This window comes from Zhihengliuella salsuginis (assembly GCF_014651715.1).
Classification (GTDB): Bacteria; Actinomycetota; Actinomycetes; order Actinomycetales; family Micrococcaceae; genus Zhihengliuella; species Zhihengliuella salsuginis.
Window position 1 is genome coordinate 224233 of the sequence record NZ_BMXK01000001.1, and the last position, 55958, is coordinate 280190.

General features: G+C 70.2%; 51 protein-coding genes and 1 pseudogene (2 of these 52 only partly in view). 19 read left to right on the plus strand and 33 right to left on the minus strand.

The features are described from left to right. The 3 genes in view from IE069_RS01075 to IE069_RS01085 are tightly spaced (each overlapping or abutting the next) and all read left to right on the plus strand, a layout consistent with a single transcriptional unit that may run on beyond the window. Positions 1 to 104, plus strand: the end of a protein-coding gene (locus tag IE069_RS01075; protein ID WP_189348251.1) for a pyridoxal-phosphate dependent enzyme. It extends 916 nt beyond the left edge of the window; the window shows 104 of its 1020 coding nt (coding positions 917–1020); its start codon lies beyond the left edge, outside the window; it ends in the stop codon at positions 102 to 104. Continuing rightward, on the plus strand, positions 101 to 1717 hold the full coding sequence (locus IE069_RS01080) for an FAD/NAD(P)-binding protein (protein WP_189348252.1): 1617 nt from the start codon (positions 101 to 103) through the stop codon (positions 1715 to 1717). The genes IE069_RS01075 and IE069_RS01080 overlap by 4 nt, the downstream gene beginning before the upstream one ends. After that, positions 1714 to 3195 (plus strand): type III PLP-dependent enzyme domain-containing protein, encoded by a 1482-nt coding sequence (locus tag IE069_RS01085; protein WP_229790861.1) that lies wholly within the window; start codon positions 1714 to 1716, stop codon positions 3193 to 3195. The genes IE069_RS01080 and IE069_RS01085 overlap by 4 nt, the downstream gene beginning before the upstream one ends. Before the next feature lie 20 nt (positions 3196 to 3215). Here IE069_RS01085 and IE069_RS01090 read toward each other — a convergent pair whose 3' ends face one another. From IE069_RS01090 to IE069_RS15770, 6 genes and pseudogenes are all read right to left on the minus strand, one after another. After that, on the minus strand, positions 3216 to 4073 hold the full coding sequence (locus tag IE069_RS01090) for an SDR family oxidoreductase (RefSeq protein ID WP_189348253.1): 858 nt from the start codon (positions 4071 to 4073) through the stop codon (positions 3216 to 3218). Positions 4074 to 4119: 46 nt separating this feature from the next. Continuing rightward, entirely contained in the window at positions 4120 to 7491 is a 3372-nt protein-coding gene (locus IE069_RS01095; protein WP_189348254.1) for an ATP-binding protein, read from the minus strand. Next, positions 7492 to 8229, minus strand: a complete 738-nt coding sequence (locus IE069_RS01100) for a DUF4194 domain-containing protein (RefSeq protein ID WP_189348255.1) — start codon at positions 8227 to 8229, stop codon at positions 7492 to 7494. It abuts the gene before it with no gap. After that, the gene (locus IE069_RS01105) at positions 8226 to 9749 is read right to left on the minus strand and encodes a DUF3375 domain-containing protein (protein WP_189348256.1); all 1524 of its coding nucleotides are present in this window, start codon (positions 9747 to 9749) and stop codon (positions 8226 to 8228) included. The genes IE069_RS01100 and IE069_RS01105 overlap by 4 nt, the downstream gene beginning before the upstream one ends. Positions 9750 to 9930: 181 nt before the next feature. Beyond that, complete coding sequence (locus IE069_RS15765) at positions 9931 to 10101, minus strand: DUF1206 domain-containing protein (RefSeq protein ID WP_373287779.1); 171 nt, start codon at positions 10099 to 10101, stop codon at positions 9931 to 9933. Between the two features lie 131 nt (positions 10102 to 10232). Then, positions 10233 to 10898: pseudogene (locus IE069_RS15770) on the minus strand (DUF1206 domain-containing protein); the annotation flags it as partial. Between the two features lie 71 nt (positions 10899 to 10969). Here IE069_RS15770 and IE069_RS01115 point away from each other — a divergent pair. Then, positions 10970 to 12328 carry a sodium/glutamate symporter gene (locus IE069_RS01115; RefSeq protein WP_189348258.1) on the plus strand — a complete coding sequence of 453 codons (1359 nt, stop codon included), beginning with the start codon at positions 10970 to 10972 and terminating at the stop codon, positions 12326 to 12328. A 150-nt stretch (positions 12329 to 12478) separates the two neighbouring features. Beyond that, entirely contained in the window at positions 12479 to 13108 is a 630-nt protein-coding gene (locus tag IE069_RS01120; RefSeq protein WP_189348259.1) for an SRPBCC family protein, read from the plus strand. Positions 13109 to 13130: 22 nt separating this feature from the next. Here IE069_RS01120 and IE069_RS01125 read toward each other — a convergent pair whose 3' ends face one another. The 5 genes from IE069_RS01125 to IE069_RS01145 are packed head-to-tail and all read right to left on the minus strand — an operon-like array spanning position 13131 to position 18679. Next, the gene (locus tag IE069_RS01125) at positions 13131 to 13886 is read right to left on the minus strand and encodes a GolD/DthD family dehydrogenase (protein WP_189348260.1); all 756 of its coding nucleotides are present in this window, start codon (positions 13884 to 13886) and stop codon (positions 13131 to 13133) included. Continuing rightward, a complete protein-coding gene (locus tag IE069_RS01130; protein ID WP_189348261.1) occupies positions 13886 to 14359 on the minus strand; it encodes a ribose-5-phosphate isomerase in 474 nt (157 codons plus the stop codon). The genes IE069_RS01125 and IE069_RS01130 overlap by 1 nt, the downstream gene beginning before the upstream one ends. Before the next feature lie 23 nt (positions 14360 to 14382). Then, positions 14383 to 16089, minus strand: coding sequence for a dihydroxyacetone kinase family protein (locus tag IE069_RS01135; RefSeq protein ID WP_189348262.1), 1707 nt, complete (start codon positions 16087 to 16089; stop codon positions 14383 to 14385). A gap of 23 nt (positions 16090 to 16112) precedes the next feature. Next, positions 16113 to 17510 (minus strand): RbtT/DalT/CsbX family MFS transporter, encoded by a 1398-nt coding sequence (locus IE069_RS01140; RefSeq protein ID WP_189348263.1) that lies wholly within the window; start codon positions 17508 to 17510, stop codon positions 16113 to 16115. Positions 17511 to 17512: 2 nt separating this feature from the next. After that, entirely contained in the window at positions 17513 to 18679 is a 1167-nt protein-coding gene (locus tag IE069_RS01145) for a zinc-binding dehydrogenase (RefSeq protein ID WP_308425364.1), read from the minus strand. Positions 18680 to 18887: 208 nt separating this feature from the next. Here IE069_RS01145 and IE069_RS01150 point away from each other — a divergent pair, with 208 nt between their 5' ends. Further along, a complete protein-coding gene (locus tag IE069_RS01150) occupies positions 18888 to 19862 on the plus strand; it encodes a sugar-binding transcriptional regulator (protein WP_229790862.1) in 975 nt (324 codons plus the stop codon). 18 nt (positions 19863 to 19880) lie between these two features. Here the strand turns inward: IE069_RS01150 and IE069_RS01155 are convergent, their stop codons facing one another. Then, the gene (locus IE069_RS01155) at positions 19881 to 20735 is read right to left on the minus strand and encodes an aldo/keto reductase (RefSeq protein ID WP_189348264.1); all 855 of its coding nucleotides are present in this window, start codon (positions 20733 to 20735) and stop codon (positions 19881 to 19883) included. A gap of 228 nt (positions 20736 to 20963) precedes the next feature. Here IE069_RS01155 and IE069_RS01160 point away from each other — a divergent pair, with 228 nt between their 5' ends. After that, positions 20964 to 22388: a flotillin family protein gene (locus IE069_RS01160; RefSeq protein WP_189348265.1), complete on the plus strand. Its 1425-nt coding sequence runs from the start codon at positions 20964 to 20966 to the stop codon at positions 22386 to 22388. A 212-nt stretch (positions 22389 to 22600) separates the two neighbouring features. On the opposite strand, the gene IE069_RS01165 is transcribed toward IE069_RS01160, so the two are convergent. The 8 genes from IE069_RS01165 to purS form a co-directional block, all read right to left on the minus strand. Continuing rightward, positions 22601 to 23200 (minus strand): hypothetical protein, encoded by a 600-nt coding sequence (locus IE069_RS01165; RefSeq protein WP_189348266.1) that lies wholly within the window; start codon positions 23198 to 23200, stop codon positions 22601 to 22603. Between the two features lie 57 nt (positions 23201 to 23257). Continuing rightward, positions 23258 to 23812: a hypothetical protein gene (locus IE069_RS01170; protein ID WP_189348267.1), complete on the minus strand. Its 555-nt coding sequence runs from the start codon at positions 23810 to 23812 to the stop codon at positions 23258 to 23260. Between the two features lie 173 nt (positions 23813 to 23985). Beyond that, positions 23986 to 24981 (minus strand): hypothetical protein, encoded by a 996-nt coding sequence (locus IE069_RS01175; protein WP_189348268.1) that lies wholly within the window; start codon positions 24979 to 24981, stop codon positions 23986 to 23988. Positions 24982 to 25002: 21 nt separating this feature from the next. Then, positions 25003 to 26334 (minus strand): hypothetical protein, encoded by a 1332-nt coding sequence (locus IE069_RS01180; protein ID WP_189348269.1) that lies wholly within the window; start codon positions 26332 to 26334, stop codon positions 25003 to 25005. A gap of 18 nt (positions 26335 to 26352) precedes the next feature. Continuing rightward, positions 26353 to 26712, minus strand: coding sequence for a DUF6507 family protein (locus tag IE069_RS01185; RefSeq protein ID WP_189348270.1), 360 nt, complete (start codon positions 26710 to 26712; stop codon positions 26353 to 26355). Between the two features lie 226 nt (positions 26713 to 26938). After that, entirely contained in the window at positions 26939 to 29257 is a 2319-nt protein-coding gene (gene purL / locus IE069_RS01190) for a phosphoribosylformylglycinamidine synthase subunit PurL (RefSeq protein ID WP_189348271.1), read from the minus strand. Then, the gene (gene purQ, locus IE069_RS01195) at positions 29254 to 30003 is read right to left on the minus strand and encodes a phosphoribosylformylglycinamidine synthase subunit PurQ (protein WP_189348272.1); all 750 of its coding nucleotides are present in this window, start codon (positions 30001 to 30003) and stop codon (positions 29254 to 29256) included. The genes purL and purQ overlap by 4 nt, the downstream gene beginning before the upstream one ends. 2 nt (positions 30004 to 30005) lie before the next feature. Next, complete coding sequence (gene purS / locus IE069_RS01200; protein ID WP_189348273.1) at positions 30006 to 30257, minus strand: phosphoribosylformylglycinamidine synthase subunit PurS; 252 nt, start codon at positions 30255 to 30257, stop codon at positions 30006 to 30008. 278 nt (positions 30258 to 30535) lie between these two features. Here purS and IE069_RS01205 point away from each other — a divergent pair, with 278 nt between their 5' ends. The 3 genes from IE069_RS01205 to IE069_RS01215 all read left to right on the plus strand — a co-directional run bounded on the left by IE069_RS01205 (position 30536) and on the right by IE069_RS01215 (position 33801). Then, the gene (locus IE069_RS01205; RefSeq protein WP_229790863.1) at positions 30536 to 32035 is read left to right on the plus strand and encodes an FGGY-family carbohydrate kinase; all 1500 of its coding nucleotides are present in this window, start codon (positions 30536 to 30538) and stop codon (positions 32033 to 32035) included. 9 nt (positions 32036 to 32044) lie between these two features. Further along, entirely contained in the window at positions 32045 to 32452 is a 408-nt protein-coding gene (locus IE069_RS01210) for a YchJ family protein (protein ID WP_189348274.1), read from the plus strand. Between the two features lie 365 nt (positions 32453 to 32817). Next, the gene (locus IE069_RS01215) at positions 32818 to 33801 is read left to right on the plus strand and encodes a hypothetical protein (RefSeq protein ID WP_189348275.1); all 984 of its coding nucleotides are present in this window, start codon (positions 32818 to 32820) and stop codon (positions 33799 to 33801) included. A gap of 15 nt (positions 33802 to 33816) precedes the next feature. Here IE069_RS01215 and IE069_RS01220 read toward each other — a convergent pair whose 3' ends face one another. Both IE069_RS01220 and IE069_RS01225 read right to left on the minus strand, forming a co-directional pair. Then, the gene (locus IE069_RS01220) at positions 33817 to 35388 is read right to left on the minus strand and encodes a Na+/H+ antiporter (RefSeq protein ID WP_189348276.1); all 1572 of its coding nucleotides are present in this window, start codon (positions 35386 to 35388) and stop codon (positions 33817 to 33819) included. Between the two features lie 7 nt (positions 35389 to 35395). After that, positions 35396 to 36190: a potassium channel family protein gene (locus IE069_RS01225; protein ID WP_189348277.1), complete on the minus strand. Its 795-nt coding sequence runs from the start codon at positions 36188 to 36190 to the stop codon at positions 35396 to 35398. A 61-nt stretch (positions 36191 to 36251) separates the two neighbouring features. On the opposite strand from IE069_RS01225, the gene IE069_RS01230 reads away from it, so the two are divergent. Beyond that, positions 36252 to 37439: a low temperature requirement protein A gene (locus IE069_RS01230; RefSeq protein ID WP_189348278.1), complete on the plus strand. Its 1188-nt coding sequence runs from the start codon at positions 36252 to 36254 to the stop codon at positions 37437 to 37439. Here IE069_RS01230 and IE069_RS01235 read toward each other — a convergent pair. Continuing rightward, positions 37403 to 38134, minus strand: coding sequence for a winged helix-turn-helix transcriptional regulator (locus tag IE069_RS01235; protein ID WP_189348279.1), 732 nt, complete (start codon positions 38132 to 38134; stop codon positions 37403 to 37405). The two genes, IE069_RS01230 and IE069_RS01235, sit on opposite strands and share 37 nt — an antisense overlap. 108 nt (positions 38135 to 38242) lie before the next feature. Here IE069_RS01235 and IE069_RS01240 point away from each other — a divergent pair, with 108 nt between their 5' ends. Both IE069_RS01240 and IE069_RS01245 read left to right on the plus strand, forming a co-directional pair. Further along, positions 38243 to 38884: a maleylpyruvate isomerase family mycothiol-dependent enzyme gene (locus IE069_RS01240; RefSeq protein ID WP_189348280.1), complete on the plus strand. Its 642-nt coding sequence runs from the start codon at positions 38243 to 38245 to the stop codon at positions 38882 to 38884. A 6-nt stretch (positions 38885 to 38890) separates the two neighbouring features. After that, positions 38891 to 39544: a maleylpyruvate isomerase family mycothiol-dependent enzyme gene (locus IE069_RS01245; protein WP_189348281.1), complete on the plus strand. Its 654-nt coding sequence runs from the start codon at positions 38891 to 38893 to the stop codon at positions 39542 to 39544. Between the two features lie 50 nt (positions 39545 to 39594). Here the strand turns inward: IE069_RS01245 and IE069_RS01250 are convergent, their stop codons facing one another. From IE069_RS01250 to IE069_RS01260, 3 genes are read right to left on the minus strand one after another with little or no spacing between them, the layout of a single operon-like run. Then, positions 39595 to 40650 (minus strand): ArsA family ATPase, encoded by a 1056-nt coding sequence (locus tag IE069_RS01250; protein WP_189348282.1) that lies wholly within the window; start codon positions 40648 to 40650, stop codon positions 39595 to 39597. A gap of 9 nt (positions 40651 to 40659) precedes the next feature. Beyond that, positions 40660 to 40914 carry a cory-CC-star protein gene (locus IE069_RS01255; RefSeq protein WP_189348283.1) on the minus strand — a complete coding sequence of 85 codons (255 nt, stop codon included), beginning with the start codon at positions 40912 to 40914 and terminating at the stop codon, positions 40660 to 40662. Between the two features lie 52 nt (positions 40915 to 40966). Next, positions 40967 to 42679 carry a carbon starvation CstA family protein gene (locus tag IE069_RS01260; RefSeq protein ID WP_189348284.1) on the minus strand — a complete coding sequence of 571 codons (1713 nt, stop codon included), beginning with the start codon at positions 42677 to 42679 and terminating at the stop codon, positions 40967 to 40969. A 247-nt stretch (positions 42680 to 42926) separates the two neighbouring features. On the opposite strand from IE069_RS01260, the gene IE069_RS01265 reads away from it, so the two are divergent. From IE069_RS01265 to IE069_RS01275, 3 genes are all read left to right on the plus strand, one after another. Further along, positions 42927 to 43421, plus strand: a complete 495-nt coding sequence (locus IE069_RS01265; RefSeq protein ID WP_189348285.1) for a hypothetical protein — start codon at positions 42927 to 42929, stop codon at positions 43419 to 43421. Positions 43422 to 43488: 67 nt separating this feature from the next. Continuing rightward, a complete protein-coding gene (locus IE069_RS01270) occupies positions 43489 to 43893 on the plus strand; it encodes a hypothetical protein (protein WP_189348286.1) in 405 nt (134 codons plus the stop codon). Positions 43894 to 44151: 258 nt separating this feature from the next. Next, a complete protein-coding gene (locus IE069_RS01275; protein WP_189348287.1) occupies positions 44152 to 44520 on the plus strand; it encodes a hypothetical protein in 369 nt (122 codons plus the stop codon). Here IE069_RS01275 and IE069_RS01280 read toward each other — a convergent pair. Both IE069_RS01280 and IE069_RS01285 read right to left on the minus strand, forming a co-directional pair. After that, complete coding sequence (locus IE069_RS01280) at positions 44517 to 45395, minus strand: 3-methyladenine DNA glycosylase (RefSeq protein ID WP_189348288.1); 879 nt, start codon at positions 45393 to 45395, stop codon at positions 44517 to 44519. The genes IE069_RS01275 and IE069_RS01280 overlap by 4 nt on opposite strands. Positions 45396 to 45418: 23 nt before the next feature. Next, complete coding sequence (locus tag IE069_RS01285) at positions 45419 to 46189, minus strand: aminoglycoside 3'-phosphotransferase (RefSeq protein ID WP_189348289.1); 771 nt, start codon at positions 46187 to 46189, stop codon at positions 45419 to 45421. Positions 46190 to 46294: 105 nt separating this feature from the next. Between IE069_RS01285 and IE069_RS01290 the strand changes: the two genes are divergently transcribed. After that, positions 46295 to 47941 carry an alkaline phosphatase D family protein gene (locus IE069_RS01290; RefSeq protein WP_189348290.1) on the plus strand — a complete coding sequence of 549 codons (1647 nt, stop codon included), beginning with the start codon at positions 46295 to 46297 and terminating at the stop codon, positions 47939 to 47941. 1201 nt (positions 47942 to 49142) lie between these two features. Here IE069_RS01290 and IE069_RS01295 read toward each other — a convergent pair. Continuing rightward, a complete protein-coding gene (locus IE069_RS01295) occupies positions 49143 to 50429 on the minus strand; it encodes an aspartate kinase (RefSeq protein WP_189348291.1) in 1287 nt (428 codons plus the stop codon). Between the two features lie 332 nt (positions 50430 to 50761). On the opposite strand from IE069_RS01295, the gene IE069_RS01300 reads away from it, so the two are divergent. Then, positions 50762 to 51676, plus strand: coding sequence for an ABC transporter ATP-binding protein (locus IE069_RS01300; RefSeq protein WP_444545865.1), 915 nt, complete (start codon positions 50762 to 50764; stop codon positions 51674 to 51676). Beyond that, the gene (locus IE069_RS01305; RefSeq protein ID WP_189348292.1) at positions 51673 to 52860 is read left to right on the plus strand and encodes an ABC transporter permease; all 1188 of its coding nucleotides are present in this window, start codon (positions 51673 to 51675) and stop codon (positions 52858 to 52860) included. Before IE069_RS01300 ends, IE069_RS01305 begins: the two co-directional genes overlap by 4 nt. Before the next feature lie 43 nt (positions 52861 to 52903). Here IE069_RS01305 and ehuA read toward each other — a convergent pair whose 3' ends face one another. From ehuA to IE069_RS01325, 4 genes are all read right to left on the minus strand, one after another. Then, a complete protein-coding gene (gene ehuA / locus IE069_RS01310) occupies positions 52904 to 53743 on the minus strand; it encodes an ectoine/hydroxyectoine ABC transporter ATP-binding protein EhuA (protein ID WP_308425365.1) in 840 nt (279 codons plus the stop codon). Then, a complete protein-coding gene (gene ehuD, locus IE069_RS01315; RefSeq protein ID WP_189348293.1) occupies positions 53727 to 54395 on the minus strand; it encodes an ectoine/hydroxyectoine ABC transporter permease subunit EhuD in 669 nt (222 codons plus the stop codon). The genes ehuA and ehuD overlap by 17 nt, the downstream gene beginning before the upstream one ends. Continuing rightward, the gene (gene ehuC / locus IE069_RS01320) at positions 54392 to 55120 is read right to left on the minus strand and encodes an ectoine/hydroxyectoine ABC transporter permease subunit EhuC (RefSeq protein ID WP_189348294.1); all 729 of its coding nucleotides are present in this window, start codon (positions 55118 to 55120) and stop codon (positions 54392 to 54394) included. Before ehuC ends, ehuD begins: the two co-directional genes overlap by 4 nt. 67 nt (positions 55121 to 55187) lie before the next feature. Next, on the minus strand, positions 55188 to 55958 hold the 3' portion of the coding sequence (locus IE069_RS01325; protein ID WP_189348295.1) for a transporter substrate-binding domain-containing protein. It continues 156 nt past the right edge of the window; the window shows 771 of its 927 coding nt (coding positions 157–927); its start codon lies beyond the right edge, outside the window — the gene reads right to left on this strand; the stop codon is at positions 55188 to 55190.

Consider the following 55958-nt stretch of genomic DNA (forward strand, 5'->3'; position numbering starts at 1 on the left):
GCTGGGTCGCCGAGGCCTACCCGGACGCCGCCGCCGGGGTGCTCGGCACCGCGGCACTCGAGTCCGCACTGCCGCCGTCGTCCGCCGCGCGCACGGCGCCGTGAACGGACGGCGGGCCCGCATCGGCGTCGTCGGCGCCGGCCCGAAGGCACTCTTCGCCCTGCAGGAGCTGCACGCGCGGCTCCCCGACGGCGCGCGCGTCGCCGTCGACGTCTTCGACCCGGCCGCGCCGGGAGGCGGCGCGGTCTGGGACCCGGAGCTGCCGGCCGCCCTGCGCCTGAACGCCCCCGCGGCGATGGTCGACGCCCGCGGTGCCGGCTGGACCGAGACGCTCGCCGACTGGATCGAGCGGGTCCATCCCGGGCACGCCGGGGAGCCGTACCCGCCGCGCCGGCTCGTGGGCGAGTACCTGCGCCTGGCGTTCGAAGCGCTGGCGGCCGGTGGCCGCCTCGAGCTGCGCCACCACCGGGTCCGCATCGGCGGCCTCGGCGACGGGTCGGGCCTGATCGATCCGTCCGCCTACGACGAGGTGCTTCTGGCCACCGGGCACGCCGGGGCCCCGCCGCGCCCCGCGGAGGCCGCCGCGGGCATTCCGGCGGGCGCGGAGGCGACCGTCCGCGGGGCGGCGCTGACCGGCCTCGACGCGGTGCTGCTGCTGACCGAGGCGCGCGGCGGGCGCTGGCGCGCCCTCCCGGCGGATCCGCTCGGGTTGCTCGCCTACGAGCCTTCCGGCGCCGAGCCGTCCCTCATCCGCCTGGCCTCGCGCACCGGGGTCCTCATGGCGCCCAAGCCGGAGCACCCGCACCCGGGCCTGCGGCCGATCGTCGAGGCGGCGGCCGCGAGCGTCCGGGACTGGGGAAGGCGCGTTCGTACGACGGCGGCTGCACCCGACCCGGCGTTCCCGCACACCTTGGCAGCGGCCGAGGCCGTGCCGCTGGATCCGCTGTGGCGCGTGCTGATCAGCGCCGGCCGCGAGGCCGCCGACGCCTACGGCGTGCAGACGAGCGGGCTGCGCCTGTGGCGGGCACTCCTGACGGGCTGTGCCGGCGCCGAACCCGAGGAGCGCGCCGGCCGGCGGCCGGCGGAGTTCCTGCGCTCCCGGCTCGCGATCGATGCCGGCCTGGCCCGCCCCGACGAGCCCTGGATCCTCGGCCGGCTGTGGCAGGGGGTCTACCGGGACATGGTGGGAGCGCTCGACCGGCTGCCCCGCTCCGCGCGGGACCAGAGGCGATTCCGGGCCATCGCCGCCCAGCAGGAACGTTCGGCCTTCGGCCCGCCGGCCGAGACCGTCCGCAAGCTCCTGGCCCTGCTCGACGCGGGGCTCGTGGAGATCAGCGTCGGCGTTCCGGCCGGCGGGGCGATCGTCGACGCGGTCACGACGGGGCCGGGAATCCTGGCGGCGCCGGCGGCACCTGCCTCCGCCGCCGAGTTCCACGACCCGCTCTACGCCGACCTGGACCGCAGGGCCCTGACCACGGTCCGGCCGGGCGAGCGCGGCATCCTGACCGACGCCGACGCCGCCTGCGTGGGCCCCGCGGGGCACCGGACCGGGTGGCTCTCAGCCCTCGGCCGCCCCACCGAGGACCCGGTGCTCGGCCACGATACGCTCGACCGCACACTGCACGACGACGGCCGGCGGTGGGCGGCCGCCGTCGTCGACCGCCTCGCTCGCCGGCAGGAAGACCACGGACCCCGGAAGGAACACGCCAGCGCATGAACACGACCCCGACGCCGACGACACCGGAGGCCCCGACGGCGACAGCTCCCGCGCCGCCGGACCGGTCGCTCTGCCGCGGCCCCCAGCCGCTGACCGCGCGGCTGGAACCCTGGATGGAGGAGCTCCTCGCGGACGACGGAACCTGCCGACGGCTCCTGGCCGAGCACGGCTCGCCGGTCAACGTCATCGACACGGCGCCCCTGGTGCGCAACATCGGCGAACTGCGAGCGGCCGCCGCGGCGCACGGCGTCGACTTCGAGGTGTACGTGGCGCGCAAGGCCAACAAGGCGATCGCGGTCGTCGACGCGGCCCGCGACGCCGGGGCCGGGATCGATGTGGCGAGCGACGACGAGCTCGCCCAGGTGCTCGAGCGCGGCGTCGACCCCGCGAAGATCATCCTGACCTCGGCCGTGAAGCCGCCGGCGACGCTGCGGCGCGCGCTGGACGCCGGCGTCGTCGTCAGTCTCGACAACCTCGACGAGCTCGACGACCTGCTCGCCGAGACCGGAGGGGAGCCGGCCGACGTGGCGCTGCGCCTGGCCGCACAGGCGCCGGGGATCCGGCCCACGCGCTTCGGCCTTCCGGGCGACGAGTGGCTCGAGGCCCTCGGAGCCGCCGGCGGCCGGGTGCGCGTGAGCGGTGTGCACTTCCATCTGCACGGCTACGCGGCCGGGGACCGGGTGACGGTGCTGGGCGAGGCGCTGGCGTTCGTGGACCGGCTGCGGGAGGCCGGGCACGACGTGCGGTTCGTCGACATCGGCGGCGGCATCCCGATGTCCTACCTGGACGACCGGGCGGAATGGGACGCGTTCTGGGCGGCGATGCGCGCCCGCCGCGACGACCTGCGCGGGGGAGCGGCGAGTGGGCAGCTGACCTGGAACGACGAACCGCTCGGGCTCGACGGTTCCGGTGTGGTCTACCCGTTCTGGCAGGAGAGCACGCGCCGCGGCTGGCTGGAGAGCGTGCTGGCGGGCCGGATCGGCGGGGCGGGCGTCGCGGAGGCGCTGCGCGATCGCGGCCTGCAGCTGCGGTGCGAGCCCGGGCGTTCGGTCCTCGACGGGTGCGGGCTGACGCTGTCCTCCGTCGCGTTCCGCAAGAACCGCGCCGACGGCGTCCCGCTGGTGGGGCTGCACATGAACCGGACGCAGATGCGCTCGACCTCGCTGGACGTGCTCATGGACCCGATCCTGGTGCGTTCACCCGGTGCGGAGGCCGGGCCGGAGGTGGATGCCTACCTGGTCGGCGCCTACTGCATCGAGGACGAGCTGATCCTCCGCCGGCGCCTGCGGTTCCCCGCCGGCGTGCGCCGCGACGACGTCGTGGCGTTCCCCAACACGGCCGGCTACCTCATGCACATCGTCGAGAGCGCGTCCCACCAGATCCCGCTCGCCGCGAACGTCGTCCGCCGCGGCGGCGGGTTCGAGCGCGACCTGATCGATGGGCGGCAGTTCGGGGTCCAGAAGGAGCAGGGGCACTGAGCGGCGGGGCCCGCAGAGGGTCAGGGGTGACGGGCGCCTTCTCCGCTGAGCACGGCGCGGTACCCCTCGCGGTAGGTCGGGAACGCGAACGTGAAGCCGGTGCCCAGGAGCGCGGCGTTCGAACAGCGCTTGCTGCCGCCCGAGGCCATCGGCACGTCGCCTGTGGGCGGAGTCGGTACGCCCAGCTCCTGAGCCAGGAATCGAAGCACGTCGCCCAGCTCTGCTGGTTCGGTGTCGACCCCCAGGTAGAGCGGCGCCGGATCCGGTACGCGCGTGGTGAGGTGGACGATCGCCTGCGCGGCATCGTCGCGATGGATCCGGTTGGTGTACCGGGGCTCGTCGGGGAGGACCGCGCGCCGTGAGGCGACGCGGTCGATGAGCATGGTGCGCCCGGGACCGTAGATGCCGCCCAGGCGCAGCGCGGTGAAACCGGTGCCGGTGGCCGCCAAGCCTCTGGCCAGCAGTTCCTCCGCCTCCAACTGGATTTCGCCCCGCCAGGTCCGCGGTGCCGGATCCGTGGTCTCGTCGACGAGGCCGCCGTTCGCCTCGCCGTAGACCGCCGTCGACGAGACGTAGAGGACGCGGCGCGGGGCGACTTCGTCACGCTCGAGGGCCCCGATGATCTTCTCGGCACCGCCGACGTACCCGGCCCGGTAGGCCTCCCGTTCCCGGGACGACGCCGAGGCGGTGATGACGACGGTGTCTACGTCGCGCGGGATGGCCGGAAGCTCGGCGGTCAGGTCGGCTTCCACGCCCTCGATCCGGGGAGGCAGTTTTTGCGGCGACCTGCGCCAACCGATGACTCGATGGCCGGCCCGGGCGAACCGCAGCCCCGTCTCTGTCCCGAGGTCTCCGCATCCGGCGATCAGTACGCTCATGGGTCCAGTCTGGCACCACGCATGACGGGGGTGCGATTCGTCGCCGCTAGCGCAGCACGATGTCCGTCGCCACCGCCGGGGAGAGACCCGTCGCCACGAACCCGGAGACGTTCGAGCCCGGATGCTTGACGATGTCGGAGATCGAGCCCAGGTGCCTGGCCAGGTCCACCTTGTCCTCGGGAGCGGCCAGCAGCAGCTGGAACCCGAACTCCTGCAGCGCGTTGATGCCCGCCCCCGCGTACTCCGCGTTCGCCTGGATGAACGCCTCGTCGATCATCACCGTCCCGTAGGTCGTGAAGCCCTGCGTCGCCAGCCCCAGCTGGTAGGCCAGCGCGGCGCCCATGATGAAGGAGGTGAACCGCTGTCCCTCGCCGCCGGAGAGCGTGCCCGGCTCCAGCCCGGCCTCGACCTCGCCGTTGCCTTTGTGCTCGTTGCAGCTGATCAGCACGTGCCGGCGCACGTCCAGCACGGTGTCCCGCCACGCGGCCCGGCCGGGGTCGTCGAGCGCGTCCACGAGCTTCTCGAGCCGCTGGTACTGCGCCGTCAGCGTCGCCTCGCCCGCACCGTAGGCGTGCCCGAGGGCCTCCTTCAGCTCCGCCTTGAACGCGCGCGCCTCGTCCGGCACGGCGGTCGCCAGCTCGAGCCGCAGCCGCGAACTGGTCCCGTCCGGTCCCTGCTCGAAGGGCACGTCGGAGAGGATCTGGTTCAGCGGCTCGATGCGCTCGCCGATCGCCCGCCGCTCCTCCTCGAGCAGCTGCAGCAGGTCGGAGAACCGCTCGTAGGACCGGTTGGAGAAGTACTCGCGGAACTCCTCCTCGCGCTGGGGCAGCCCCTCCTGCACGATCGACTCGTAGAGGCGCACGTACTCCGGCGCCGCGTCGACGCCCGTGCCGTGGGTGGCCGACGCCCCGGGACCGAACGCCCGCGCGAACTCGCGGAACGTCTCCGTCAGGTCCGCCTCCGCGGCGAAGATCGCCTGCTTCGCCTGCGCGGCCTCGCCCTGCAGCTCGAGGGCCGCGGACGACGACGACGCCTCCACCTCCGCGCCCGTCGCCGCGGCGGCCAGGTCGCCGAAGCGGGCGAGGAGCTCGGCGCGCTCCGCCTCCGAGGCGCGCTCCGGGTCCGCCCCGGCCGGGCCGTCGCCGGTGCCGGAGGCCGGCACGGGGACCGCGGCGGAGAGCCGCCGCTCGGCCGCGGCCAGCGAGGCCTCGAGCGCGGAGGCCTCGCTGCGCAGGACCGCGAGCCGGCCCACGGTCGCCTCGCGCTCCTCCTGCGCCGCCTCGAGCGCGGACCGCACCTCGGCCAGCGAGGCGTCGTCGTTCACGGCGGCCGCCAGCCGGGCCTCGAGTTCGGCCACGGCCGCGGCGGCCGGTTCCGTGTCGAGCCGCGCGAACTCGCGGGTATCGTTCGCGAGCGCGGTCAGGGCCCGCATGCGCCCGGCGAGGTCCCGGGTCGAGGCGCTGCGGTCGTCCGCGGCGGCCTCGGCGGCGTCCCGCTCGGCCTCGAGGTCCGCGGCGGCGGCCTCGAGCTCGGCGATCTTCTCCTCGTTGGTGAAGCCCAGCAGGTAGTTCGAGGCGGCGATGGAGCGGGTGTCCCGCTCGAACGTGCCGCGGCCGGTCTTCAGGGTGCCCGAGAGGGAGATCGCCCGCTCGTGCTCGTGCAGCTGCGCGTCCGATTCGACGCACGCCAGCGGGTAGTCGGCGGCGACCTTCGCGCTCAGCCACGCGCCGGCGTCGTTGTCCTTGAACTCGAGCTTCGTGACCAGGTCGTCCGCGCCGGGCGCCGCCCGCCGGGGCGCGTGCGAGGTGTCGACCCAGCGCAGCCGGGAGCCCACGCCGTCCGCCGCGCCGGAGTCGATGGCGCGCGTGACCGCGGCCAGGTGCTCGCCGGGCACCAGCAGCGTGGTCGCCAGCCGCCGCAGCGCCTTCTCGGCGGCCGGCCGCCACGCACCCGCGGCCGGATCCAGATCCACCAGCTCGCCGCCGAACGGCAGCGCCTCCGGATCGAGCCCGGTGACCGAGCAGATCGAACGCCGCGCCGTCGCGGACCGGTCGTCGATGTTGGAGCCGCGCCGCCTGTAGGAGTCGATGTCGGCCCGCAGCTGCCGCAGCTTCTCGCGGGCGGTCATGACCTGGGCCATGGCCTCGTACTCGAGCGTGCGGGTGTCCTGCTCGATCGATTCGAGCCGCTGCGCGGTCTTCGCCGCCTCGGCCCGCATCGCGGCCAGCCCGTCGGCGGTGAAGTCGAGTTCGACGCCGGCGCGCCCGGCCTCCGCGGCCAGCTTTCCGGCCGTCTTCTCCCGTTCGGCGAGGCCGGCGCGTGCGGTCTCGAGCTCGCGTTCGAGGGTGCGCACGGCCTGGCCGCCGTGGGCGTCGTGCTGCTCCTGCAGCGAGGCGACGCGGGTGTCGAGCGTCGCCTTGGCCTCCGCGGCCGCGGCGATCTGCTCGCGGTGCCCGGCGAGGTCGGAGCCCAGCCGGGCGACCTCGGCGCTCTGCACCTCGGCGGCGCGCGAGGCGCGCACCTGCGGCAGGACGACGTCGTACAGCCGGGTGGCGCTGGAGCGCTCGGTGAGCAGCTCCAGGTAGCGGCCGTAGCTCTCGGGGACGAGCTCGAGGGCGTCGCGCTGGGCGCGGGCGGTCTCGAGCTGGCGGTGGATGCCGCGCAGGTGGGCGAAGTCCTCCACCGCCCCGTCGGCGGCCGCGAGCGTGGCCGGGGCCTCGAGGACCTCCTGGCGGAAGAAGAGGTTCACGCCGCGGTCCAGACCCTTGCCGTTCTGCAGGGTGCGCAGCAGGCTGAAGGCCTTGTCGTGGTCGATGCCGAGGCGGCGGCGGAACCGCTCGGCGAAGGTCTTGTGGGTGTCGTAGACCTCGGACCCGGGCAGCGCCTTCAACAGGGTGGAGACGGAGAAGCGGCGCGAGCCGGGCTGGGCCAGCTGCTCCTCGAGCGCGGCGGTGTCCAGCGGGGCGTCGCCGATCACGTAGTGCTTGCCGACCTGGCCCTCGAGGCCGCCGGAGGGCACGTCGAAGAGCGCGGCGATGCAGGTCCGGGAGCCGAGCCCGTTCTCGTAGACCAGCGCGACGGCGCTCCAGGTGGAGCCCGGGCGCTGCGCGACGACGCCGTCGGCCGTCTTGAACTGCCGCCCGCGCATGTACGAGTAGGTGGTGCGGCGGTCGCGGCGGGTCGAGGCCTCGTGGGCGGACTCGTTCAGGCGCGGGACCGCGTGGAAGATGTGGCCGATGCCGTCGAAGAGCGTGGACTTGCCGACGCCCGGGTGGCCCGTGAGCAGGGTGCCGTTCCGGTCCACGTAGAGGCTGTGCCGGCCGTGGAACGTGCCCCAGTTGATGACCTGGATCTCGGCCAGCCGGTGCTGGCCGGGGTTGACCGATTCGCCGATCGGGAGCGTGTACTCGATGCCCATCTACGCGTTCTCCTCTTCGACGGCGGTCTCCAGCGTCTCGTCCTCGATCGCCGAGGCCGCGCTCGGCGCCTCGTCGAGCGGAAACTCGTTCGGCGGCGCCTCGTCCGGGGACACCTCGTCGAGCGGCAGCGAGTCCCCGTCCGTCCGCTCGATCGCGGCGATGTAGGCGGGGATCTCGTCGACCGTCGTGAACGGCAGCGCGATCGCGAGGGCGGCGGAGACCCGGTACTCGTCCTCGAGCTCCGTCGGCAGCACGAGCTTGAGCGCCAGCAGCCGGGCGAGCGAGGAGTCGGTGAGTTCCTCGAGCCGTTTGTCGTCCACGGTGCCCGGCAGCCGGTGCTCCTCCAGGATGTCCCGGGCGCCCGCCCGCGTGATCACCGGGTCCGTGCCGGTGCCCGCGTGGCGGTCCAGCATCAGCCGCAGCCGCAGGGCCAGCAGGGTCTCCTCCCGCTTGAGGGCGCGGCGCGGGGCGATCGGGCTGGTGTGCACGGCGTCCATCTCCACGGGCGCCAGCAGCGCGATCTTGCGGTCGGCGTCGATCTCCAGGCGCAGGAACAGCTCGGAGACGAACGCGGAGATCTCCGCCCGCCGGTCCACGATCCGCTGCCACAGGCGCGCGTCCGTGGTCCCGTCGACGTAGGGGCCGCGCAGCAGGCGCACGATCGCCTGCCGCAGGGCCAGCTCGAACCGCCCGGTGTCGCCCTCGAACAGGGCCTCGGCCGCGGTGGGCTCGCTCATGCTCTCTCCTCGGTAGTCGTCTCGATGGTGCGGTGCTCGGCCGCGAGTTCGGGTGCGTAGGTCACGCGCGGCAGGTAGGCGACGCGCTCGGAGCCGTCGACCTGCCGGATGGCGACCGTCTGGAAGTCGGCGGGGTCCAGGGCAGCGGCGCCGCTCGTGTGCGCCAGCTCGACCAGGTACCGCACCGAGTTCAGGTGCCGGTGCCCGGGCTCGAGCGTCTCGAAGACGTCGCCGAGCGTGACGGACGCGCCGGGCGCCGTCGTCGTCCGCTCCCGCAGGGCCCGCACGACGGCGGCGCGCAGCACCTGCGGGTCCGCGCCCGGGGTGATGGGGGTGCGGTGGATGTCGGCCGCGGAGAGGGCGGGCGGATCGGCGAGCTTCGGCGGGGCGACGTGCTCGGCGGGGTCGAAGATGCCGAGGCCGGCCAGGGTCGCGAAGCGCGGCTCGAACAGGCGGACCGGCGCCACGGGGGTGCGCTGGCGGAGCGCGGGCGACTTGGCGACCGCGAGCTCGGCGGCGCGGATGGCGCGGCGGAGCTGCTCGGATTCGCGCAGCTCGTCCGACTGCACGTACGCGTGGAGGGACTCGGAGAGCTTGCCGTAGGTCGCGTGGACCTCGGTGGCCTGGCGGCGCAGCTCGCGCAGCAGGTTGGCGATCGTGTGGCGCTCGCTGGGCGTCAGGTCGTCCACGAACCCGCGCTCGAGGATCTCGCCGACGGCCTCGCGGAAGCGGGCCTGCTGGGCGGGGTCGTTGAGGAAGTCGGTGAAGCCGCGGAACGTCTCGCCCTCCGGGGTGGAGCGCAGCTGGCGGTCGCCCTCGAGCACCTGGCCGACCGCGACGCCCTTGGAGACGGAGGACTCCATGATCTCCTGGCGGATCCGGTGGAGCATGGCGTGCACGCCGTCGCGCATCCGCTTGAAGTCGGCGGGCAGGTTCGCGGCGAGGTCGAGGATGCTGCGGGCGGCGGCGATGGCGCCGTCGTCGGAGAGCATCGCGGGCTCCTCCCCGCCGCGCAGGGCGTCGAGCTTCGCCCGGCGCTCGGCGATCTCGGCCTCGAGCTGTCGGATGCGGGCCTCGGGGTCGGGGTCGGTCTCGTGGGCGAGGGACTCGAGGCTGGAGAGCAGGGTGGACAGGCGGGAGGAGTTCAGGTTGGTGCCGGACCCGGCCACCGAGTCGAGGAAGCGCAGCACGCGGGCGGTGTGGGCGGTCGGCTCGTACACGAACCGGCCGTCGATCAGCGGGCGGGCGAGGAATCCGGCCTTGACCCACGAGTCGGCGTACTGCCCGGCCTGCCAGGATTCGTTGAGTGGGACCTCGGGGGAGTCGGCGCGCAGCTGCTTGAGGAAGGTGTCGAGGCTCGCGTGGAACGCCTCCAGCCTCACGCGCGGGGTCGCGGAGGTGAACTCGGCGCGCAGGAAGGCGGCGACCCAGGGCGCGGCGGAGAGGAGCTTCCACCCCGCGGATTCGCGGAAGTCCAGCTGGTCGGCCCAGGTGGCGGCAGCGGGGTGGCGGATGCGCATGCGGTGCTTTCTCGAAACGTACGGGGGAGGACGTGTGCCCGGTGTCGGGACGGGCTACGTCTGGGCACCCGATTGTAGGCCACCGGGCTGAACACGCGCTGGTCGGGTGCTCTGCGCCTCACCTCCCGCGACGGCCCCGCGCAGAACCCGCGGGAGGGTTGCCCGCTCCGGGCGCCCGGAGTCAGACCATCGTGTCGAAGCGGGCCCGGGCCGCCTGGTACGCGCCGTAGAGCATGAGTCCCAACGCGAGTCCGAGCAGCCACCCCGGCCCGAACGGCTGGTCCCGCACGGCCTGGAGCGCACCGTCGAGTCCGCTGGAATCGTTCGGATCATTCTGGACGGTCGCGACCACGAACAGCAGGCCGACGAGGCGAGGACCAGCCCCTTGGCGGCGTAGCCGGCTACTCCCAGAACGGTCACGACGACGCGGACGGACCCGCTGGGAAGCGGGTGCAGGTCCTTCAGGAACCGGCGGGAGACGCCCTTGTAGACGTGGTAGCCGGCGACGCCGAGGATCACCAGGCCGGTGGCGACGAGCAGGACCGAACCGGCCGGGTTCTTCATGAGTTCGGCGGAGATGCTCTGCGTGCTCTGGGACGAGCTGCTGCGCTCGCCGAAGGCGTAGCGCAGGATCGTCACCGCGATGGTGAGGTACGCCGCCGTCGTACTGGCGAACTTGAGCCGGGCCAGCACCCTGCTGCGGCCGAACAGCGTCCGCCCCAACTGCCACAGGCCCAGCAGGGCGCACGCCGCGCCGGCGAGCACCAGCGGCACGGTGCCGAACGGCTGGGACGCGACCGCCTGCAGCGCGCCGCTGTGGTCGGCACTGGCGCTGCCGCCGAGCGCCACGACCGCGGTCAGCCACCCGAGGATGGCGTGCAACGCCCCGCTGGTGGCGTAGCCGGACCGGGCGACGGCGGCGAACCGGCCGTCGTGGGCGGCGGCACGTGCGGCGTCCACCGGCTTGGAGTCGCGGACGGCGCCCGCCAGCTGCTCGGCCTGGTCTGCGAGTTCCTCGCGTTTGGATCGTCCACGATCGTCGCGGTGCGGGGCTCCGGTGCCGGTCATGGCAACAGCATAGATCCGGAGCGCGGGTTCCGGGGCCGCGGGATCCGGGCGTTGTGAGGTGCGATTCATCCGTAGACGCATGCCTGCACTAGCATGAACTGCTGCCGTGGGGAATGCCCGCGGCTTTTCTTTGTGTCTGAATCGAGGTGTGCATGACCGCGTGGTCCTTGTTTACCGATCTTGGCTGGATCTGCGTGCTGCTGCTCGCGGGCGCGTTCCTGCGCGCCAAAGTACCGTTCATCCAGAGCATCTTCCTGCCGTCCAGCTTGATCGCCGGCGTGCTGGGGCTGGCGCTCGGCCCGAAGATGCTGGGCGTCATCCCCTTCTCCTCGGAGATCTCCAGCTACGCGGGCGTGCTGATCGCCGTAGTCTTCGCGGCACTGCCCTTCACCTCCAAGGTCGCGTCGCTGAAGGGCGTGATGAAGTCCGTCGGGACCATGTGGGCCGTGTCCCAGTCGGCCGTGATCCTGCAGTGGGGCGTGGGCCTGCTCTTCGCGCTCGGCGTGGTCGGCGTCTTCTTCACCGCGGTGCCCGACGGATTCGGCCTGATGATCGCCACCGGGTTCATGGGCGGGCACGGCACGGCCGCGGCCGTCGCCGAGAGCTTCGGCGACCAGTGGCCCGAGGCGGCGAGCCTGGGCATGACGGCGGCGACGGTGGGCATCATCGTGTCCGTGGTCGGCGGCATCATCCTCATCAAGCTCGAGTCGATGCGCGGGAACACGGTCTACCTGACGCACTTCAAGGACCTGCCGCGCAGCCTGCGCACCGGCATGGTGGAGCCCGACAAGCGCGAGCCCATCGCGGCGAGCCCCGTCTCGTCGATGTCGATCGACCCCCTCATCTACCACGCGGGCGTCCTCTTCGCCATCGCCGGGATCTCCTACATGATCTCCGACTGGGCCGGGTCCATGGTCGACGGCCTGAACATCCCGACGTTCTCCGTCGCCTTCCTGGTGGGCTACCTGGTCTTCGGCGTCATGACCAAGTCCGGCGCCATGCGCCACTTCGACACCCGCCTGTTCGAGCGCACCTCGAGCTCGTCGACCGACCTTCTCGTCGCGTTCGGCATCGCGTCGATCGACCCGGCGATCGTGGTGGCCTACGCCGGACCGCTGGCACTGCTCATGGTCTTCGGCGTCGTCGCGATGATCGCGTTCTACTTCTTCGTCGCGAAGCGGCTCTTCGTCGACCACCAGGTCGAGCAGTCCATCTTCACCTGGGGCTGGGGCACCGGCACGGTAGCCATGGGCATCGCCCTGCTGCGCATCGTGGACCCCGGGATGCGCTCGAAGACCCTCGACTACTACGGCCTCGCCTATATTCCGATCGGGTTCGGCGACATCGCCTTCGTCGCCCTGCTCCCGGCACTGATCATGGCCGGTATGGCCTGGCCCGTGGCGATCGTGATGACCGTCGCCGGCATCGCGATCCTCACCGCCGCCCGGATCATGCGCCGCAAGAACACCCTGCCGGCCGAGGAGGCTCCGGCGACGGCCGCCGTCGACTGACTCTCAGGGGATTCCAAGCGGGGCGGGGTTCAAAGTTCACGGCCCCCGCCCTAACCTGAACATACCGGTCCCGCTGGAGGGACCCCGCCGTCGGGGCCGGACGAGGAGAACCAAAACTGGAGCTCGATCCCAGACCCGAAGGAGAGCATCATGGCAACGGTTTCCGAACGCATCGAAGTCAACGTTCCCGTTGAGACGGCCTACGACGAGTGGACCCAGTTCGAGTCGTTCCCCCGCTTCATGCACGCCGTCGAGAGCGTGACGCAGGTCGACGACGTCACGAGCCGCTGGGCCGTCTCCGTCGCCGGCGTCGAACGCGAATTCGACACCCGCATCACCGAACAGGTGCCGGACGAGGTCATCGCGTGGGAGAGCATCGACGGCAAGGGGCACAACGGCCGGGTGACCTTCCAGTCCATCGAGGTCGTGGACCCCGAGTCGCGCAGCGACCGGCCGAGCGTCGCCGGCGGCGGCCCCATGAATGCCGGCATCGAGGTCGGCGGCGTGGCCCGCGGCTGGGACCCGGACCTGGGCGCCCGGGGCGACGTCGCACCCCGGGGCCGGCCGGGGACGCTGATCGACGTCGAGATCACCTGGGACGACGAGACCTTCCTGGAGCGGCTCGGCGACAAGCTCGGCCTGGACGATGCGCAGGTGAAACGGGACCTGCGCCGCTTCAAGAAGCTCGTCGAGAAAGACGGCGCCGAAGGCGGATGGCGCGGCGAGATCCACGACGGCCGCGAACAGAGCGGCGGCGAGGCACCCGGCGGCACCGCCTGAACCTTCCGGCCGCGACGGCGGGTCAGGTGATCGTGAAGCCGCCGTCGATGCGCAGATCCGTTCCGTTGACCATGGCCGCCTCCGCCGAGGCCAGGTAGAGCGCGGCCGCCGCGATCTCCTGCGGCTCGGCGAACCGGCGGGTGGGGATCTGGGCCTTGTGGGCGTCGCCGCGGGGCCCGGACCACGCCTTGCGGCCCAGATCCGTCAGCACCACGGTCGGCGAGAGCGTATTCGCCGTGACCCCATGCGGGCCCAGCTCGCCGGCGAGCGAGCGCGTCAGGCCGAACAGGCCCGACTTGGACGCGGCGTACGCGGCGTGGTGCTCGAGCGCGACGTGCGCCGCCTGGGACGCGATGTTCACGATCCGACCGTACCCGGCCCGTTTCATGTGCGCGGCAACCGCCCGGCAGACGGCGAACGTACCCGTGAGGTTGATGCCGACCACCTTGTCCCAGTGCCCGTCCGGAACCTCCTCGACGGGGTCCAGCAGGGCGATGCCCGCGGAGTTCACGAGGATGTCGATCCGGCCGACGCGCTCCGCCAGAGTGTCGACGGCCGCCGTCACGGCATCCCGGTCCGTGACGTCCATGGCGATGGTCTGCACCTCGTGGCCGTCCGCGGCGAATTCTCCCGCGGCGGCCTCGAGCTGGGCGGCGTCGACATCGGCCAGCACGACGGCGGCGCCCTGCCCGGCGAGCGTGCGCGCGATCGCCTTGCCGAGGCCCGACGCGCCGCCGGTCACGAGCGCCGTGCGCCCGGTCAGGTCGAAGAGGCTCATCAGCACGCCCCCGTCTGCTCGAACTCGGTGATGGCGCTTACCTTCTCCTGCGAGGCGCTCGCCGGGTCGAACGCGTAGCCGAGCCACTCGGACGCGAGTCGGCGGGCCAGCTCCCGCCCGATGACCCGCTGGCCCATGCAGAGGACCTGCGCGTCGTTGGAGAGGATCGAGCGCTCCACGGAGAACGAGTCGTGGGCGGTCACGGCCCGGATCCCCGGCACCTTGTTGGCCGAGATGGCCACGCCGAGCCCTGTGCCGCAGATGAGGATCGCGCGGTCGGCCCGCCCGTCCGCCACCGCCTGCGCGGCCTCGATGGCGATCCGCGGGTAGGGGGTGTGGCCGTCGTCGTCGACTCCGACGTCGAGCACGGACGCGACGCGGCCGTCGGCCTCGAGGTCGGCGCGGATGGCCTCCTTGTAGTCGTATCCGGCGTCGTCGCAGCCGACGACGAGGCGAAGTTTCTGCGTGGTCATGGTGTCTCCTTCGAGGTGCGCACTCAGCGCAGGTGGGTGGCGAGATCGGCGACGATCAGGGACAGGGACGTGGCGCCGGCGTCCGGCGTGCCGACGCTCTTCTCGGCGAGCGGACGGGCGCGCCCGACGGCGGGCCGCAGCGACGCCGTCGCCTCCGCGGCCTCGGCGGCCGACGCGGCGGCGGAGCGCCAAGCCGCGGGTAGGGTCTCGCCGTCCTCGATCGCGGATTCGAGGGTCGTGGCGAAGGGCACGAGCGCGTCGACGAGCGTCTTGTCGCCCACCTCGGCCTTCCCGAGCCCGGTCATGGAGTCGAGGAACGCCCGGACGGCGTCCACGGCGTGCCGGTCGGTGTACTGCTCGGCCGTGTCGTCGAGCTCGTTGCCGGCCGCCTCCAGCGCGGCGCCCCAGAGGACGCCGGACGTGCCGCCCGCGTCGTCGGCCCAGGCCCGCCCGGCCGCGCGCAGCACGGCGTTCGGCCCGGCCTGCGCCGGAACGGACCGGCCCGCCTCGGTGGCGGCGGAGATGCCGCGCACCATCCCGCGCCCGTGGTCGCCGTCGCCGGCGACGGCGTCGATCCGGCCCAGCTCGGCGCTGTTCTCCTCGAGCAGGGACTGCACCGAGGCGAGTGCCGTGCGGACCGATGCGGCGAGCTCGACGCCGGCGGGCGACGCCTCCACGTCGGGCGCGGGGGCCGCCGTCGTGCTGACGATGTCCGCGGCCGCTGAACGCGCGGGGACGGCCGCGTTGATGCGGCGGAACGCCGGGGTGTAGGCGTCGGCCGTCCACCAGCGCTCCAGGTCCGGATCCAGCCACATCAGCGTCAGGGAGCAGCCGCCCATGTCGAGGCTGGTCACGAGCTCGCCGACCTCCGGCTGGACGACCTCGTACCCGCGCTCGGCCAGGAGCGCGGACACGCGGCCCCAGAGGAGGAAGAGCTCCTCGTACTTGGTGTCGCCGAGCCCGTTGAGGACGGGTGCCACGCGGCGGCCGGCGCCCTCGGGCGCCTCGGCCAGCACACGGTCGACGAACAGCTGCGCCAGGTCGTCGGCGGACATGAGCGGCACGTCCTTGATCCCCGGCTCGCCGTGGATGCCGAGGCCGAGGCCCAGGTGGCCGTCCGGGACCTCGAACAGCGGGTGGTCCTCGCCGGGCATCGTGCACCCGGAGAAGGCGACGCCGAGGGTGCGGGTCGCGGCGTTCGCGCGGTTCCCGGCCTCCTCGACCGCGTCGAGGTCCAGGCCCTCCGCGGCCGCGGCGCCGAGCACCTTGAACACGGTGAAGTCGCCGGCGATGCCGCGGCGTTTGGCGGGGTCGTCGGCCGAGGCGATGTCGTCCGTGACGACGACGAGGCGCGCGTCGAGCCCCTCGGCGGCCAGGCGCTGCTGGGCCAGGCCGAAGTTCATGTTGTCGCCGGCGTAGTTCCCGTAGGTGAAGACCACCCCGCGCCCCTGGTCGGCGGCGCGGGCGACGCTGCAGGCCCAGTTCGCCGACGGGGAGGTGAAGATGTTCCCGACGACGGCACCGGCCGCGAAGCCGGGGCCGACCAGGCCGGCGAAGGCCGGGTAGTGGCCCGAGCCGCCGCCGACGACGACCCCGACCTGGCCGGAGCCGGGCGCCGAGGCGGACACGACGCCGCCGTCGACGCCGACGAGCCGGTCGGAGTAGAGATCGAGGAAGCCGGCGAGCTGGTCCTCCATGAAACGGGCGGGATCGTTGAACAGGGTAGTCATGGTCGAAAGTCCTTACGGGTGGATCAGGCTGGGGCGGAGGACGAGGCGGCCGGCGCGGTGCGGTGGCCGAAGAGCTTGCCGTACTTCTCCTTGTCCTCGTCCTCGGGGACCTTGAGGTGGCGGATCATCGCGAAGGCGCAGGCGTAGAGGGCCACGAATGTCCACACGACGACCGAGTTGCGGGTGAAGTCGTTCCAGCCCAGGCCGGCGGCGATGTTGAAGACGATCGCGACGACGGCGGAACCGAGGAACGTGGCGCCGCCGGCCGCCGTCGTGTACATGGCGATGGCCGCGCCGCGGTGGTTCGGGGCGAGCGCCGGCATGATCGCGCCCATGGGGACGAAGCCGGCGAGCAGGCAGCCGAAGATGCAGCCGGCGACGACGGAGGCGATGTACCCCCACGTCGAGCCCGCGGGCACCATGTGCGGGACGTACCACCAGAGCAGTAGGCCGATCGCCGAGCCGGCGATGCCGAACCACTTGACGGTTCGGCGCCAGCCCCAGCGGTCGCCGATGGCGCCGAAGACGGCGTTGACGAGGATGTTCGTCGCGTAGACGGCGACGGTCATGGCGAGCCAGCGGGACTGGCCCCAGCCGAGTGTGGTGGAGATGACGGCCGGGAGCATGATGAACATGCCGAACTGCGGGGCCGTGTTGATGAGGCGGATCAAAAACCCCATGGCGACCTTGCGGTTCGTGAATGTCAGGCGCAGACCCGCGGTCATGACCTGCATGGCCGACTCGCCGGCCGGTGCGATGCGCTGCGACCCGCGGGCGTCCTTGATGCCGAACCAGGAGATGAGGAAGCCGGCGGCGACCAGCGCCGCGGCCAGCCACATCGCGCCGGTCTCGCCGGCGCGGCCGCCGCCGAACGCGGGGATCGCGCCGATGGCGACGAGCGAGCCCAGGGTCGGCAGGCCGCCCGTGTACATCACGTAGAACCAGCCGATGGCGGTGGAGTTGCGCTCCGGCGGGGCGGTGATGTTGACCCAGACGATGAACGCGAACGCGAACATCGGGAAGCCGAAGCCGCGCAGGAAGTACGTCACGGCGGCCAGTTCGAGGCTGCCCGCGGACAGGGCGATCAGGAACAGGATCTGGAAGACGAGGAAGATGCCCGCGCCGACCGCCATCACGCGGCGCGGCCCGAAGAGGTCGGAGAGCGAGCCGCCCAGGTAGGAGGCGATGAGCACGGCGATCGAGTGCCCGGTGATGATGGACGAGATCGTGGCCTCGGGGGAGCCGAGCACGTCGACCATGTGCGGGGTGAGGATGTTCGACTCGAGGCCGACGGCCGTCATGACCAGGAGCAGGCCCAGGAAGCCGAAGCGCAGCATGTGCGGCATGCCGGCGCGGTCCAGCTTCGTCTCGTTCGGGTGCCCGGCGGGGAGCGGGAGGTTCGTCACGGGTGCGGAACTCATGTTCAGGCACCCGCCTGGAAGTTGCCGGCGGTCCCGGCCGGGACCGGGCCGTTCGGCAGGATCGAGACCTTCACGGAGCCGCCGGAGGAGTCGCCGACCATGTCGAGGGCGTCCTGGAACCGTTCGAGCGGGAACTGGTGCGTGCAGATCGTCTCCATCGGCAGCTTGCCGCTCTCGATGAGCTTGATGGCGGCGGGCCAGCAGTGCGGGCCGAGGTGGGCGCCGAGGATGTCGAGTTCCTTGTCGTCGGAGATGATCGACCAGTCGACGCTCGGCTTGTCCTTGAAGACGGAGTACTCGACGAAGCGGCCGAGCTTGCGCAGCAGGTTCAGGCCCTGCCCGACGGCGGACGGGTGGCCGGTGGCCTCGATGTAGACGTCCGCGCCGTAGCCGCCCGTGAGCTCCTTGACGGCGGCGACGGCGTCGCTCTCGCCGATGTTGATGACGACGTCGGCGCCGCACGCCTTGGCGAGCTCGAGCTTCTCGTCGACCATGTCGAGGGCGATGATGCGCAGCGGGTTCTTCTGGCGTGCACCGGCGATCGCGGAGAGCCCGATCGGCCCGGCGCCGGCGACGACCACGGTGTCCTCGAACTGGATGGAGGCGCGCTCGACGGCGTGCATGGCGCAGGAGAGCGGTTCGGAGAAGGCGGCGAAGTGGCCGGGGAGCTCCGCGGCGACGCGGTGGGTGAGCGCGCGGGTGGGGATGAGGACGTACTCGGCCATGGCGCCGTCGAAGCCCTTGAAGCCGAACATGTCGTGCGGTTCGCACATCCAGTAGATGCCGCGGGAGCAGTAGAAGCAGTCGGCGCAGGGGACGATCTGCTCGCAGGCGAGGCGGTCGCCGAGCTCGACGTCGCGGGTGGTCAGCGCGCCCTCGCCGGCGGCGACGACGGTGCCGACGAACTCGTGGCCCGGGATGCGGTCGCGCTCGGCCCAGGCCGGCTTGTGCTCGCCGCCCCAGAACTTCTCGGCGCCGTGGTAGCACTTCAGGTCCGAGGCACAGACGCCGACGGCGTCGGTGCGCAGGAGCAGCTCGCCCGGTCCCGGGGTCGGCACGGGGCGCTCCTCCAGCCGGTAGTCCTCCGGGCCGTGCACGACGACGGCCCGCATCGTCGTCGGCAGTTCTTCTGCCGCGGGGGCGGCGGGGATGGTGGTTGTCTCGGTCACGCTGATCACTCCTTGACGCATGGTCATCTCTGGTCGGTCGACGCTCCGGGTGGCCCGTTCGCAGCAGAAGGGGTTGTGATGCAGGCCATGTGCATGGCGTCACAATCCATAGTGCGCGATCCCAGAACAAACGTCAAGCACATATGTTCACGAGCGCTGGCGCGCGATACGGTGGGGAGGCTCCAGTACGATGACGGCGGAGGCGAATGTGACTCAGAACGCAGAACAGGCCGGCGGGCAGCCGGCGACCGACGAGCTCGGCCATGCCGAGCTCGACCGGCTGTACCGGGCTGCCCAGATGTACTACGAGCAGGGCGCGACCCAGGCGCAGGTGGCCGAGCAGCTGCAGGTCTCACGGCCGTCGATCAGCCGGATGCTGGGCGAGGCCCGGCGGCTCGGGATCGTGGAGATCCGCGTGCACAAGCCGACGACGGTGGGCACCGACGCGCTCGCCGAGCAGCTGCGCGACGCCCTGGGTCTCGACGAGGTGCATCTTGCCCCCGGCGACCAGAGCGGCCGCCTCGGTCCGGGGCTCGCGCCGGCGACCCGGCAGGCGCTGCGCGACGTCGCACTGAACGCCGGCGACGTCCTGCTCGTCGCGTCGGGGGAGACCACGTATTCGCTGGCCCAGCAGAATCTCGGCGACTTCGGCGGCGTCATCATCGCGCCGGCGGTCGGCGGGCAGGCCGAGCCCGACCCGTGGCACCAGACCAACGAGGTCGTCCGCGCCTTCACGGCGGCGTCGGGCGGCTACGCGCACTACCTCTTCGCTCCGTCGATGCCGTCTGCCGCCCTGCTGGAAGCACTGCAGGACGACCCCGGCTACCGGCAGGTCATCCAGGACTGGGAGACGGCGAAGGTCGCGATCGTCGGCATCGGCGCCCCGGCGCTCTCACGCGAGTCGATGTCGCGCTCGGTCCCGCGCGACCACCCGAACCTGGAGCGCTCGGTCGGCGACGTCTGCCTGGCCTTCTTCGACGAGGAGGGCAGCGAGGTGGCGTTCCCGGGCAAGGAGCGCATGGTGCGGATCCCGCGGTCCACGCTGGGCCGGATCCCGACCCGCATCGCCGTGGCCGTGGGTACGCGCAAGGTGCCGAGCATCCGGGTCTCCGCCCGGGCCGGCTGGTTCAACGTCCTGGTGACCGACGAGGTCACCGCCCGCGCCATCCTCCACGCCGGCTGAGCGGGGGCGGGCGCCCGGTCAGTTCACGTCGTCGGGGTGGGACCCGCTGCGGAAGCCGCGGTCGAGGGCCGGGATCGCATGCAGGTCGTCCGCGTCGAGTGCGAAGCCGAAGACGTCGGCGTTCTGGGCCATGCGCTCGGGCGCGCTGGCCTTGGGGAAGACGATGTTCGACTCCTGCAGGTGCCAGCGCACCACGACCTGGGCGACCGTCACCCCGTGCTTGGCGGCGATCCGCATCAGCTCCGGGTCGTCGAGCAGGCGGCCGCGCGCCAGCGGCGACCACGCCTCGGTGGCGATCCCCAGCTCGGCGTGCTCCTCGCGCAGCTCGCGCTGCTGCAGCCACGGGTGCAGCTCCACCTGGTTCACGGCCGGCACGACGTCGGCGCTCTCGAGCAGGTCCTGCAGGTGTGCGGGCTGAAAGTTGGAGACGCCGATCGCGCGGACCAGGCCGTCGTCGTGCAGTCTCTCGAGCGCCCGGTAGGTCTCCCGGTAGAGGCCGCGCTCGGGGCAGGGCCAGTGGATGAGGTAGAGGTCCAGGTGCTCGAGGCCCAGGTCGGCACGGGTCTTCTCGAAGGCGCGCAGCGTGGAGTCGTAGCCCTGGTCGTCGTTCCAGACCTTGGAGGTGACGAAGAGGTCCTCCCGGGCGAGGCCGCCGTCGAACGCGGCGCGGAGGGCGCGTCCGACGCCGGCCTCGTTGCCATAGAGGGCCGCGGAGTCGAGGTGCCGGTAGCCGGTCTGCAGGGCCTGGCCGACGATGGCCTCGGCCTCGTCCCCGGGCACTTTGTAGAGCCCGAACCCGAGCTGCGGGATCGAGACGTCCGAGGTCAGCGGCATCATCGGCACGGTCAGGGGCTGGTTGTAAGCGGAAGCCATGCTCCGATCGTATCGGGCCTGACCGAGTCGATATATCGCTGTTCATGTTGCCGCAGACTCACCGAATCGCTGGCCTGCCGGATGTGTTGAGCGGGGATGCCGTTGCTGCGGGTCGACGTGCCTGCTTCCATCCGTTATTTCGGTGGATAACAGTACCTAGGGGTCAAATGCTTTGATAATCTCGGGGGGAGTCACACGCCACAAAATCCATAGAAAGGCCTGTTCCCCATGGAACTCACCTTCCTCGGCGGGTTCATTCTCGTCGTTGCGCTGATCGCACTGCTGGTTGGCTTCATCATGTTCCGTAAGGCCTACCGCGTTGCGGCACCGAACGAGGCGCTCGTCATCACCGGTCGCGCCCCGGCGAGGGTCAAGGGCGGTGACATCGACCTGGAGTCCGGTACGCGCATCGTCGTAGGCTCCCGGGCGTTCGTCCGCCCCCTGTTCGACCGCGCCCACTCGATCTCGCTGTCCTCGCGCCAGATCAATGTCGAGGTGGAGAGCCAGTCGGTCGACGGCATCTTCCTGCGCCTGCAGGCCGTTGCGCAGGTGAAGATCGGCGAGGAGGTGGACGAGATCCGCAAGGCCGCTCAGCGCTTCCTCGATCAGCAGGACAAGATCGACTCCTACAGCCAGGAGATCCTCTCCGGTGCGCTGCGCGCCGTCGTCGGAACCCTGACCGTCACGGCCGTCCTGCAGGACCGCACGACCTTCGCCCAGAAGGTCCAGGAGAACGCCGTCGACTCCATGAACAACCAGGGCCTGGTCATCGACACCCTGCAGATCATCTCCGTGGCCGACGACGGCGACTACCTGAAGAACCTGGGTCGTCCCGAGGCATCGAAGAAGGAGCAGGAGGCGCGCATCGCCGAGTCGGAGGCGCGCCGCACCTCGACCGAGGCCGAGAACCGCGACAGCCAGAAGATCGCGGACTCGCAGAAGGAACTCGACCTGCGCAACGCCACCATCGCCAAGGAGACGGCGGAGCAGCGCGCCGAGGCCGAGGCCGCGGAGGAGCTCGCGCGCTCCCGCCAGCGCCAGGAGGTCCTGGACGAGCAGCAGAAGATCGCCGAGCAGGAAAACGACCTGCGCGAGCGCGAACTCGTTCGCGAAATCCGCAAGCCGGCGGACGCCGAGGAGTACGCCGCTGGACGCAAGGCCGACGCCGAGCGCTACGCCCGCGAGCAAGAGTCGAAGGCTGCGCTCATCGAGGCCCAGAATGAGGCCGAGTCCGTCCGGGCCCGCGGTGTGGCCGACGCAGATGCCACGCGTGCCAAGGGCGAGGCCGAAGCCGCGAGCATTCAGGCCAACGCGGAGGCCTACAAGCAGTTCAACGAGGCCGCCGTCCTCTCGCAGGTCCTCGAGGCGCTCCCGGGAATCGCCCGCGAGATCGCGGCTCCGATGAGCAACATCGATTCGCTGTCGATCGTCTCCTCGGACGGAGAGTCCAAGCTCTCGCAGAACGTCTCCGCCGGCATGGCCCGCACCATGGAGTCGGTGCAGTCGGCCACGGGCCTGGACATCAAGTCCCTCATCGAGTCGGCGCTGGGCGGCAAGGACCAGTCCGACGTCGTCACGAACCTCGCGCCGCAGTCCGAACCGGAGTCCGCCTCGGAGGCCGCGGACGCCGTGGATGGAAAGCCGGTCGAGTAGGGCCGACCCCACCTGACGACGGCGGCACCGTCACCTTTTGCTGGAGGGTGGCGGTGCCGCCGTCGTTTGAACCACTGCGGTATACCTCCAGCATGGTTTCTACTACCCCTCCAGCAGGATCTGGACTGTACCTTGAACCGGAATCCGGGCCAATTGAAGGCCGCGGAACGGGCAATAGGAGCGAACATCTACGTCGGCCCGGGTCGGGAACTTCAGTGGGAGGAGAGCCTCTGGCGGACGCCTTCGGCCCAGACACCGAGGGCATTACCCGAGGCTGACAGGGGGTGCGGGAAGAATACGCCGCATTCTCCCGCGTGACGTTTCTGGGAACGGTGAAAGATCCGAGCACCGAACGAGAGCGAATCTTCGAAGGCGAAGTATCCCTCACGGGTAAGCCGCAGAAGTGGATAGGGGCCGGGCGTGACGACGTCGACCTCCCGAATGTGGTTCCAGAGAATGACCGGACGGCGCGAGATCTGAACGCCCTCGGTGGTGAAGGTGATGAAGCGCGGAGTGATGAGGAGCCGGATGGAGTTCGGGATGCCCAGGAGGCCGAAGAACAAGATGCAGAACAGTCCACCAGATCCAGTTCTTCCCCAATCGGAGACTGACTCATCGACCAGGACAGCCCAGGAACCGAAGGCGGTCATCAAGACGCTGCCGACGAGGGCAAAGGTAGGCAAACCGCGACCACACCGGATGTGAAGTCGGCCGGCCGCATTGAAAATTCCGTCCCACTCCTGCCGGAGTTCTGCGATCCTGCGTTGACGCTCGGCCTTTTCATCCGGAGGATTCGGGGCGTCCGGGCTCATGGGATGTCCTTCGTAAGTGAGCTGCGGGTTTGCGGCGCTGGGTCGTAGCCGGGACCGTCAGCGGGCGGTGAGCCGCTCGCGGGTCTCGTTCACCCAGGCTGCGATGTCACGCGGGGAGGCGGAGAGGTGCGTCGGCAGGAACACGCCGTCGGCACCGGCATAGGACTTCTGCGACGCGTGCACGCTTGCAGCCCGGCCGGCGAGAGCCACTTCGTAGGCGGCTATACCCTCCGGCGTCAGCTGCAGAACCCCGTGGGCCTGCGAGCCCTGCTCGATGAACCCGGCGCCCGCGATGGCCGCCCACGGGATCAGCGGCCGGCGGGTGATCTGCACGCCGGAGGCCGTGAACGTCAGGCTCCGCGGGTTGAAGAAGAGGTAGACGCAGCAAGGGATGCCCACGAGGCCGAAGAAGACGATGGCCAGCACGCCGGCGATCGCGGCGAACGGCCTGTCCACGCCCAGCAGCCAGATGCCCCCGGAGACAAAAGCGAGGCAGCCGAGCAGGCACAGCAGCGGCACGTGCCGGCCCATGCGAAAGCTCAGCGAACCGGTGGAGTCGAAGGCGCGGTCCCACTCGGGGAAGCGCGCGGTGGCGGCGGGGCCGGAGCTCATGGGAATTCCTTCGTGGGTGGTCTGCGGGACCGCGGCGCCCGTGAAGCCGCGTCGTGCCCTCCAGACTAGCGACGCCGTGCGACCCCCGGAGGCCGCCTGTGGACAACCAACGGCAGCGGCGCCGCCACCCTCCGAACGAAGGTGGCGGCGCCGGCGTCGTGAAGCGTTTTTTACTAGGCATCTTTGATGGGGATTTCGGTGGGTTGTTCGTCGTAGGAGAGGCGTCCTGTTCTGAGGTAGAGCAGGTGCTGGAGCACGGTGAAGGCCTGTTTGGGGTTGGCCATGGGCGTTTGGAGGCCGAGGGTGTTGTCGTTGCGGGGACGTCCGCCGAAGCCGCCGTTGGTGCCTGTGTGCCAGCGGTTTTTGTGGGCGTAGCGTTCGTGTGTTTCCGGGGTGACGGCGAGCAGGGTGTGGTTGCGGGTTTGGTAGACGCCCGTGATGTCGTCCCAGGCGAGGTCGAAGTTCCGGCTCGTCACGCCGTGTTCGGTGAGGGTGAGGTGTTGGGGCCGGAGAAACCCGAGGAGGTAGTAGAGGCCGAGGGCGAGGCCGCCGAGCGCCGCGAGGGGGACGAGGTAGTGCAGGATGGTCATGAACCCGTTGTTGGTGAAGGAGTACCAGCCGAGCTGAGCGTTGAAGGCGACAGTGGTGAGCCAGGCGCCGACTCCGAGGAGGAGCAGGGCGCTGATGCCCCATTTACGGGTGTTGACTCGGAGCGTGGTGGGCAGTTCCATCTGGGACTTCGTGGGATGCCAGGACGTGTCTGGCATGTTCTGGGGCAGGGTCATGAGGTGCTGGACTTCGGGGATCGGTTCCGAGGTTTGGCAGGGGTCCCCGGCGTTGAGGCGTTCCTTGATCCATGCGGGCAGCATGAACCGAGGCACCGGCCCCCAGAGGACAAGGTAGATGCCGAAGAGGACGATTCCGAAACTGACCAGCGCGCTGATCCTTGGGCCTTCGTTCGGAAAGATCCAGCTGAGCATTAACTCGAGGGGAATACCAAGCATCAACCCTCCCATGGGAAGCCCCATGCCAAGGAAGAAAAATGCGTTGTGCCATGTTCGGCCGCGGCCGTTGAGCCAGATCCTGGTCCGTCCGCTCCAGCGGTTCCAGAACCAGATGAGGAATGGCAGCCACAGGGGGAGCATGAAAACGAACATCTGAAAACTCATGTCAACGAACCCGCCCTCCAACTAGAAATCGGAACCACGGACTTTTCGCCACCCTTCCTGGATGAGGTCACCCGTCGCACTGGCTACACTGCCCTTTTCGCCGTCACCATCACCGTCTGCGACTTTGGCGTTGACCAGGACGCCTGAGCCGATGCCGACAACGGCGCCTACGATGGTACCGGCGAGCGTCCCTGGGCCCGGAATGACGCTGCCGGCGGCTGCGCCAGCGGCCGCGGAGGCCCCTACGTTGGCCCCGGCCTGGCCGACTGCCTGCGCAGCGGCGTCGTGACGGGCCTCGGCGCGGATGGCGTCAGCCGAGAGCGTGGGGTGCTCTGCAGCGAGTTCGGTGATTCTGTAGTCGCGTTCGGTGTCGTAGGTGAGCTTGATGCCGAGCAAGGTGCCGGCAGAGGCGAGGCCGCGGATGCCGAATTGGCCGAGCTTTGTCGACTTGGAGTTGTCTCTTGTGATCGTTGTCGTGAAGGTCTTGTCACCGATCTTGGCGGTCGCTTCCGTGGTCTGGGGGCGGCCGCGGAGGGCGTTGACTTCGCCGGCGATCGGCATGGCGCCGAGAGCTCCGCGCTTCAAGCCCTCTTTGAAGTCCTTTGTATTGTCGAAAATGCCCGTCGAAGGACTATCGATCAAGTTCTTGGTCTGCTTGGCGAGGATGTCCTTCTGGTCTCCCCAGAAACCCGGTCCGATGTTGCTGTCGCCGACAGCCGCGCGGTCGCGCGGTCGGAGCCAGAACTTGCCCGCTTCGTCGGAAGCCATCGTGGTGGAGGTTGCGGTCCGCAGCGCCGTGCCACCGGCAACGAAGGCTTCTTTCGTGAGATGGAGCGGATGGGTCGGGGTGAGCCAGGGCTCGGTCAGGGAGGTGGTCTCGCCGGCGATGTCGTTCAATCGGGCAACGCAGATCTGGATGGCGACCAGGTAGCGGTCTTGCAGGTCCGCGATTTCCTGCATGAAGTTCGCAGCGTCATGGACGCCTGCTTGGTAGTCGTTTGGGGTGCCGAATGTCGCTGCCCGATCGGCTTCGAATGCGCGGATCCGGGTGACGAGCGTGTCGCGCACGTCGACGCAGGCCTGGATGTCGTCGGCCAGGGACTCGAGGGTTTCGGCGGTGCGGCCGCCCGCGTCGTGGATCGCCTCCGCCTTGCGCAGGGGAGTGTCCAGTGCGGTGTGGAGGCTGCCTGCGCTTGCGTCTTGGTAGGACTGCTGGAGCCCCTGCCAGGTCGCGTGCCCATTCTCAATGGAGGCGGCGAACGACGTGGCGGCAGTGCGGATCTGCTCAGCGTCAGCCTGTAGGAGGCTTGGCTGTTCCCACTGGTACAGCTGGGCGGTATTGAATTCACTCATCTGAAGTATCTCCCCGCGCTACCGTACCGGCCCGAAGCGGCCGTGCCCGCCGAGGCCGACCGAGGCGTCAGACTGACGCGACGCGGCCTCGGAGGTCTGACGCATGACCTGGTCGGCCTCCACGACATGGCCGGTGGCTTCTTCCCCAGCTGCGATCGCGGTTTCGACACGTTCAAGGACGTCGCCCATGGCCGGGGCCATGACGCCGTCGCGCATCGAGTAGAGCCTGCTGATCAGGTCCTGGTGGGCGGCAGCATCGGCAGCTCCGGACACTCCGTCGATGACTGAACCGCCGTGCGTCGCTGCGTCCGCGGTTTCAGCGGCCACCGAGTTGAGTATGGAGCCTGTCCGCTGTGGATCGACATCGAATTCAGCCATCGGTGGGTGTACTTCCGTTGTTGTGTGCTCGGCACCATGAGTATTTCAGCGAACCGTCGCCCGCACCCCAGTGATGCTACCCAGTTGGGAGATCGAAAGTGGAACCTTCGGCCCAAATTGTGGACAAGTGCAGGGTTGCGTTAAAGCCGTGGGGCGCCACGGTCTCCCGTAGCGCCCCACACCTGATCCGCTGCCGTCGGCCTGTCAGCCGAGCTCGTCAGAAACCTCAGCCGAAGTACTTCTCCATGGTGCCCTCGTGGGCCTCGCGGAGCTCCTCGACCGAGGCCGTGAAGACGCCCTGGATCTCGAGGTTGCCGGACTGCGCATCGACGACGCCCAGGCGCGCGACCGGGAAGCCGCGGGCCGAGAGCATGTCGTTGAAGCGGACCTCCTCGGAGCGCGGGACGGCCACGACGGCGCGGCCCTGCGACTCGGAGAAGAGCGCGGCGAACGTGTCGACGCCGTCGCGCTCGCACACGTCGTCGAGCGCCACGCGGGCGCCCACGCCGTGGCGCAGGACCATCTCCGACAGGGCCGCGGCGAGGCCGCCCTCGGAGAGGTCGTGCGCGGCGTCGATCATGCCGTCGCGGGAGGCGTTGATCAGCAGCTCGCCGAGCAGCTTCTCGGCCGCCAGGTCGACCTTCGGCGGCACGCCGCCCAGGTGGCCGCGCAGGTTCGCGATCTCCGAACCGTCCAGCTCGTCCGCCGTGGTGCCCATCAGGTAGATCGCCTGGCCGTCGGCGTCCGCGCGCCAGCCCGACGGCGTGCGGCGGTCGACGTCGTCGAACTTGCCCAGCGTCGCCACGACCGGCGTCGGGTGGATGGCCTTGTCGCCCGTCTGGTTGTAGAGGGAGACGTTGCCGCCCGTGACCGGGACGCCGAGCGCCATGCAGGCGTCGGAGAGGCCGCGGATGCCCTCGGCCAGCTGCCACATGACGTCCGAATCCTCCGGCGAGCCGTAGTTCAGGCAGTCGGAGACGGCGGCCGGGACGGCGCCCGAGGTCGCCACGTTGCGGTACGACTCCGCCAGCGCCAGCTGGGCGCCGGCGTACGGGTCGAGGTAGGTGTAGCGGCCGTTGGCGTCCGTCGCGATGGCGACACCGAGGCCGGTCTCCTCGTCGACGCGCACCACGCCGGCGTCGTCGGGCGCCGCCAGGGCGGTGTTGCCGCCGACGTAGCGGTCGTACTGGCGGGTGATCCACGACTTGTCGCACATGTTCGGGCTGGCGATCAGCTCGAGCACGGCCGCCTTGAGGTCGTCGCCGGTCTCCGGCAGGATCGCCGCGTTGACCGAGCCGCGGAACGTGTTGGCCTGCAGCTCGTCCTGCCACTGAGGGCGGGCGTACGGGCGGTCGTAGACCGGGCCGTCGTGCGCGACCGTCTTCGGGTCGACGTCGACGATGACCTCGCCGTTCCAGGTGATGATGAGGCGGTCGTCGTCGGTGACCTCGCCGAGCCACGAGTACTCCACGCCCCACGTGGCCATGGTCGCCTCGAACGCGTCCACGTTCTCCGGCGTCACGACGGCCATCATGCGCTCCTGCGACTCCGACATCAGGATCTCGCCCGGGGTCAGGGTGTGGTCGCGCAGCAGGACGTCGGTCAGCTCCACGCGCATGCCGCCGTCGCCGTTGGACGCCAGCTCGGAAGTGGCGCAGGAGATGCCGGCGGCGCCGAGATCCTGGATGCCCTCGACGAGGGAGCCCTTGAACAGCTCGAGGCAGCACTCGATGAGCACCTTCTCGGAGAACGGGTCTCCGACCTGGACGGCCGGGCGCTTGGACGGCTTGGAGTCGTCGAAGGACTCGGAAGCGAGCACGGAGGCTCCGCCGATGCCGTCGCCGCCGGTGCGGGCGCCGAAGAGGACCACCCGGTTGCCGACGCCGGAGGCGTTCGCGAGGCGCAGGTCCTCGTGGCGCAGCTTGCCGACCGCCAGGGCGTTGACCAGCGGGTTGCCCTGGTAGATCGGGTCGAACACGGTCTCGCCGCCGACGTTCGGCAGGCCGAGCGAGTTTCCGTAGCCGCCGATGCCGGAGACCACGCCGTGGACCACGCGCTGGGAATCCGGGTGGTCGATCGCGCCGAAGCGCAGCGGGTCCATGACGGCGATCGGGCGGGCGCCCATCGAGATGATGTCGCGCACGATCCCGCCGATGCCGGTCGCGGCGCCCTGGTAGGGCTCCACGAACGACGGCGAGTTGTGGGACTCGATCTTGAAGGTCACGGCCCAGCCGTCGCCCAGGTCGGTGACGCCGGCGTTCTCGCCGATGCCGACCATCAGGTCCTTCTTCATCTCGTCCGTGACCTTCTGGCCGAACTGGCGCAGGTGGTTCTTGGTGGACTTGTAGGAGCAGTGCTCGCTCCACATGACGGAGTACATCGCGAGCTCGGCGGCCGTCGGGCGGCGGCCCAGGATCTTCACGACCTCGTCGAACTCGTTCTGCTTCAGGCCCAGTTCGGCCCACGGCAGCTCGACGTCCGGGGTCGACGCCGCGTTGTCCACGGTGTCGATGTTGAATTCCTTCTCGGTCGCCTCGGCGGTCACTTGGTGCCTCCAACAAGGGTGGTCAGGACGGAGGTGAAGAAACCCAGGCCGTCGGTTCCGGTGTGGTCGGGGCCGTAGCCCGCCTCCACGGCGTGCTCCGGGTGCGGCATCAGCCCGACGACGTTGCCCGCCGCGTTGGTGATGCCGGCGATGTCGCGGCGCGAGCCGTTGGGGTTCCAGCCGACGTAGCGGAAGGCCACGCGGCCCTCGCCCTCGAGCTCGTCGAGGGTCTTCTCGTCGGCGACGTACTGGCCATCCTGGTTCTTCAGGACGATCGTGATCTCCTGGCCGGACTCGTACTGGTTGGTCCACGCCGTCGAGTTGTTCTCGACGCGCAGCACCTGGTCGCGGCAGATGAACTTCAGGTGGTCGTTCTTGATCATCGAGCCCGGCAGCAGGTGCGACTCGGTCAGCACCTGGAAGCCGTTGCAGATGCCCAGCACGGGCAGCTTGGCGTCCGAGTTCGCGGCGTCGACGATCTTGTCCATCAGCGGTGCGAAGCGGGAGATCGCGCCGGCGCGGAGGTAGTCGCCATAGGAGAATCCACCCGGGATGACGATCGCGTCGACGTCGGGCAGTTCGGTGTCGGCGTGCCACAGGGACACGGCCTCACCGCCGGCGAGCCGCACGGCGCGGGCCGCGTCGCGGTCGTCCAGGGTGCCGGGGAAGGTCACGACGCCGACGCGGGCGCCTGAGAGCTCGGTGCTCGGCGTCGCGTAGTCGCCGATCAGGGGGAGGTCCGTCATGATTAGTCCTCAACCACCTGCACGTTGACGACGTCCTCGATCACCGGGTTGGACAGGAGGGTCTCGGCGGCCTCGCGGGCCTGCTGCAGCACGGCGTCGGTCACCTCGCCGTCAACGTTCAGTTCGAAGCGCTTGCCCTGGCGGACGCCGGAGAAGGCGTCGAATCCGAGGCGGGGCAGTGCGCCGACGATAGCCTTGCCCTGGGGGTCCAGGATCTCGGGCTTGGGCATGACATCAACAACAATCCGGGGCATCCGGTGCTACTCCTGTGGGCGAGGGGTGATTTATCGTCCGCGGAGGGTCAGGTGCCGTCTCACGCCTTGTGCGCTCCGCGAGCTTGCCGTCCAAGTCTACCGGTCGCGCGGCCCCCGCGCGTCCCCTCCGTACGCGGGCGCCGCCCGACGGGGTGCCGCGAGTGGGACGACCCCGGTATTAATGGGGTGGGCGGCATCGTGGGAGTAGGGTACGTCACGGTTCACGGGGCTTCACATCGGTCCACGGCGGCCGCAGACCAGGACGGAGGCGGAAACGGGTGGACGAGCGAAGCGCGGTGCTCGGGCTGGACATCGGCACCGGTTCGACCAAGGCGGTCCTGACGGACGCCCGCGGCGGGATCCTGGCGACGTCCGTGCGGCACCACAGCATGTCGATGCCGCACTCGGCGTGGGCGGAGATGGACGCCGAGAGCGACTGGTGGGGCGACGCCGTCGTGTGCCTCCGGGAGCTCGCCGCGGCCGCCGCAGACCTGGGGCGGACCATCGCGGCCGTCTGCGTCTCCGGGCTCGGCCCGGCCGTCGTCGCCGAATCACCCGGAGGGGCCGTTCGCAGCCCGGCGATCCTCTACGGCGTCGACACGCGCTCCGGCGAGCAGATCGACCAGCTGAACCGCGAGCTCGGGCGCCCCGAGATCCTGGGGCGCGGCGGGACCGAGCTGTCCTCGCAGGCCGCGGGGGCCAAACTCCTCTGGCTGGCGCAGCACGGCGCGCTGCAGCCCGGCGACCGGTTCTTCTCGTCCCACACGTTCGTCACCTGGCGGCTCACCGGCGCCTACTACCTGGACCACCAGACCGCCAGCCAGTTCGACCCCTTCTACGACATGGCCGCGGGGCGGTGGGCGGAGGACTGGGCCGGGCACTACCTCCCCGGGCGCGAGCTGCCGCCGCTGCGCTGGCCGGGCGAGATCGTCGGCGCGGTGACCGCCGCCGCGGCGGCACAGACCGGGCTGGGCGCGGGCACGCCCGTCCTGGCCGGCACCATCGACGCGTGGGCGGAGGCCTACTCGGTCGGCACGACCTCGCCCGGCGACGCCATGCTGATGTACGGGTCGACGGTCCTGATGATCTCCGCGCTCGAGGGCTTCCGGAGCCATCCGGGGCTCTGGGCGACGACGGGGCTGACCCCCGGCTCGCACACGCTGGCCGCCGGGATGTCGACGAGCGGCTCCCTCATGTCCTGGATCCGCGACCTCTGCAGCGGGCAGTCCTACGAGTCGCTGATCGAGCAGGCGCGAGCCGTGCCGCCCGGCGCCGACGGCCTGCTCATGCTGCCCTACTTCGCCGGCGAGCGGGCGCCCGTCTCGGACCCCAAGGCCCGCGGCGTCATCGCCGGCCTGACCCTCGGCCACGGGCCCGGGCACCTCTTCCGCGCCGGGTACGAATCGATCGCCTTCGGGGTCCGCCAGATCCTGGACCTGCTCCGCGCCGCCGACGCCGCACCGACCCGCGTGGTGGCGGTCGGCGGCGGGACGCAGGGCGGCCTGGGCCTGCAGGTGGTCTCCGACGTGTGCGGCATCGAACAGCACGTGCCCCGCACCGTCATCGGTGCGAGCTACGGCGACGCGCTGCTGGCCGCGCAGGCCGCCGGCCTCGCAGACCCGTCCGCCGGCTGGTGCGACATCGCCCGGACCATCACGCCCGACCCGGAGCACCGCGCGGCGTACGACGAGCTCTACCCCAACTACTCGCGGCTGTACGCGGCCACGCGCTCGATCGTGCACGACCTCGCCGACTTCGGCGACGCCCGCGGAACGTAGGCTGGTCGCATGGCCCAGAGCATCGAGAACGACCTGCGTTGCCCGTGCGGGACCGGCGACACGTACGCGGAGTGCTGCGGCCGCTTCCATGCGGGTCCCGCGGCCCCTACCGCCGAGGCGCTCATGCGGTCGCGCTACTGCGCCTACGCGCTCCTGGGCCGAGACCCGCAGCGGTTCGGCGCCTACCTCCACGCGACGTGGGACCCGGCGACGCGCCCCGCGCTCGCCGAGCCCGGCCCCGAGTGGATGCGTCTGCAGATCCTGGGCGCCTCCGGCGGCCCGTTCGACGACGCCGCCACGGTCGAGTTCGTCGCCCTCTACCGGGACGACGACGGCGCCCGGCACCGCATGCACGAACTCAGCCGGTTCCGCCGCGAGTCGGGCCGGTGGCTCTACATCGACGGCGACGTGCGCTGACCCGCGGGCCGGCGCTCAGTCGTCGGCCGTCACCCGCGGCTCTGCAGGCGTCCGGCTGTGGCTGGACGAGGACCAGATGCCGACCAGGCAGGCGACAACGATCGTGAGGTAGAGCGTCGCGCTGGCCCCGTCGTCGCACCGCGGCGGTCCCCTCTCCGCTGCTCCACCTCGATGACCTGCGAAAATACGGTGAATTCCGGCGTTATTCACCCGAAGAATGACAGTCATCCGCGCGAGTCGATGGGGACCGCCGGGGCTGGCTCCCGGCGGACCACACCCGACGAGCGATTCCATCCCGCGCCCCGTGCGGCGAGCACCTGTGGACAATTCGGCCCGCTTCCGGCGCCCTGCGGGAGGATGGGCGGATGAGGCGACCCGAACCGCTGCCGGCACCGATCCGCAACGCTGTCTTCACCGGGCGGCAGGCTGCCGCGCTCGGGGTCGCGCCCGACCGGCTGAGAGCCGGTGACCTGCGGCGTGTCGGGGCCGGGCTCTACGCGCACGGCGACGTCGTCGTGGCGGACCTCGCCCTGGCCGCAGCACTGAGGTACCTCGATCCGAGGTCCTGGATGTCCCACCTGAGTGCCGCGACGCACCACGGGTTGTGGCTTCCGCCGTCGGGCGACGACGGGTTGCTGCATATCAGCCGGTTCCCGGGCAGCGTTCGCCGCCGCGCGCGCGGAATCGCCAGCCACGAGGGCATGCCCCTGGACGGCGAGGTCGAGTTCGTCCGCCCCGTTCCCGGCGCGCCCACCGGCGTGGACGGCACGGTCTCGACGCGGCCGCGGGCGTGGCTCGAGCTGGCCACGACTCTCGACGAGGACTCGCTGGTGGCCATCGGCGACCAGTTGGTTCGGAGGCCGGACGAGCGCGGCGGCCGTCGCGCGCCGTACGCCACGATCACGGTCCTGGCCGAGATGCTCGCTCGGCATCCCCACATGAACGGCGTGGCCAGGGCCAGGCGCGCGCTGGAGCTGGTCCGGGTCGGCTCCGATTCACGTCCGGAGAGCCTGTTGCGCCTGGCGCTGGTCCGGGCCGGGCTGCCGGAGCCGGAGCTCCAGATCAGCCTCGATCCACGGGACTTCGCCGCACCGTCGGCAGATCTCGGCTACCGGGAGAGGAAGATCGTCCTGCAGTACGAGGGAGCGCAGCACCGCACGCCGGCGCAGTTCGCCCGCGACATCCACCGGGATCAGCGCTTCCAAGACGCAGGCTGGACGTCGTACAAGTACAGTGCCGAGGACCTTCAGACCGGGTTCGGGCGCGCAGTGCACGAGATGCGCGCGGCCCTTCGGGTGCCACCCACGAACAGGCGTCCGGGGAACGACGCTGACCCGTCCCGCGAATGAGCGCGGGTGCGCAGCTCAGCGTTCGAGAGTGACCGTCCGCAGGTCCAGGCGGCGCAGCACGACGTCGGCCGCCTCCGGGTCCGTGCCTGGCGACTTCCGGGCCTCGAGCACCTCGTGGCGGGCGGCGTCGAGCGCCTCGCGCTGGACCTGATCCATGACCTCGAGCGTCTGCCGGAGCCTGCGCATCTTCTCGGGGTCGTCCTCCGCGTCGCCCTCGAGCAGCGCGTGCAGCGACGACATCCGCTTGGCCAGCACGGCACGGCGTTCCGGCGGAAGTTTCTGCGCGATGCCGGAGCTCTCCATGGCCTCCAGCGCTACGCGCTGGGCACGGCGGGCCAGCGCGTGCTCCTGGCGCTCGAGTTCGGCCCGGTCGTCGGGGAGCCGGAGCCGGCGCATCAGCCACGGCAGTGTCAGACCCGGACCGACCAAGGTGACCAGCAGTACCGCGCACGCGGCGGCGATGACGAAGTTCCGGCTCTCGAGCGGCTCGCCCGACGCGGTGGTCGCCGGCAGCGCGAGGGCGAGGGCGAGCGTCGCCAGGCCGCGCATCCCGCACCATGTCAGGACGAGGACCTCCTTGAGCGAGCCGGGCACCTTGTTCCGGCGTTCTGTTCCGCCCAGTTTGAGGATGCCCATCATCCACGAGAAGCGTACGAGCAGCACGGCCGCGCAGATCACCGCGATGCCCGGGACGAAACCCAGCAGGTCCGCACCCTCGTCCTCGATGACGTAGCGCATCTCGATCCCGACCAGCCCGAACGCGACGCCGGTGGTCAGCAGCTCTACGACCTCCCAGAACGAGGTGCGGGTCAGGCGCTCCTCCGAGTCCTGGGGGCGGGCCCGCCGGCCCAGCTCCAGGGCGGTGACGACGACGGCGACGACCCCGGAGCAATGGAGCTCCTCGGCCAGCAGGTAGACGGCGTAGGGGGCGACGAGCGTCGTCGCGGACCGGGCGACGAGGTTCGGGACGAACCGGTTCAGCGTGCCGACGAGCCAGGCCATGCCGAGGCCCAGCAGGCCGGCGCCGGCGGCGCCCAGGAGGAAAGCGGGGACGATCTCCCAGCCGACGTCGCCCCCGCTCACGGCCGCGGCGACGGCCGCCTGGAAGACGACGATCGCCATGGCGTCGTTGAAGAGGCCCTCGGTCTGCAGCGTGGAGACGAGCCGGCGGGGCATGTTCACCTTGCCCGCGACGGCCTCGACGGCCACCGGATCCGGCGGGGCCACGATCGCTCCGAGGGCGATCGCGGACGGCAGCCCGACGGCCGGGACGATCCACCAGGCGAGGCCGGCCACGACGGCGATCGTGGCGACGATGAGCAGGACGGCGAGCAGGACCAGACTGCGCCAGCGGAGCCGGAAGACCGACCAGGAGCTGCGCTGCGCTGCGGCGAAGAGCAGGGGCGGCAGGAACAGCGGCAGGATCAGCTCCGGGTCGATGCGGATCTCCGGGCTGAAGGGCAGGAAGGCGAAGCCGGCCGAGAAGAGGAGCATCAGCACCGGGTAGGGGAGGCGGATGCGCTCGCCGATGCCCACGACCAGCACGGTGCCGAAGAGGAGGCCGACGAGCAGGATCATAAACTCCATGGCTCGACTATTCCACGTCCGGGCGAACTGGCCGCGACGCCCGAACCTCCGCCGTCGCCCCCAGCTCCGCAGGCCCCTGGCTGTGGCTGGACGAGGACCAGATGCCGACCAGACGGGCCACCACGATCGTGAGGTAGAGCGTCGCGCCGACCCCGTGGAAGGTGACCAGGGAGCGCGACCAGGCGGTGGTCGCGAGGATGTCCCCGTAGCCGACGGTGGACATGGTCACGTAGCTGAAGTAGACCAGCTGCGGCCAGGTCGGGGAGATGCCCGGCGTCAGCGGGTCCTCGAAACTGCCGGGGACCAGCAGCTCGATGCCCGCGTACACGGCGCCGAAGAACCCGCCCACGATCACGTAGACCGTCAGCGCCGCCAGGATCAGCGAGAGCCCGTCGGCGCGCTGGCGGCGGAACAGGAAGACGCCGAGCTTGCCGATGATCACCGCCATGAAGAGGGCGACGGTGAACAGCATGACCACGGTGATCGTCTCGTTGCGCTGATTGAACGAGTAGACGATCCCCACCGTCGTGGAGACCGCCCCGAGGAGGACGAACGGGAGGAGCCCGCGGCCCTGTTCGTGCACGATGAGCAGGGCGAAGAAGAGCATGCCGCCGTAGAGGGCCATGTACAGGCCCGTCCAGAGCTCGCCGTGCAGGGTGACCGGGTACCCGAACTGGAGGACCACCGCGAAGGCGAGCATCAGCGCCAGCGCGCCGCGCAGCCCGATGCGGTCGATGAGGGCCTCGGCCGCCGCGCCGACGGTCCGGTGCAGGCGGCTGCGCGATGACTGGGCGGGTGGCATCCTGCCTCCTGGGGTGCTGGGGTGTTCACTTTCAACCTACGGGTTTCCGTAGGATGATCCCATGTTCGAATCGCGCGGAACCCTCGGAGTCTTGAGGAACCAACGTCCCGGCACGCACGGCGTGGGCGGGATGGAGCTGTTCTTCGACCTCGTCTACGTCTTCGCGATCATCCAGCTCTCGCACTTCCTGCTCCACCACCTGTCGTGGCAGGGCGCGGCCGAGGCCGCTGTCCTCTTCGCGGCCGTCTGGTGGGGGTGGAACTACACGGCCTGGGCCATGAACTGGTTGGACCCTCAGCACGCGAGCGTCCGGGTGCTGCTGGCATTCCTCATGCTGTGCGCGCTGGGCATGGCGATCGCGATCCCCGAGTCCTTCGGCGAGCGGGCCTGGCTGTTCGCGGGCGCCTACATCGTGTTCCAGATCGTGCGCAGCGCCTTCATGGTGCTCGCGTTCCGAGGTCAGCAGATGGGGCGCAACTACGCGCAGCTGCTGGCGTGGAGCGGCATCGCGAGCGTGGTCTGGATCGCCGGCGCGGCCGCCCCCGAGGAGTACCGGCTGGCCGTCTGGGCCCTGGCCGTGATCGTCGACTACATGGCGCCCCTGGTCGGTTTCTGGCTCCCGGGAGTCGGCACGAGCGACATGAGCACGTGGCCGCTCGACGAGCCGCACCTGGCGGAACGCAGCCGGCTGCTCTTCATCATCGCGCTCGGCGAGTCGATCCTCATCCTCGGCGGCGTGCTGCTTGAGGCGGAGTTGACGCCGGCCGTCGTCACGGCGGCGGTGATGGGCTTCTGCGCGATCGTGATGCTGTGGTGGCTCTACTTCTCCGCACGCCACGGCAACGCATACCACGAGGCGCCCGAACTTGAACGGGCCTCGCACGTGGCCCGGGCGGCCTACGCGTATGCGCATGCGTTCATGGTGGCGGGTGCGATCGTGGCGGCCGTCGCAGTGGAGCTCGTCGTGGCGCACCCGCTGGAGAACGAGGGCTGGCCGGTGGCGCTGACGCTCACGGCGGGGCCGGCCCTCTACCTGCTCGGCAACATCGGGTTCGTCGCCGCGCACACGGGCCGGGCGCCGACGTCGCGCATCGTCGCGCTGGGCCTGCTGGTCCTGGTGCTGCCCCTGAACGCAGTGCTGATCAACCTGCTGGCCGGAGCTGTCGTCACGCTGATCCTGCTCGGCCTGCTGCTGGCCACGGTGACCCTCCGTCAGTCCTCCCGCCCGGCGGGGGCCTCCACCCGGTGAGTTGCGGGAGCGATCGACGTGGCCTCGACAAGCCGCCGGACGGCGTCAGGGCTGCCGGACACGGAGACTCCTGGCAGTTGCTCGAGAGGCACACCCCCGATGAGGCACGTCTTCCAGTCCCGCGTCGACGCCGACACCTGAGCGTCGGAGGACTCCGCAGCCGTTGATCTGACGATCATCGTCGTGCCGGCCCCGATGCGCGCCCGGTAGTAGACCGGCTCCGCGCCGCCGGACCCGGTTTTCTCCTGTTGGCGCGAATCCCAGAGGCACAGGCCCACGGTGTGCTCGGGGCCGTCGCCCACGGCCCTGGCGTGCGCACGCATCGCGAGGACGACCGTATCCGGGCTCATGTCCGCGTCCAGCGGCAGCTCCGGTGACGCGACCGCCCACAGCGACAACGCGGTATTGACGGATTCCAAACCGTAGCCCCAGTCGCTGAGTTCATAGACTTCCACGCGCCCCGGCGGCGGTAGTCGTCGGCGCAGGACGACGCCGTGGGACTCAAGATCGTGCAGGCGCTGCGTCAGGACGGCGGGACCGATGCCGACCACGTCGCGCTGGATGTCGGAGAAGCGTTTCGGGCCCAGCAGGAGTTCGCGCACCACGATCATGGTCCACCGGTCCCCGATGAGGTCGAGGGCGTGGGCGGCGGCGCATCCGTCGTTGTACGAGCCGTAGGAGCGTCGGGAAGCCATTGACACAGCATACTACATATGCAGTAGTGTTTACTTCAGTATTAGTAGTAGCAAGCGAGTGGCGCCACCATCCGAAGTTTGACTCCTCGTCCCACGTAAGGAACCGGCATGCACACCACGGCAGCAGCGATCTGGCAGACGGTCCACGAGGAGAGACAACGCCTCGCCGCGGACCTCGACGGGCTGCGGGGTGAGCAGTGGACAGTCCCGTCTCTCTGTCCGGGGTGGGACGTTCACGATGTCCTCGCCCACCTCGTCGACTCAGCCCGGATCGGTCGGTTCGGGTTCGTCCGCGAGCTCCTGGCGGCGCGGTTCGACTTCGATCGGGCCAACGAACGGGGAATCGCGCGGGAGAAGCGGCAGGATCCACGCGACACCGTCGCCGCGCTCCGTGCGGCCGCCGGCCTGACTCGGACGCCCCCGGCGCAGCCGGCCACGCGCCTGGTCGAAGCCATCGTCCACGGCGAGGACATCCGCCGGCCGCTCGGCCTGACGGGCAGCTACCCGGAGACGGCGATTGCCGAGGCCTTGAAGTACCAGCTACGCACGCCCGTCTCATTTGGCGGCGGACGCGAGCGCGCAGAGGGCTTGCAGCTCATCGACCGCAATACCGGGGCCACGTGGGGCGACGGCGACAGTATCACTGGCGACGCCGTCGATCTGCTGCTGGCGGTCTCGGGGCGTCGTGTGGAACGCGACGGGCTCTCCGGAGCCGGTGCCGACCGGCTCACCGCAGCTGAACGGGCGTGAGGCAACATGACCCGGAGCCAGAACGCGGAGCTGTGGGCGCTGGCGAGCGCTGAAAGATCGGCGCTGGCAGACGACCTCGCGACGCTCAGCGAGGACCAGTGGCGGATAGAAACTCTGTGCCCTGCGTGGGATGTCGAAGACGTCGTCGCCCACCTCATCTCTGCGGCGAGCATGAACCAGTGGCGCTGGCTGCGCAGCATGGTCGGCGCGCGTTTCCGGCCCGATGTGCACAATCAGCGCCGGCTGACCGAGCACCGGGGCGCGAGCCCGGCCGAGACGCTGGAACGGTTCCGCGCCGTCGTCGACAGCACCACGGCCCCCTCGGGGCATATCCCCGCGTACCTGGGCGAGATCGTCGTGCACGCCCAGGACATCCGCCGGCCGGCGGGAATGCGCAATGCTCCGCGCGTCGAATCGCTGACGCCGGTGGCCGGGTTCTTCGCCCGGCGGGACTTCGCCGTGGACAGTCGAACCCGTGCAGCCGGCCTGCATCTGCGAGCCGACGACGGTCCGTTCGTCGCCGGCTCCGGCCCGGAAGTCACCGGTTCAACGCTGGCCTTGGTGATGTGCATGGCCGGCCGCGCAGCCTACCTCGAGGAACTCGACGGCCCGGGCGTGGCGGTGTTGGGGCAGCGACTCCGGGAGGGCGCTGCGGCCTAGTTCGCTGGCGGGCCGTTCGCGCCCGAAACGCCGCGCCCGGCGGCCGCCCGTCAGGATTCCAGCAGGTCCGGCACGGCGAGCAGCCCCTCCAGCCCGCGGATCTCGTCCGGGGCCAATTGGATGTTGAGGACCGGTGTACGCGGCAGTGCGGCCGCCAGGTCCGCCACGAACGGCTCCTCCTGGCTCCGCCGCCGTGCCATGAAATCCCCGGCACCTGCGGGCGAGCGCTTGTTCACGACCAGCGAGCGCACGCCGATGCCCTGCCGGTGCAGCTGCTGGGCGAATTCGATCGTCTCGGCCACCGGCAGCCGTTCGGCCGCGAGCACCAGCACGAACGCCGTGCGCTCGGCGTCCGCCAGCAGCTCGCGCAGGCGGGCGAACCGTTTCCGGCGCCGGGTCAGGACGGAGCGGATCTGCGCGTCGCGGGCGTCGGCGGCGTCCGACTTGCCGCCCAGCCCGGCCACCGCCGCACCGAACTTCTCGCTCGCCTCCCGGCGCTTGAGCAGCCCGTCCGTCCAGGCCGTCATCATCTCCGGCAGCTCCATCAGCCGGGCGGTGTGCCCGGACGGGGCGGTGTCGAACACGACGACGTCGTAGCCCGCGTCGCGCGTCCGGCCCGCCCGTCCGTCCGCGCGCCCGGGGGCCGTGCCGCCGTGGGCATCCGGCGCCGGAGCCTCGTCGCCGACGACCTGCTCGGTCAGCTCCGCGATCCGCTCGAGCACCGAGGCCTCGTGCGTGCCCGGCGCCTCGGCGGCCAGCCGCAGGTACCGGTCCACCTCGCGGTGCAGGTGCTCGGGCATCATGGCGCGGATCGTCTTCCCGACCTCCTTCAAGTGCCTCTCGCTGGTGGCCGCCGGATCGATCTCCAGCGCGTCGAGCCGGCCGCCGTCGTCGTGCGTGGAGAGCGTGGTGGGGGAGTCGGCGAGGCGCGTTCCGAACAGGTGGCCCAGGTTGTGGGCGGGGTCGGTGGAGACGAGCAGGACGCGCCGGCCGGCGTCGGACTCGGCGACCGCGGTGGCGGCGGCGAGCGTGGTCTTGCCGACGCCGCCCTTGCCGGAGAAGAACACGACGCGCGCGCCGTGCGTGAGCGAGCGCAGATCAGGCATGCGGTCCTTTCAGCAGCAGGAGATCGAGTCGAGCGGCGAGCGGTCCATGCCCATGCGCCGGTGCCAGTCGTGGAAGTGCTCGAAGACGACCGGCAGCAGCTCGAGCGTGTAGTAGCTCGCCGGGTTCGGCACGCCGAGGGACTCGGAGAGGACCAGCATCATGAACAGGTCCTCCTCGTCGCGCTGGGCGCGCGCGAGGGTCCGCCGGTACGGCGCGTAGTAGAACTCGCGCAGCCCGGCGGCGAACCCCGCCAGCCGTCCCATTCCTGCTCCTGACGTCTTCTCCGTGCCGGCCCGTCGGTTCGACGGCGCCCGGTCACCCGCGCTTGTCGGCGTCCGCGGCGATGTTCTCCTCTTCCTCCTGCAGGTCCGTCAGGGGGCCCATGCGGCGGGCGCGGTTCATCGCGGCGACGGCCTCGATGATGACCCAGACCGCGGCGATGAGGATGATGATGTCGAGCACCAGCAGCAGCCAGTTGCCGGCCGCGTAGAACTGGCCCATCTGGACGAACAGGGCGATCACGCTCATGACCAGCACGAACGTCAGCGGGATGAGCGCGGGCAGGACGGGGCGGCCCTTGCGGATGAGCATGACGGCGACGATCGACAGGGTCAGGCCCGCGAGGATCTGGTTGGTGGTGCCGAACAGCGGCCAGATCAGCATGCCGCCCGAGCCGTCGGCGCCGGCCGAGAACGTGAGGCCGACGGTGACGACCAGGACGATCAGCGTGGCCGCCAGCGGCTTCAGGTGCACGCCGGCGATCTGCCCCATCTCCGAGATCACGAAGCGCTGCAGGCGGATGCCGGTATCCATGGTGGTGGCCGCGAACAGCACGGCCATGGTGGCCAGGATGGTGCCGGAGAGGGATTCGGGGATGCCGAGGCCCTGGTTGACGATCGCGCCTCCGCCGGAGACGAACGCGCCCACGCCGCCCTCGCCGAAGGCCGAGTAGACCTCTTCCCACGCGGCGACCGACTGGAAGCCGGCGGACACGGCGATCACGGTGCCGAGGGCGAGCAGACCCTCGCCGACGGCCCCGAAGTAGCCGACGAACCGGGCGTCGGTCTCCTTGTCGAGCTGCTTCGCCGTGGTGCCGGAGGCGACGATCCCGTGGAATCCGGAGATCGCACCGCAGGCGATGGTGACGAACAGCAGCGGCACCAGCGACGGGGTGCCCTCGGGGACGTTGTTGTTGAAGGCCGGCGCCATCATGGTCGGCCCGGAGATGATGATCGCCGCGTAGAGGATGCCGAGCGCGATGAACAGCTGCAGGCCGTTGATGTAGTCGCGCGGTTGCAGGAGCATCCAGACCGGCAGGAGGGAGGCGATGCCCGCGTAGAGGAAGAGGACGATGATCCAGAACGCGTTGGCGCTCAGGCCCATGATCATGTCGGGCAGCACCACCGGGAAGGCGTCCCCGAGCAGCATCAGCGCGTACAGGGCCACGACGCCGACGATCGAGACGATCGGCAGCGACCACTTGAGCTTGTAGATCGCCTGGCCGATCAGCAGCGCGACGAAGACGGCGCCCCAGGCGGGGATGACCGCGGTGGGGGTGGATACCAGCAGGTTGGAGATGACGACGGCGAAGGCCGCGTTGACCATCAGCAGAACCAGGAAGATGACCACCAGGAACAGGTTGCGTCCGTGGCCGCCGATGTAGCGGCCGGCGAGGGTGCCGATCGACTGGCCCTTGTGGCGGTTGGATGCCCACAGGGCGCCGAGGTCGTGCATGCCGGCGAAGAAGATCGTGCCGAGGGTGACCCACAGCAGGGCGGGGAGCCAGCCCCAGATGACGGCGATCGCCGGGCCGACGATCGGTGCGGCGCCGGCCACGGACGTGAAGTGGTGGCCCCACAGCACATACTTGTTGGTGGGGACGTAGTCGATGCCGTCCTCGAGCTGGTGGGCGGGCGTCTTGTAGGCCGGGTCCAGCCGGTAGACCTTCTTGGCCAGGAACTTGGAGTAGAACACGTAGCCCGCGATGATCATCGCGATGCCTATCAATGCCAGAACGACGGAGTTCACGTCGATGCCTCCTGATGAGCGGTGTGAGTGGAGTGATTAGCCAACATCCTACGCGCTCAGTGCCCCAGCTCACCTTGGGAACGGCCGTGTCAGACGTTCGCGATGCGGCCCGGCGGGAGGCGCCCCCGAACCCGGTTCCCACGTCTCGCCGGCGTCCGATCTGCACGGGACCCTGGTGGCTGCAACCCGGTGTCGTTAGGGTGGATGCAAGGTTTGGCCGACAGTTCGGAGGGGAACGATGGGACCGGTGCGGAGACGCTCGTTCAAGCAGGCCATGACGGTGTCCGGCGCGGCTGCGCTCGCTGCCGCCTCGCTCGCCGGGTGTACCGCCCAGCCGCCCGATGGCTCGGAGTCGAGTCCCGAGCCGGAGTCCGGTGCGCCGTCGGCGACCGTCCCGGCTGAAGATCTGAGTTGGATCCTCGAAGAGCAGGAGGACGATTCGTTCGCGGGCGCCGCGACTGCGGGAGGCGGTGGCAGCATGAGGCATTCGCTCGACTTCGAGAACGTCCCCAAAGGCACTGCGACTGTCGAGGTCCACGTCTTCTGCGCGCCGGTGTCGGCGACCGCGGTGCTGACCGTCGAGGGGGACACGACAGATATCGAGTGCACGGGACCTGAACAGTCGCAGGTCGTCGAGGTCAACGCGGACGAGGCCCGTGAATCCCGGTACATCAGTGCCGAGATCGAACCGGACGAGTCGCCCCGGGAGTTCTCCTACGCCATGGTTGTCAAAGCAGGCTGACAGTTCGGAGCAGATCATGAGACCGGAACGGACGCACGCACACAGGCGGGGAGCAAGCGCTGCGGGGGTGGGGATCCTTGTCGCGGCGCTGACGGGCTGCGCAGGGCAAACAGCCGTCCCGCAGGAGAGCTTCGAACAGGTGCTCGAAAAGCGCGGTGACGATGCTATCGGCGGTGGAAGTGCAAGTGGCGCCGGCGGTCACGTGGGGCTTCACATCGATGAGAAAGCGGTCCCGCCGAACGCAGAAGTGGTTGAAGCCCGCGTGTACTGCCTCCCTGAGGGGGCACCTCACTCGGTGACGATCAACGGCGAATTGTTTGAGCTCGAATGCGGCGGTGCCGACCGGGCGGAAGTGATCGAGCTGGAGGCTGCCGCCCTCCGCGAGACGGGGCGGCTCGAGGCCGAGATGAACCTCGACGGATCGTCTGGTGCCGCCGAGTGGGCAATCATCGTCGAAGCCGTGCAGCCGTGAGTATTGACCTCTAGTGCGGGTCACTTGGTGTCGTTAGGGTTGGCGGACCAGCCAGCTGACAGTTCGGAGCAGACCATGAAGCCGGAACGGACGTGTTCAATCAAGCGGGGAACCTCTGCGGCAGGGGCTCTTCTGATGGGTGTCGTCCTAGCCGGTTGCGCCGGAGGGCCGGACGAACCCGCCTCGAGTGCGATGCCGACCGGCGGCAGCCCGTCCCAATTGCCTGCGTCGGATTCCCCTTCGGGAATGTTCGAGGGAATGTCTGATGACTGGGAAGAGCCCGAGCTGTGGTGGATCGTTGAGGAGTACAAAGACGACTTCGTTCTGGCAGGCACGACGGTTTCCGACGAAGATGGGGTCAGGGGGACGAATTCGGATCACCAAGTCCCGCTCGAAACGAATGAGCTCGAGGTCCACGTGTACTGCACGCCGGTCGGGACAACCGGCGTATTCACCGCGAATTCGCAGCGGCAGACCATCGAGTGCGCTGGCACCGAGGATCCTCGGATCGTCCACCTGAGCACGGAGGGCCTGGAAACGAGCTCCGACGTGTCGTGGCAGTTGACGCTCGACGAGTCCGTCCGCGACTGGCAGCAGGCGGTCGTGTTCCTTCCCGCCGCGTCTTAGCTGGGCAGCGGCAGCGCCTCCGCGACGTCCAGCAGGCGCCTCCGCAGCACGTCCGCGCGGTCCGCGAACTGCTTCTGGAGCCGCACATACTCCGCCTTGCCCTCCGGCGTCTCGATCCGGATCGGCTCGTAGCCCCAGTCCTCCAGATCGTAGGGCGAGGCCTTCATGTCCATGGTCCGCACGTCCCACGCGAGCTCGAAGCAGTCCATCACCAGCTCGCTCGGCACGGCCGGGGTGAGCTTGTACGCCCACTTGTAGAGGTCCATGTTGGCGTGCAGGCAGCCCGGCTGCTCCAGGTCGCGCTGGGTATCGCGCGTCGGCTGCAGCTCGTTCAGCGGCACCGCCTCCGGCGTGTAGAACCGGAACGCGTCGAAGTGCGTGCAGCGGATCCGGTGCTCCTCGACCACCCTGTCCGTGCCGGAGGCGCCGAGCCGCAGTGGGAGGTACTCGTGCCGGATCCCGTTGCTCTCCGACTTGTACGCCATCGCCCACTCGTGCAGCCCGAAGCACGCGAAGTTCCCCGGCCGGCTCGCCGTCCCCGCCAGGATGATGCGCGCGAACCTGATCGCTTCCGCCCGAGCGGCACCGAACGCCGCCAGATCCAGCCCGACGCCGCCGTCGTGCTCCGCGTAGAACTTCCAGTCGCGCCGCGGTGCGGCGGCTTCGCCCTCCAGCACGACGCCGGCGCCCGGGTGCCAGCGCTGCAGCTGGCCGGGCTTCTGGGTGTAGTAGGTGAAGAGGAAGTCCTCGACCGGGTGCTTCTTCTGCCTCATCCGGCGCTCGACGAAGGGCGCCGCGAAGCGCTCCACGCGGGTCTCGTGGGCGGCGGCGCGCGGAAGCCACGCGGATTCGGGGAGGGGAAGCATCGCCTCCATTCTAGGAGCCGGAGGCCCGCCGGTCAGGTCGCGTCCCACACGTCCCGGTAGAACGCGATCCGCTCCTCGTCCGGTTCGACCCCGTAGCCGTCGTAGACGTACTGCTCGAAGCCGGGTCCGTAGTTCCACACGGTGCTCCACGCGGCGATCGCGAGGTCGGCCCAGAAATCGGCGACGCCGAGCGACCCGAGGTCCACGTGGGCGCTCCACCTGCCGTCCTCGTTGATGAGGGTGTTCGGCGCGCAGGCGTCGCCGTGGCAGACCACCAGGCGGTCGATGCCGGGGGCCTCCGCCGCCAGAGCGCGCCCGCGCTCCGGATCCTCCGCGTCCGCGAGCCGCGCAGCGAGCGACCAGTCGAAGGGGCAGTCGTCCACGGGCAGCGCGTCGTGCAGGGCGCGCAGCCCGGTCCCGATCGCACCGGCCGCCCGTTCCGGCTGCGCGACCCAGCGCGGCGCCACCGCCGGATCCCCCGGGACCGCGGCGGTGACGAGCAGCTGGGAACCGTCGTCGTGCCGGGCGGTGCGGACGGGGCGGGGGACCGATGTGAAGCCGGCCGCCCAGGTGAGGCGCTCGGCCTCGGAGCCCAGATCGACGCCGGCTGCGGCCGGCGACCACTTGGCGTACTCGACGTCGCCGGAGGGCAGGCTCAAACGGAAGGTCAGGCCGCCGAGCTGATTGCGCCAGACGGGGGTGATCCCGCCCGGCGCGACGCCGACACGTGCGGAGTACTCCGCGACGGGCGCTGGCACCGCGACGTCGGCCTCGGGTGCGGCGGCGAGCGGGCGGTACGTCATGGGGCTCCTCGGTTGGTCGGGTCCAGCCTAATGCCGAACCGAATCGTCAGGCGCACGTCACGGCGGGTTCACGCGCGCGTTGTCCGCGTGGACGACGGTAGGACCATGGCACACATCTCCCGTCGTTCACTCGTCCTCGGCTCACTCGCCACCGGCGCGACCGGCCTCGCCGCCGCCGTCACCGCCGCCCCCGCCACGGCTTCCGGGCTGCTGCGCCCGGCCGCGCCCGCGCTGGTCCGGAACCGGCTCAGCCTGCCGTCCGGCATCCAGTTCGGCGACGCCGGCACCGACTCCGCCGTGCTGTGGTCGCGCTCGTCCGCACCGGGCCGACTCGTCGCGACCCTTCGCGCCGTCGACGCCGACGGGACCGCGATCCGCGGCAAAGGCGCCTTCAAGCGGACCCTGCGCGGTCCATGGGCCACCGCCGACTCCGACTTCACCGCCAAGATCGCCGCGTCCCAGCTGCCCTCCGGGAGCCGGTTCGCCGTCACGATGGCGTTCGAGGACGAGAACGGCACCCTCGGCGAGGCCGCCGACGGAACCTTCACGACGGCGGCCGGCCGCAACGCCGCCGGCCGGACCCCGGTGCGCGGCGGCGACGTGCCGCGCGGGCAGAGCTTCGTCTGGACCGGCGACACCGCCGGCCAGGGCTGGGGCATCAACGAGGAGATCGGCGGCATGTTCGCCTACTCCGCGATGCGGGAGGCCAAGCCCGACTTCTTCGTCCACTCGGGCGACACGATCTACGCGGACGGCCCGATCTCCGCCGAAGTCGAGGAGCCGGACGGCCAGATCTGGCGCAACCTCGTCACCGAGGAGGTCTCCAAGGTCGCCGAGACCCTCGACGAGTACCGGGGCCGGCACCGCTACAACCTGATGGACGCCAACGTCCGCGCCTTCTACTCCGAGGTCCCGGTCATCGCCCAGTGGGACGACCACGAGACCACCAACAACTGGTGGCACGGCGAAGTGCTCGAGGACGACCGCTACACCGTCCGCGACGTCGACACCCTCGCCGCCCGCGGACGCCGGGCCTGGCAGGAGTACCAGCCGATCGCGAATCCGCGGGCGATGCGCGGCGGCACCGGGTTCGAGCCCGCCCGCATCTACCGCAAGATCGAGCGCGGCGACCAGCTGGACCTCTTCTCCCTCGACATGCGGACGTTCAAGGGGGAGAACACGGCCGGCATGGAGGCCGAGGCGACCAGCATCTTCGGCGAGGAGCAGCTGCAGTGGCTCATCAAGGAGGTCACGCGCTCGAAGGCCACGTGGAAGGTCATCCTGAGCGACCTGCCGCTGGGCATCATCGTCCCCGACGGCGACGCGCAGGAGTCCATCTCCAACGCGGACGACGGAGCCCCGCTGGGGCGCGAGCTCGAGCTGGCCCGGGTGCTCAAGGCCTTCAAGGAGGCCGGCGTGAAGAACATCGTGTGGCTGACCGCCGATGTGCACTACTGCGCGGCGCACCACTACTCGCCGGAGCGCGCGGCGTTCACCGGCTTCGACCCGTTCTGGGAGTTCGTGGCCGGCCCCATCAACGCCGGCTCCTTCGGCCCGAGCCAGATGGACGGCACCTTCGGCCCGGAGGTCGTCTTCGCGAAGGCCGGGGAGCGCGCGAACCAGTCTCCGCGCGACGGCAAGAGCCAGTTCTTCGGCCACGTCGACCTCGACGAGGCCGACACCTTCACGGTCAGCCTGCGCAACGCCCTCGGCGAGACGGTCTTCTCGAAGACGCTGCACCCCGAGCGGTAGTTCGGCACAGGCCGCCGTCAGTTCCGACTAGTTTCAGCGTGTTGAACTAGTCGGACCTGACGGCGGTCCGGAAGACCACGGTGGCAGGCTGTGCATGGCGCCGTGAGCTGTGGATAACTCGGGCAGAATTTCTCGGCAGTAGTTCAAGATGGACCCATGTCCAAGAGGTCCCCGCTTCCACCTGAGCTTCGTGGCGCCGTCTTTACGCGCCAGCAGGCACTCATGCTTGGTGTACCGGACCGTCGGTTGGCGGCGTCGGACCTGGTTCGGATTGATCGTGGGCTGATTGGGTCGGCTGATCATGCACCCAGCGAGCTTGCTCGTGCGACGGCGCTGCGGTTCCTTGCGCGACAATTGTGGCTTTCGCACGAGAGCGCTGCGCGACACTACGGACTCTTCCTGCCGATGAGAGCAGACGATTCTCTGCACTTGAGCGTTCCGCCAGGCAGTGGGCGCCGCCGAATACCAACAGTCCGAACTCACGAAAACAAAGTCATTCGGGGCGAGGTGCGTGATGTTGGAACGGTGCCCGGTGCGCCCACGGACCTGACTGGCTGGATCGCCTCCAGATCGCGCACGTGGTTAGACCTTGCGTCCGTACTCGACGTTGACAACTTGATCGTTATCGGTGACCAGCTGGTGCGTATTCCCCGCCATGGCGGGGCCCCGTTGGCAACACGGCAGGAACTGCAAGCGCTGTGCGAGGCTCACCCACGGGCGCGAGGAATCGGCAGGGCACGTGAAGCCTTGGAGCAGGTTCGCGTGGGTGCGGATTCGCCACCGGAAACGAAGATGCGTCTCGCTTTGATACGTTCCGGTCTGCCAGAGCCCGAGCTCCAGATCAGTCCGAGCCCTGAGAATCCCTATGCTCCGAAGGGAGACCTGGGCTATCGCCAGCTAAGCCTGGTTCTCCAATACGAGGGCGGACATCACCGGACTCCTGAGCAGTACAGCAGAGACCTCAACCGGGAACGTGAGTGGGCCAGCTACGGCTGGTCTTCACTCCGCTACGACGTCAGCGACCTTCGCAGTGAGTTTGCCCGCGCTATCGTCGAGGTTGATCGCCGATTCCGCAGGATCTGACGTCAGTTTCGACTAGTCCTGCGCGCTTCAAGTAGTCGAAACTGACGGAACAAGCGAAGGGGCCGCCTCCCAGCGCTGAGCTGGGCGGCGACCCCTCGTCGTCGTACCGGCTAGTGGATCAGCGGCCGGTGCCGCCGTAGACCGTGGCCTCCACGTCCGCGTCGAGGCCGAACACGTTGTGGACGGCGACGACGGCCGCGTCGAGCTTGTCGGCGTGCGTGACCACCGAGATGCGGATCTCCGAGGTGGAGATCATGTCCACGTTGACGCCGGCCTCGTGCAGGGCCTGGAAGAACTTGTAGGAGACGCCCGGGTTCGAGCGCATGCCGGCGCCGATCAGGCTCAGCTTGCCGACCTGGTCGTCGTACTCGATCCCCTCGAAGCCCACGCGGGCCTGGGCGTCGCGCAGCGCGTCCAGCGCGTCCTTGCCCTCGATGATCGGCAGGGTGAAGGAGATGTCCGTCTTGTCCTTGCCGGAGGTGGAGACGTTCTGGACGATCATGTCGATGTTGGAGTGGGCGCCGGCGATCACGCCGAAGATCTCCGCGGCCTTGCCCGGAACGTCCGGGACACCGACCACGGTGACCTTGGCCTCGGAGCGGTCGTGTGCGACGCCGGAGATGATGGGCTGTTCCAAGGGCTCTCCCTCTTGAATCTTGATCTTGTCGTCTGGACTGGGCAGCACCCACGTGCCCTCGTTCGTGCTGAAGGAGGACCGCACGTGCAGCGGCACCCCGAAGCGGCGCGCGTACTCGACGCAGCGCAGGTGCAGGATCTTCGCGCCGGAGGCCGCCATCTCGAGCATCTCCTCGCTGGAGATGGTGTCGATCTTCTGTGCGGAGGTCGCGATGCGCGGATCCGCCGTGTAGACGCCGTCGACGTCCGTGTAGATCTCGCACACGTCGGCGTTCAGCGCCGCGGCCAGCGCCACCGCGGTGGTGTCGGAGCCGCCGCGGCCCATGGTGGTGACGTCGTTGCTGTCCGGGCTCATGCCCTGGAAGCCGGCCACGATCGCGACGTAGCCGCGGTCGACCGCCTGGCGCACGCGCTGCGGCGAGACGTCGATGATGCGGGCCTTGCCGTGCACGGCGTCCGTGATCATGCCGGCCTGGCTGCCGGTGAAGGACACGGCCTTCGCGCCGAGTCCGTCGATCGCCATGGCCAGCAGCGCCATCGAGATGCGCTCGCCGGCGGAGAGGAGCATGTCCATCTCGCGGGCCGGCGGCTCGGTGGTGAGCTGGCCCGCGAGGTCGAGCAGGTCGTCCGTGGTGTCGCCCATGGCGGAGACCACGGCGACGACGTCGTGCCCGGCCGCCTTCGTGTCGATAATCCGGCGGGCGACGCGTTTGATGCCGTCGGCATCCGACACGGACGATCCGCCGAATTTCTGCACAATCAGGCTCATGCCGCAGCACTCTCCCAGGGGTTGTTCTCGTCGCGCTGGACTGCAGCGCCGTGCCTTGTGACACTGCCGAACAGTGTAGCCACCGGGGAGGCCGCTGGCGTGCTGGATGACCCCGCGAGGTCACAAAACCGACGGGAGATTTCATACCGTGGGAGGTACTGGGCGTGCGGCCCGTTTCTCTAGAGTTGTAGGTGCGGGGCCGTCGTGGACCACCGCACCGCACGAACATCAGGAGGACCGCCGTGCCAGACGCAACGGAACCAGTCGCGTTGGAGCCCGTCCAGCACGACGCCGGCATCGTCGCCACGGGCCTGGCCCGCGCCTTCGGTGCGGTGCAGGCTGTGAAGCAGATCGACTTCGCCGCCCGGCCGGGCGAGGTCACGGCCCTGATCGGGCCCAACGGCTCCGGCAAGACCACCCTGCTGCTCATGCTCGCGTCCCTGCTGAAGCCCGACGCGGGCACCGTGCACGTCGGCGGCGTGAACCTCGGAGACGACCCCCGTGCCGCCCGCCCGCTGATCGGCTGGATGCCCGACACCCTCGGCGTCTGGGAGACCCTGACGGCCCGCGAGATCCTCATCTCGATCGGCAGGCTCTACGGCATGGACAAGGCCACGTCCGCGGCCCGGGCCGACGACCTGCTCCAGCTCGTCAAGCTCGCCGACCTGGCCGCCCAGCCCTCGCGCGTCCTCTCCCGCGGCCAGCAGCAGCGGCTCTCCCTGGCGCGGGCCCTCATGAACGACCCCTCGATCCTGCTCCTCGACGAGCCCGCCTCCGGCCTCGACCCGGGAGCGCGCATCGATCTGCGCAACCTGCTGCGCAAGTTCGCCGGCGAGGGGCGCACCGTCGTCGTCAGCTCCCACGTCCTGTCCGAGCTGGACGAGATCGCCGACGCGGCCGTGTTCGTCGCCGCGGGCCGCACCGTGCGCAACCAGACGGTCAAGGAGGCCGACGCGCAGAAGCGCCGCTACAGCGTGCGCGGGCTCGACCACGAGGCACTGCTCGACGGGCTGACCGCCCAGGGCGTCCCGTACACCGTCCCGGCCGGCCAGCGCCGGGCGGAGGCGCTCGTCGACGTCGCCACCGAGGCCCAGGCCGCCGACGTGCTGCGCCTGCTGGTCGAGCACGGCGTCTCCATCACGGCGTTCGCCCCGACCGTCGGCGCGCTGGAGGAGACCTACATGAGTTCCGTCTACGACCACGAGAGCGGCGGTTCCGCAACGAATCCGGAGGAGACGGAGAAATGAAACTCGGATATGCCGCGGGTGTCCGCACCGTCGTCGAACTCGAGCTGAAGCAGCGCCTGCGTTCCAAGAGCTGGTACATCATGCTGGCCGTGTGGTTCGTCGTGATCGCGCTCGTCACCGCGCTCGCCGCCTACACGGCCTCGGCGTCGTGGAACGGCGGCGAGGCCGACAGCGGGACGGGGCAGCTGATGTTCGAGCTCGTGGCCGGGTTCGTCCTGCTCTTCGGCCTGCTCGTGGCGCCCGCGCTCAGCGCCAACTCCATCACCGGCGACCGCTCCGGCGGCACCCTCGCCGTCCTGCAGAACACCCTGCTCACCCCCGGCCAGATCCTCTGGGGCAAGTGGGTCGCAGCGTGGGTCGCCGCGCTCGGCTTCCTGGTGGTCACCCTCCCGATGATCGCCTGGGCGGTCTCCTACGGCGACGTCCACCTGCCCGCCGTCCCCGTCATCCTCCTGATGAGCGCGGTGGAGCTGGGCGTCGCGTGCGCCATCGGCGTCGGCATCTCGGCGCGCTCGAGCCGGCCCCTCTTCGCGGTCGTCTCCACCTATCTGGTGGTGGCGCTGCTGACGGTCGGAACGCTCATCGCGTTCGGCCTGAGCCTGCGGTTCACGCAGGAGGAGATCGTCGACTACGAGGTCGTCAACCCGAAGGATCCCTATTCCCAGCTCGAGCACGATCCCGAGACCGGCCGCCTGCTCGGCGAGGACGGAGAGCCGATGACCCCGGTGGAGGAGACCAAGGTCTACGAGGAGCTGGACGCGGAAATGCAGAACTACGTCTACAACCCCGAGGACGAGATCTGCACCGAGCGCTCCTACGAGCGCACCATCGTCCACACCGAGCGCACCGCGTGGCTGCTGGCCGCCAACCCGTTCGTCGTCGTCGCCGACGCGGTACCCGTGGAACCCAACGTGTACCACCAGGGCCAGTCGTCCTACTCCCCGGACGGGCCGATCGGGGCGATCCAGGTGGGCGTCCGCAGCGCCCAGGCCGGGTATGACGGGCCGAACTGCGTCGACGGTGAACGCCAGGTCGGCCCGGCAGAGGACCCGCGCGACCTGGCGCCGATGTGGCCGCTGGGCCTCGGCGTCCAGGCGCTGCTCGCCGGGATCCTGGTCTTCAGCGGACGACGCCGGCTCGTCACCCCCGCGGGCAAGCTCGCGGCGGGCACCCGCATCGCCTGACGCCCCGCCCGCGCCGCCAGGCGGCGCGGGCGCGGCCGGCGCGTCAGCGGGTCCCGATCTGGTCCTCGCCGAGCACGGCCCGCAGGAACGACTTGGTGCGCTCGTGCGTCGGGTTCGAGAACATCGCCTCCGGCTCGGCCTCCTCGATGATCCGGCCGCCGTCGAACATCAGCACCCGGTTGGAGACGTCCTTGGCGAACTGCATCTCGTGGGTGACCAGGAGCATGGTGATGTCGGTTTCCTCCGCGATCGTGCGCAGGATGCCGAGCACCTCGCCCACGATCTCCGGATCGAGCGCGCTGGTCACCTCGTCGAGCAGGAGGATCTCGGGATCCATCGCCAGCGCCCGCGCGATCGCCACGCGCTGCTGCTGGCCGCCGGAGAGCGACGACGGGTGGGCGTCGGCCTTGTCGGCCAGGCCCACCTTCTCGAGCAGGTTCCCGGCCCGCTCGAGCACCTCCGCCCTCGGGTGGCCGAGCACGTGCAGCGGCGCCTCGACGATGTTCTCGAGGACCGTCATGTTCGGGAACAGGTTGAACTGCTGGAAGACCATGCCGATCTTCTGGCGGATGCGCTTGCGCTGCTTCTTGTTCAGCTCCACCCGCCTGCCGTTGCGCTCCTCGTGCGTGAGCGGCTCGCCGTCGACGAAGATGTAGCCCTCCGTCGCGTCCTCCAGCGTCATGACCAGGCGCAGGATCGTCGTCTTGCCGGAGCCCGACGGCCCGATCAGGGTCACCCGGTCGCCCTTGCGGACGCTGAAGTCCAGCCCGTCGAGGACCACGTTGTCGCCGTAGCGTTTCCCGACGTCGCGGAACTCGATGACCGGCGCGTCGGGCGCGGCGCCGCGGGCGGCGTCGTCGTTCTGTTCAGGTGCGGTAGGCAAGGCGCTTTTCCAATCTGCTGATCAACAGGGACGTGGGGTAGCTCGCGAGCAGGAAGATGACTCCCACCAGTGTGATCGGCTCGATGTAGCGGAAGTTGTTCCCGCCGTAGATGAGCCCGGCGTTGACCATCTCGACCACGCCGATCACCAGCAGGAACGGGGTGTCCTTGAACATGGAGACCGCGTAGTTGCCGAGAGCCGGCACGGTGGCGCGCAGCGCCTGCGGGATGATCACGGCGGTCCAGGTGCGCCGGGTCGACATCGACAGCGCGGTCGTCGCCTCCCACTGGCCCGCGGGCACGGAGTCGATGCCGGCCCGGTAGACCTCGGACATGTACGTCGAGTAGTGGATTCCGAAGACCAGGACGCCGATGGTCAGCGGTTCGAGTTCCAGGAACGCGTAGTAGGCGAACAGCAGCTGCACGACGATCGGCGTCATCCGGATGAAGTGGGCGATCCAGCGCACGACGCCGGCCACCGGCCGGGGTGCCAGCCGCAGCGTCATCGCGATGACCAGCCCGAGGACGGCCGCGAGCGCCGTGGACAGGACCGTGACCAGGAGCGTCACCTGCAGGAACGCGCTCAGCAGCGAGGGGAGGGACTCGAAGGCGGATTCCCAGTCCCAGTCGAGGGCCGCGGGGAGGGGCGTCATGCCGCACCTCCGCCCGGGGCGGCCACCGTGGGCGCGGGGGACAGGATGGCGCGCAGCGACCGGCCCTGTCCGAGCTTGTGCTTCGCGTGCGTCTCGAGCATCGCCATGATCCCGGTCAGGACCAGGGCGAGGACGAAGTAGCCGATGAGCCCGACGGCGGCGTAGGAGAACATCGTCGACGTCACGCGGCGCAGCTGGTCCAGGTGGAAGGTGAAATCGGCGAGCGTGATCGCGCTGACGATCGCTGTGCCCTTCATCAGGTGCACCAGCAGGTTGGTCAGCGACGGGATCATGAGTGCCCAGGCCTGGGGGAAGATCACGCGGCGGATGCGCTGGGCCGGGCTGAGGCTGAGCGCGATCGTCGCCTCCCACTGGCCCGCGGGGACCGAGTTGATGGAGCCGCGCACGACCTCGGCCCCGTAGGCGCCGTAGTTGAGGCCCAGCCCGAGGACGCCGCAGACCATGGGGTGCAGGTCGACGCCGAGCTGCGGCAGGACGAAGAAGTAGAAGAAGAGCTGCACCACCAGGGAGGTGCCGCGGAAGAACTCGATGACCACGCGCGCCGGGCCCCGGAGCCACAGGCTCGAGCTGCCCGCCATGAGGCCCAGGACGACGGCGATGGCGAAGGCCAGCAGGGCGCCGAAAATCGTCAGCTGGACGGTGACGGACAGGCCCTGGGCCAGGCGCGGAGCGGCCTCCGCGAGCGATGCGAGGTGGTCTGTCACGGTGTCCCTGTTCTTGGAGGCGGGGCGCCCGGCCCCGCGGAACGGGGCCGGGCGGCGGGAACGGCTCTTACTCCAGCTCGCCGGCGCAGAGCTGCTCGGTGGTCAGGTCCTCCGGCGGCAGGTGCTCGGCCGTGAAGCCGTACTCGCCGATCACCTCGAGGTAGCTCTCCTCGCTCGCGGTGACCTGGGCGAGTCCCTCGTTGTAGGCCTCGCGCAGTTCGTCGTCGTCCGGGTGGAAGACCGTCGCGCCGCCGCTGAGCTGGGCGACGCCGTCGAGCTCCTGGATGAACGCGTCGGTGACCTCGACGCCGGCGTCCGGGTTGTCCTCCGCCATCGTGGTCAGCGAGATGGCGGTCATCGCGAAGGCGTCGGCGCGGCCGTTGGCGACCGCGTCCATTCCGGCCTCGGCATCGGGAACCTGCTGGGCATCGCCGAGGACTCCGAGCGACTCGGCGTAGCCGGCTTCGATGCCGCCGGCGAGGACGGCCAGGTCGACGTCGTCCCCGGCCTCGACGACCGAGTCGAGATCGGTCAACCCCTGGGGGTTGCCCTCGGCGACCATCAAAGCGGTCGTGTACATGATCTCCGGGTCGGCGAAGTCGGCCTCGGCGCAACGATCGGGCAGGATCGACATGCCGGCGGAGACCGCGTCGAATCGGCCGGCAGTCAGCCCGGGGATCAGGGAGTTCCAGTCGACGCTGACCGCTTCGACGTTGTCGATGCCCATCTCGCCGAAGATCTTCTCGGCCAGGGCGATCGTGGCCCCCGTCGGCTCGCCCTCCTCCATGTAGGAGTAGGGGATCTCGCCGGCGATGGCGACGGTGATGGTGCCGGATTC

Excerpts from the sequence above, each read along its gene's own strand:
- purQ (WP_189348272.1), bottom strand. The coding sequence starts at position 30,003 with ATGACGGACCTCCCCCTGATCGGCGACTACGCGACGCCGAGCACCGAG.
- IE069_RS01230 (WP_189348278.1), top strand. The coding sequence starts at position 36,252 with ATGTTCGAATCGCGCGGAACCCTCGGAGTCTTGAGGAACCAACGTCCC.
- IE069_RS01095 (WP_189348254.1), bottom strand. The coding sequence starts at position 7,491 with ATGGGCATCGAGTACACGCTCCCGATCGGCGAATCGGTCAACCCCGGC.
- IE069_RS01215 (WP_189348275.1), top strand. The coding sequence starts at position 32,818 with ATGAGGCGACCCGAACCGCTGCCGGCACCGATCCGCAACGCTGTCTTC.
- IE069_RS01255 (WP_189348283.1), bottom strand. The coding sequence starts at position 40,914 with ATGGGACGGCTGGCGGGGTTCGCCGCCGGGCTGCGCGAGTTCTACTAC.
- IE069_RS01250 (WP_189348282.1), bottom strand. The coding sequence starts at position 40,650 with ATGCCTGATCTGCGCTCGCTCACGCACGGCGCGCGCGTCGTGTTCTTC.
- IE069_RS01115 (WP_189348258.1), top strand. The coding sequence starts at position 10,970 with ATGACCGCGTGGTCCTTGTTTACCGATCTTGGCTGGATCTGCGTGCTG.
- IE069_RS01090 (WP_189348253.1), bottom strand. The coding sequence starts at position 4,073 with ATGAGCGTACTGATCGCCGGATGCGGAGACCTCGGGACAGAGACGGGG.
- IE069_RS01225 (WP_189348277.1), bottom strand. The coding sequence starts at position 36,190 with ATGCCACCCGCCCAGTCATCGCGCAGCCGCCTGCACCGGACCGTCGGC.
- IE069_RS01085 (WP_229790861.1), top strand. The coding sequence starts at position 1,714 with ATGAACACGACCCCGACGCCGACGACACCGGAGGCCCCGACGGCGACA.
- IE069_RS01275 (WP_189348287.1), top strand. The coding sequence starts at position 44,152 with ATGTCTGATGACTGGGAAGAGCCCGAGCTGTGGTGGATCGTTGAGGAG.
- IE069_RS01295 (WP_189348291.1), bottom strand. The coding sequence starts at position 50,429 with ATGAGCCTGATTGTGCAGAAATTCGGCGGATCGTCCGTGTCGGATGCC.
- purS (WP_189348273.1), bottom strand. The coding sequence starts at position 30,257 with ATGCCCCGGATTGTTGTTGATGTCATGCCCAAGCCCGAGATCCTGGAC.
- ehuD (WP_189348293.1), bottom strand. The coding sequence starts at position 54,395 with ATGACGCCCCTCCCCGCGGCCCTCGACTGGGACTGGGAATCCGCCTTC.
- IE069_RS01170 (WP_189348267.1), bottom strand. The coding sequence starts at position 23,812 with ATGAGCTCCGGCCCCGCCGCCACCGCGCGCTTCCCCGAGTGGGACCGC.
- IE069_RS01165 (WP_189348266.1), bottom strand. The coding sequence starts at position 23,200 with ATGAGCCCGGACGCCCCGAATCCTCCGGATGAAAAGGCCGAGCGTCAA.
- IE069_RS01280 (WP_189348288.1), bottom strand. The coding sequence starts at position 45,395 with ATGGAGGCGATGCTTCCCCTCCCCGAATCCGCGTGGCTTCCGCGCGCC.
- IE069_RS01105 (WP_189348256.1), bottom strand. The coding sequence starts at position 9,749 with ATGCGCATCCGCCACCCCGCTGCCGCCACCTGGGCCGACCAGCTGGAC.
- IE069_RS01245 (WP_189348281.1), top strand. The coding sequence starts at position 38,891 with ATGACCCGGAGCCAGAACGCGGAGCTGTGGGCGCTGGCGAGCGCTGAA.
- IE069_RS01285 (WP_189348289.1), bottom strand. The coding sequence starts at position 46,189 with ATGACGTACCGCCCGCTCGCCGCCGCACCCGAGGCCGACGTCGCGGTG.
- IE069_RS01175 (WP_189348268.1), bottom strand. The coding sequence starts at position 24,981 with ATGAGTTTTCAGATGTTCGTTTTCATGCTCCCCCTGTGGCTGCCATTC.
- IE069_RS01220 (WP_189348276.1), bottom strand. The coding sequence starts at position 35,388 with ATGGAGTTTATGATCCTGCTCGTCGGCCTCCTCTTCGGCACCGTGCTG.
- IE069_RS01240 (WP_189348280.1), top strand. The coding sequence starts at position 38,243 with ATGCACACCACGGCAGCAGCGATCTGGCAGACGGTCCACGAGGAGAGA.
- IE069_RS01135 (WP_189348262.1), bottom strand. The coding sequence starts at position 16,089 with ATGACTACCCTGTTCAACGATCCCGCCCGTTTCATGGAGGACCAGCTC.
- IE069_RS01290 (WP_189348290.1), top strand. The coding sequence starts at position 46,295 with ATGGCACACATCTCCCGTCGTTCACTCGTCCTCGGCTCACTCGCCACC.
- IE069_RS01130 (WP_189348261.1), bottom strand. The coding sequence starts at position 14,359 with ATGACCACGCAGAAACTTCGCCTCGTCGTCGGCTGCGACGACGCCGGA.
- IE069_RS01160 (WP_189348265.1), top strand. The coding sequence starts at position 20,964 with ATGGAACTCACCTTCCTCGGCGGGTTCATTCTCGTCGTTGCGCTGATC.
- IE069_RS01235 (WP_189348279.1), bottom strand. The coding sequence starts at position 38,134 with ATGGCTTCCCGACGCTCCTACGGCTCGTACAACGACGGATGCGCCGCC.
- IE069_RS01305 (WP_189348292.1), top strand. The coding sequence starts at position 51,673 with ATGAAACTCGGATATGCCGCGGGTGTCCGCACCGTCGTCGAACTCGAG.
- IE069_RS01125 (WP_189348260.1), bottom strand. The coding sequence starts at position 13,886 with ATGAGCCTCTTCGACCTGACCGGGCGCACGGCGCTCGTGACCGGCGGC.
- IE069_RS01100 (WP_189348255.1), bottom strand. The coding sequence starts at position 8,229 with ATGAGCGAGCCCACCGCGGCCGAGGCCCTGTTCGAGGGCGACACCGGG.
- IE069_RS01180 (WP_189348269.1), bottom strand. The coding sequence starts at position 26,334 with ATGAGTGAATTCAATACCGCCCAGCTGTACCAGTGGGAACAGCCAAGC.
- IE069_RS01210 (WP_189348274.1), top strand. The coding sequence starts at position 32,045 with ATGGCCCAGAGCATCGAGAACGACCTGCGTTGCCCGTGCGGGACCGGC.
- IE069_RS01120 (WP_189348259.1), top strand. The coding sequence starts at position 12,479 with ATGGCAACGGTTTCCGAACGCATCGAAGTCAACGTTCCCGTTGAGACG.
- IE069_RS01155 (WP_189348264.1), bottom strand. The coding sequence starts at position 20,735 with ATGGCTTCCGCTTACAACCAGCCCCTGACCGTGCCGATGATGCCGCTG.
- IE069_RS01185 (WP_189348270.1), bottom strand. The coding sequence starts at position 26,712 with ATGGCTGAATTCGATGTCGATCCACAGCGGACAGGCTCCATACTCAAC.
- IE069_RS01140 (WP_189348263.1), bottom strand. The coding sequence starts at position 17,510 with ATGAGTTCCGCACCCGTGACGAACCTCCCGCTCCCCGCCGGGCACCCG.